We start from the raw sequence: 46,727 nt of genomic DNA on the forward strand, positions 1-46,727 counted from the left end.
TAGCGGCCCAGCGGGACCTGGGTCTTGATGGCGCTCTTCTGCTCGTCGGTGAGCACGTCGGTCATGTCGGTCTCCACGAAGCCCGGCGCGACGACGTTGGTGGTGATCGACCGGCTGCCGAGCTCGCGGGCCAGCGAGCGCGCCAGGCCGACGAGCCCGGACTTGGAGGCGGCGTAGTTGACCTGTCCGGCCGAGCCGAGCAGCCCGACGACGGAGGAGATGAGGATGATCCGGCCGCGCCGAAGGCGAAGCATGCCCTTGGCGGCGCGCTTGGTCAGCCGGAACGTGCCGGTGAGGTTGGTGTCGATGACCGAGGACCAGTCGTCCTCGCTCATCCGGAGCAGCAGGGTGTCCTTGGTGATGCCGGCGTTGGCGACGAGCACCTCGACCGGGCCGTGCGCCTCCTCGACCTGCTTGAAGGCTGCCTCGACCTGGTCGGCGTCGGTGATGTCGCAGCGCACGTCCAGCGCGCCCTCGGGCGCGCCGCCGTTGCGGGTGGTCACCGCGACCTTGTCGCCCTGGGCGATGAACGCCTCGGCGATCGCGCGGCCGATCCCGCGGTTGCCACCGGTCACCAGGACCGATCGCGGCTCGGTCGGGGTGCTGGATCCAGGAATCTCGCTCACGCTCCCCGACGCTAGTGATTACCGGGGGGTATCCGGAATCACGCCGCGACACCCGAGCGAAGCGAGGGTGTCGAGCACGGCGGGAGATCGAGGAGTGTTCGGCCCAGATCCGAGCGGAGCGAGGGGCTGGGCGACACGTCTCGAGATCCGCGGCGAGCGGTCACTCGTCCTCGAGACGGAAGCCGACCTTCATCCCGACCTGGAAGTGCTCGACGACCCCGTCCTTGGCCTGGCCGCGGACCTGGGTGACCTCGAACCAGTCGATGTGGCGCAGGGTCTGCCCGGCGCGCTCGATGCCGTTGCGGATCGCCTGGTCGATGCCGTCGGGCGAGGTGCCGACGATCTCCGTGACGCGATAGGTGCGGTTGGTCATGATGCCTCCTGGTCGACGGCTGCGCGGACCGTCACCGGCCCGTGGTTCTGCGAGCCTAGCGGCGTAGACTTCGAGCATGGCCAAGTCCGATGCCGTGCGCATCACCACGGCTCGCAGCAGCGCCGCAGAAGACATGCGGTCGCGCCAGCGCCGCTACGCCATCTCGATGACGATCCGGCTGGTGTGCTTCGTGGGCGCGGTCGCGGTCGGTCCGGGCGTCCTGCGGTGGATCCTGGTCGCCGCCGCCGTCTTCCTTCCGCTCTTCGCGGTGATCATGGCGAATGCCAACGACCAGCGGGACGACGGATTCAGCCTGCCGACCAACGCCGGTGCCCACGAACTGACGGCACACGACGGTGAAGACTGAGGAAAAACGACACGACACCGGGGTGTCGAAAGTTTGGTTTTCACCCAGTCCCATGGAATGATCCTTCACGCGAGCGCAGCATCCCCCGTCTGCGTCAGCATCGAGGTGCCGGACAGCTTCCCCCCGTGGCTGTCCGGCACTTCTCATGTGTACGGCCGCCTCCGTGCGGCGCGCAGGCCCCTGCGGAAGGACGCCGATGGAGCTCGACCGTGAGATCTGCTCGGCCAAGGGCTGCCAGGCCGACGCCGTGTGGGACCTCCAGTGGAACAACCCGAAGATCCACACCCCCGAGCGCCGCAAGTCCTGGCTCGCCTGCGACGAGCACCGGGCCTCGCTCTCGGACTTCCTCGGTGCCCGCGGGTTCCTGAAGGACGTCGTCCCGCACGCTCCCGCGGACTGACGTACGCCGTGAAGGTGGCGGCAGATCACAGCTGCCGGACCTGCTGATCGGCGATGTGCCGCCACCTTCGACGGGCGGCGGCCGCTGCGGCTGTCAGTGGGCCTAGCCGCCGATGGCGGACATCGGGCGGTCGGGCTGGAGGAAGGTCTCGTCGTCGATGCCGTGGCCGGCACGCTTGCCGAGCATGGCGATGACCCACCGCTCGGCGATCTCCTCGTCCTCCGCGCCGGAGCGCAGCGCCGTGCGGAGGTCGGACTCCTCGCGGGCGAAGAGGCAGTTGCGGACCTGGCCGTCGGCGGTGAGCCGGACGCGGTCGCAGTCGCCGCAGAACGGGCGGGTGACCGAGGCGATGATCCCGACGGTCGCCGGCCCGCCGTCGACGTCGAAGAGCTCGGCCGGCGCGCTGCCGCGGGGCTCGCCGTGGGGCGTGAGGGTGAACTCGGCAGTGAGCTGCTCGTAGATCTCGTCGGCGGTCACCATCTCGGTGCGGCTCCAGTCGTGCTGGGCATCGAGGGGCATCTGCTCGATGAAGCGCAGCTCGTAGTGGTGCTCGACGGCCCAGTGCAGCAGCTCGGCGGCCTGGTCGTCGTTGGTGCCGCGCAGCAGCACCGCGTTGAGCTTGATCGGACCGAGCCCCGCCGCCTTGGCGGCCTCGAGGCCGGCGACCACGTCCTTCAGGCGGTCGCGGCGCGTGATGGTCGCGAACGTCTCCGGTCGCACCGAGTCGATGCTGGCGTTGATCCGGTCGAGGCCGGCGTCGGCGAGGGCCTGCGCGGTCCGCGAGAGCCCGAGGGCGTTGGTGGTGAGCGAGGTTTCGACACCGAGTGCGTGCGTACGTCCCACGATGTCGACCAGCCCGCGGCGCAGGAGCGGCTCGCCTCCGGTGAACCGCACCTCCCGGACGCCGAGCCGCTCCACGCCGATCGTGATCAGCCGCACGACCTCGTCATCGGTCAGCGTCTGGTCGGTGGGCAGCCAGTCGAGGCCCTCGGCCGGCATGCAGTAGTTGCATCGCAGGTTGCACCGGTCGGTCAGCGAGACCCGCAGGTCCGTGGCCACGCGGCCGAAGCGGTCCGCCAGGGGTGTCATCACGATCACAAGTCTACCGACGGGGGCAGCACCACCCGCCGGATGCTCAGGACGGGACGGATAACCTCGCCGGGTGCACAAGCTGCGGTTCCTGGTCTCACGCCGCTGGATCGCCTTCGCGCTCGTGGTCGTCTTCCTGGCGTGGGTCGCGTGGCGGCTCGGTGAGTGGCAGTTCCACCGGCTCGCCGACCGGCAGGAACGCAACGAGATCATCCAGCGCAACGAGAAGGCCGGCGCCGACCCCGTCGCCGACGTGCTGGCCCCCGGCCGGGCGGTCGCCGCGGCCGACGAGTGGCGCATCGTCGAGGCCACGGGGACGTACGCCGTCGAGGACACCGTGGTCGTCCGCTACCGCACCCGCGACGGTGCCGCCGGCGTCGACGTGGTGGTCCCCCTCGAGCTCGACGACGGCACGAGCCTGCTGGTCGACCGTGGCTGGTTCGCCACCGACAACCGTGGAGCGACGACCGCCGACGTGCCCGCACCGCCGGACGGGGAGGTCGACGTCACCGGCTGGGTACGCCGTGACGCCGAGGGCGACAGCACCGACGTCACCGACCAGTCCACCCGTGCGGTCGACAGCGCGCGCATCGGCGAGGCGCTGGACCGCGAGGTGCTCGGCGGCTGGGTCGACCTGCGCTCGGAGTCGCCCGAGCCCGCGACGCTGCTGCAACCGGTCGAGCTTCCCGAGCTCGACAACGGGCCGCACTTCTTCTACGGGCTCCAGTGGTGGTTCTTCGGCGCCCTGGCGATCTTCGGCTTCTTCTACCTGATCTACGACGAGTGGCGCGGCGGCCGGGGCCCGTGGGGCAACCAGGACGCCCCGGCACCCGAGCCGACGCGCACCGGCAAGGCGGAGCCGGCCCGGCCGCGACGTCGTACGTGGCGCGAGCGGCTGGACTCAGGGTCGGAATCGGGCAGCGACTCAGAGGGCGCGGAGGAGTCCGCCGTCGACCGGGAGCATCACGCCCGTCAGGAATGACGCCGCCGGCGACAGCACGAAGGCGGCGACCGCGCCGAACTCCTGCGGCTTGCCGTAGCGACGCAGCGGGATCGACGCCTCCGCGGCCCGGCGCGCCGCCTCCGGGTCGCCGGTCGAGTCGTCCAGCTCCGCGACCCGTTCGGTGGCGATCCGGCCGGGCAGGAGCCCGTTGACCCGCACGCCCCGCGGGCCCAGCTCGTCGGCCAGGGTCTTGGCAACCATCGCGAGACCGGGACGCAGGCCGTTGGAGATCGCCATCTCCGGCAGCGGCGCGCGCACGCTCGAGGACAGCACGAGGCCCAGGGATCCCCCCTCGCGCAGCGCGGTGCCGAGCTCGCGTGCGAGGCGTACGGCGCCGAGGAAGACGGACTCGAAGGCTGCGCTCCACTGGTCGTCGGAGATCCCCGTGACCGGTCCCTTCGGCGGCCCGCCGACGCTGATCAGGGCGCCGTCGACGCGGCCGAACGCCTCGTCCGCCGCTGCGAGCAGCCGCCCCGGGGTCTCGCGATCTGCGTTGTCCGCCACCACGCCGACCGCCGCCCGGCGCCCGGCGACCTCGTCGAGCGCCGCACTGGCCTCGTCGAGCGACTCCTGCGAGCGCCCGGACAGCACGACCCGGGCCCCCTCGGCCACCAGCACGTCGGCGGTCGCCCGACCGAGCCCGCGGGCCCCGCCGGTGACGATGAAGACTCGATCGGTCAGCTGCAGGTCCATCTCAGGAGCCTAGCTGCGAGCGACGGAGGAGCTCGCGGCGTGGCGAGGGAGGTCGAGTAGCCCCGCGACCGAGCCTGCGAGGTCGCGAGAGGGCGTATCGAGACCCACGACCACAGCCCGTGAGGTCAGCCGGGGACGACCTCGGACCGCTCCGCACGGAACTGGGTCGCGTGGAGCGTGGCGTAGAGCCCGCCGGCGGCGAGCAGCTCGGCGTGGGTGCCCTGCTGCACGACGCGGCCGTCGTCGAGGACGAGGATGAGGTCGGCGTTGCGGACGGTGGAGAGCCGGTGCGCGATCACCAGCGACGTACGTCCCTCGAGCGCGGCGTCGAGAGCCTGCTGGACCGCGGCCTCCGACTCGCTGTCGAGGTGGGCGGTGGCCTCGTCGAGCACCACGATGGCCGGCGCCTTGAGCAGGAGGCGGGCGATCGCGAGCCGCTGCCGCTCTCCCCCGCTGAGCCGGTAGCCCCGGTCGCCCACGACCGTGTCGAGGCCGTCTGGCAGCGACCGCACCAGAGCCGCGATCTGCGCGGCCTCGAGGGCGGCCCAGAGGTCGGCCTCGGACGCCGTGGGACGGGCGTAGAGCAGGTTGGCGCGGATCGTGTCGTGGAACATGTGCGCGTCCTGGGTGACGTAGCCGACGACGTCCTCCAACGACTGGAGGGTGACGTCGCGGACGTCGTGGCCGCCGACCCGCACCGCGCCGGACTCGACGTCGTAGAGGCGGGCGACGAGGTGCGTGACCGTGGTCTTGCCGGCTCCCGACGGGCCGACGAGCGCGACCATCTGGCCGGGCGCGGCGGTGAAGGTGACCTCGTGCAGCACCTGCCCGGTGTCACGCGACTCGGTGCGGGCCACGGTCTCGAGCGAGGCGAGGGAGATCTCGTCGGCGCGCGGGTAGGTGAACGCGACGTGGTCGAACTCGAGGCGGGAGGCCGACGGCGCCAGGACGACGGCGTCGGGCTTCTCCTGGATGAGGGACGGCAGGTCGAGGACCTCGAAGACCCGGTCGAAGCTGACGAGCGCGGTCATCACGTCGATGCGGACGTTGGAGAGGCCCTGCAGCGGGCCGAGCAGCCGGGTCAGCAGGACGCCGAGGGCGACGATGGTGCCGACGGACAGGTCCCCGCGGATGGCCAGCCAGCCGCCGATGCCGTAGACGAGCGCGGTCGCCAGTGCCGGCACGAGCGTCATCGCGGCGAAGAAGATGCGGGTGAGCAGGGAGATCCGGATGCCGAGGTCGCGCACGACCGCGGCCTTCTCGGCGTAGGCGACGTCCTCGGCCTCGCGGCGCCCGAAGAGCTTGAGTAGCATCGCGCCGCCGACGTTGAACCGCTCGGTCATGGCGTTGCCGAGGTCGGCGTTGCCGTCCATCTGCTGCCGGGAGAGGCCGGCGAGGCGGTCGCCCACCACGCGCGAGGCGAGCAGCAGGATCGGGAACAGCGCGACGCACAGCAGCGTGACCGGCCAGCTGAGGAACATCATCGTCACGCCCACGACGACCGCGGCGATGATGTTGGAGACGGTGCCCTGCAGCGTGGAGGTGAACGCCCGCTGCGCGCCGATGACGTCGTTGTTGAGGCGGCTGACGAGCGCGCCGGTCTGGGTGCGGGTGAAGAAGGCGAGCGACTGCCGCTGCACGTGGGCGAAGACGCGGGTGCGGAGGTCGTAGATCAGACCCTCACCGATGCGGCTCGACAGCCAGCCGGTGATCAGCCCGAAGCCGGCGTCGACGACGGCCACCACCGCCACCAGCACGGCGAGCCAGATGACCAGCGCTGTGTCACCCGTGCTCACGGCGTCGTCGATGATCGCCTTGAGCAGCAGGGGCGGCACCACCACGAGCGCCGCGTCGACGACCGTCACCGCCAGGAACGCCTCGATCAGCCGACGGTGCGGCCGCGCGAAACCGAGCACCCGACGCAGCGTGCGCCGCTCGATCTTGTTGTCGACGACGCTCCGGTCACTGCGCAGGTGTCGCCACGGCGGGCCACCTGCGCCCGGTCCCATCGACATGCCCACTCCTTCGTCCTCTCACCTCGCTCAACCGGCGCGGCGGGTGGATTCTTCCGCGTCCGCAGACCGGCGGCACCGGCCCGTCATCCCATCCCGCACATCCACCAGCCGTCACCCAGGTTGGTCGGGCGCTGGCAGATCATCCCGGCCATGTCTTCGCCCCTCGGCGAAGCGCCGGGCGAGAAGAAGTAGCCGCCACCGTCGTCGGGGATGCCGTACCACTGGGGGAAGAATAGGGCGCCGTCCTTCTCGACCACGCGGCCGTCGACGCTCACCCACCGCCACACGAGCGGCAGGTCTGCCCCGTAGTAGTCGTCCCCGCCTCGCGGTGCGGCCGCGGCAGCAGCGTCGTACGCCGCGCGGTGCGTCGCGAACCACAGCTGCGGGGCCACCGCCACCCAGTTGAGCACGGGCACCGCGAGCACCAGGGTGAGCATTCCGGCGACCGTCCCCGCCCGGTGTCCGAGCGGTCGGACCAAGGGGACACAGCCGGCAGCCACGGCCAGCCAGAGCGCGACGGACAGCGCCAGGGAGACGTAGGTCCCGCCGAACGGCAGCGGGATGAGCGCGCTCGCCAGCCCGACCGACCAGAGCATCAGGACAGCGAGGAACCGCACGACCATGGTCACGTGTCCAGTGTGCCGGTCCGGCCACCCCGGCGACGCACGCCGTGCCGCGTCAGCCCGCGAAGGCGGCGGCGAGCGCGCGGAACCGGCGTACCTGCGCCTCCCGCTCCAGGCGCCGCTGCTCGTCGAGGTCGCGGTCGCCTGCGCCCTGGAGGAGCGTCTTGGTCTCGGTGACGACACCCGGCATCGGCGCGACCAGCGCGGCGGCCAGGTCGGCGACGGCGGCGTCGAGCCCGGCCGCCGGCACGCAGGTCGTGGCGAGGCCGATCCGCGCGGCCTCCTCCCCGGGCACCACGCGCGCAGTGGCGCAGATCTCCAGCGCCCGGGCGTAGCCGACGTGCTCGACCAGCGGCTTGGTGCCGGTGAGGTCGGGCACCAGGCCGAGGGCCGACTCCTTCATGGAGAACTTCGCGTCGTCGGCGACCACGCGGAGGTCGCACGACAGGGCCAGCTGGAAGCCGGCACCGATGGCGTGGCCGCGCACCTTGGCGATGGAGACGAAGCGCGGGTCGCGCAGCCACGTGAAGCCGCGCTGGAACTCCTCGATCCGGGCCGAGGCGTCCTCGTCGCTCAGCGCCAGCAGCCCCAGCACGGTGCCCTCGCCCGCGTTGGCCGGGTCCAGCATCGCGCGGTCGAGACCGGCCGAGAAGGTGTCGCCCTCCCCCGTCACCACCACCACGCGTACGTCGACGGGCAGCGAGGCGCCGAGCTCGCCGAGCGCCAGCCACATCGCCGGGGTCTGCGCGTTGCGCACCTCGGGACGGTCCAGGGTGATCGTGGCGACGGCGCCGTCCACGTCGAGGCGGAGGCCGACCGCGGAGAGCTCTTCGGGAGTCATGCCGAGCAGGTTACTACTCGTGAGTAACCCTCAGGCGAGGGACACCAGGTCGGCGTAGTCGTCGTTCCACAGGTCCTCGTCACCGTCGGGCAGCAGCAGCACCCGGTCGGGGTCGAGGGCCCGCACCGCGCCCTCGTCGTGGGTGACGAGGATGATCGCGCCGGTGTAGCTGCGGATCGCGTGGAGCACCTCCTCGCGGGAGGCAGGGTCGAGGTTGTTGGTGGGCTCGTCGAGCAGCAGCACGTTGGCGCTCGAGACGACGAGGATCGCGAGGGCGAGCCGGGTCTTCTCGCCACCGGACAGCACGCCGGCCGGCTTGTGGGCGTCGTCGCCGGAGAACAGGAACGACCCGAGCACCGAGCGGGCCTGGGTGTCGGTGAGCTCGGGCGCGGCGCTGTGCATGTTCTCCAGCACGGTGCGGTTGACGTCGAGCGTCTCGTGCTCCTGGGCGTAGTAGCCCATCTTGAGGCCGTAGCCCGGCACGACCTCACCGGTGTCGGGCTGGTCGACGCCGGCGAGGATCCGCAGCATCGTCGTCTTGCCGGCGCCGTTGAGGCCGAGGATGACCACGCGGCTCCCCCGGTCGATCGCGAGGTCGACGGCGGTGAAGACCTCGAGCGAGCCGTACGACTTGGACAGCTCGGAGCCCATGAGCGGCGTCTTGCCGCAGGGCGCGGGCTCGGGGAACGCGATCCGGGCGACCTTGTCGGCCGCGCGCTCGCCCTCGATGCCGGCCATCATCTTCTCGGCGCGCTTGAGCATCGACTGCGCAGCCTGCGCCTTGGTCGCCTTGGCGCGCATCTTGTTGGCCTGGTCGGTGAGCACCTTGGCCTTGTTCTCGGCGTTCATCCGCTCGCGCTTGCGGCGCTTCTCGTCGTCCTCGCGCTGGGTCAGGTAGTTGTGCCAGCCCATGTTGTAGACGTCGATGACGGCGCGGTTGGCGTCGAGGTGGAAGACCTTGTTGACCGTCGCCTCGAGCAGCGCGTTGTCGTGGCTGATGACCACGAAGCCGCCGCGGTGCGCCTTGAGGAAGTCGCGCAGCCACACGATCGAGTCGGCGTCGAGGTGGTTGGTGGGCTCGTCCAGCAGCATGATCTCCGCGCCCGAGAACAGGATGCGGGCGAGCTCGACGCGGCGTCGCTGGCCACCGGACAGCGTGCCGATCGGCTGGGCGAGGATGCGCTCCTCGATCCCGAGGGCGGCAGCCATCTGCGCGGCCTCGGACTCAGCGGCGTACCCGCCACCGGCGTGGAGCTCGGCGTCGGCGCGCGTCCACCGCTTCATGCCGCGCTCGTGGATCTTCGGGTCCTCGTCGGCCATCTCGACCTCCGCCTCACGCAGGCGGCGTACGACGTCGTCGAGGCCGCGCGCCGACAGGATCCGGTCGCGGGCGATGACCTCGGGATCGCCGACCCGTGGGTCCTGCGGCAGGTAGCCGACCTCGCCGCTGCGGAGGACCTGGCCGTCGGCCGGGGTCCCCTCGCCGGCGAGGATGCGGGTGAGGGTCGTCTTGCCGGCACCGTTGCGCCCCACGAGGCCGACCTTGTCGCCTGCGGCGATGCGGAAGGTGACGTCCTCCATGAGGAGCCGCGCGCCGGCTCTGACCTCGAGCTTCTGGGCGGTGATCATCTCGGGCGACATCCTACGAAGGGGTGGAGGCGGGAGCCCCATCGGCGACGCAAGGGTTAGTGTGCGCCAAGGCTCCACGACGTCGTCGCAAACCCCCCGAAAGGCACTCCCATGCGGTTCAACCCGAAGGCCGACATCAGCAAGGGTCGTGTGCGCGACGCGGGCGGCGGCGGCGGGGGCGGCATGGGCGGCGGTGGGATGCGGATCCCCATGCCCGGCGGCACGCGGGCCGGCGGCGGCATCGGCGGCATCCTGATCATCATCCTGTTCGTCGTGCTCACGCAGTGCACCGGCCTCGGGTCGTCGGGCGGTGGCGGCACCAGCACGCAGGGCCAGGCACAGGGCCAGCCGGACGGCATCGACACCGGGGACGAGCGCTACGCCAACTGCAAGTCGGGCGCCGACGCCAACACCGACGCCGACTGCGCCCGCAAGGCCGTGGCGCTGTCGCTCGAGCAGTACTGGGCGAAGACGCTGCCCGAGCAGGCCGGCACCGAGTTCACCCCGGCCAACATCGAGACCTTCGCCGGCGCCGTGCAGACGGGATGTGGCCAGGCGTCGTCCCAGGTGGGCCCGTTCTACTGCCCGCCCGACCAGCAGATCTACCTCGACACGACCTTCTTTGCCGACGTCCTCGAGGGACAGCTCGGCGGCCAGGGCGGCGACTTCGTCGAGCCCTACGTCCTCGGCCACGAGTACGGCCACCACATCCAGAACCTGATGGGCACGATGGGCCAGGTCCGGACCCAGAAGGGCGCCGACTCCGACGCCGTGCGCCTCGAGCTGCAGGCCGACTGCTACGCCGGCATGTGGACCCGCGACGCCAGCGACGGTGACGGCATCCTGACCGACCTCGACGAGGGCGACATCACCGAGGCGCTGGACTCGGCGAAGGCCGTCGGCGACGACCGGATCCAGCAGAAGTCCGGCCAGGGCGTCGACCCCGAGGGCTGGACCCACGGCTCGTCGGAGCAGCGGATGGCGTGGTTCACCCGCGGCTACCAGGAGGGCACCCTCCAGGCGTGCGACACCTTCTCGGCCTCCTCGCTCTGACGTGTCGCTCTGACGTGTCGGTCAGCGATCGCTGAGGAGCGCCTCGATCTGACCGACCTGGCGCTGCATGGAGCGGATGTACGGCGCCACGCTCGGGTGGCGGAACTTGCCGGCCAGCGCGCCCTCGCCGTCCGCGACCCGGGCCAGCGCCCAGTCGAGCCGGGTCAGCGCGGTGTAGACGGCCATCACGCGCGCACCGGTCACCACGTCCTCGGGGCTCGCGAGCCCGACGGGCAACGCGGCGACGTACGCCTCCACCAGAGGCTCGACGTCCTCGCGGGTCGCCAGTGACAGGTAGCCGAGGTCGGCGCCAACCGGTCCCCGCCCGAGGTGGGCCCAGTCGATCGCGACGGCGCCGTGCTCGTGCCGACCCGGGATGTTGGCGGCCGACGGGTCACCGTGCTGGGCCACCTGTGGGAGGGCGTCACAGAGGTCCAGCCACGCCTCGCGGCGCGTCCACAGGTGGTCGGCGATGTCGGCCATGGGCGTGCGGGCGAGGGTGCGCCAGCCACCGCGCCGCTCGACGAGGCGGAGCCGGCTGCGCAGCTGGTCGCGCGCCAGCCACGGGTGCTCCCCGAGGTCGACCGCGGCGAAGCGTCCGAGGCAGGCGGCGAGCCACAGCCCCGGCGGGTCGTCGTTCTCGACCCGTTCGTGGACCAGGGTGATGCCCTCGTCGTCCTCGTCGACGCGCACGACGGGCGCCTCCCGCAGGCCGGGCGCGCCGGAGACCACCCCGCTGAGCGCGACGTCGGCAGCACGTCGCCAGTAGTTGACGTCACCCGGGACGAGCACGCCGGGCGCGTCCTGCGGCTCGGGGCGGCGCAGCCGCTTGACGACGACGTTGTGACCGTGGTGGGTGGCCGACCAGACGCCGACGGTGGCCGGACCTGCGCCCGGGAGGCGCTGCCATCCCGGCTCCGGCTGCCACATGGACGTGACGCTAGCCGATGTCACGTGCGCGGTAGCGCCACCAGGCGAGCGACACGAGGGCAGCTGCCAGCACGGTCAGCAGCAGCTCGGGACGCCAGTCGAAGGCCTCGGACGGGTATTTGGGCACGTGGTGGAACGGCGAGAGGCCGAGGACCCAGCCCGGGAGCTCGAGTCCGGCGCCGACCTGCCCGAGGGTGACGAACGCGGCGAGCACCGCCCAGCCCGCGACGGCCCAGCGGCTGCGCACCGACAGCAGCAGCAGCGCGACGCCGAGCACGACCCACACCGCCGGCGCCTGGGCCAGCGCGGCCCCGACCGCTCCCAGCCCGCGCCCCCAGCCGATGGCCGTCGCGGCGCCGGAGACCAGCAGGAGCCAGGTGCTGCCGAGGATCGCGGCCGACGACACCGCCACCAGCAGCCCGGCGCGGGAGGTGGCCGTGGCGAGCACGGTCTCGGTGCGGCCGTCGTGCTCGTCGCCGGCGGCGCGCGTCACGGCGGAGATGCCGAAGCACGTGATCACGACGGCGATCACCGACGCCAGCGCGAAGACCAGCGCGTCCTGGAGCCCACCGACCCCGCCCATCGCCTCGATGATCGGCCGCGTGGTCTCGGTGTCGAGCAGGTCGCCGATGTTGGGCACGATCGACCCCATCAGGACGCCGATCACGCCGATGCCGACCGTCCAGCCGGCCAACGCGGTGCCCTGCTGGCGCCAGACGAGGGCGAGGGCGTCACGCAGCCGTGGGGCTCCCTCTGCCGGACCGGCGCGGTCCGGCAGCAGGCCGGCCCCGAGGTCGCGTCGTCGCCGCAACGCGACGCCGGCCGCGGTCAGCGCACCTGCGAGCAGCGGGTAGGCCACCAGCAACCAGGCGCGCGGCTCGGACCAGGCGCTGAGCTGCGTGCCCCAGCCGAACGGAGTCAGCCACGACAGCCACCCGGCGGACGTGTCGCCGATCGCGCGCAGGAGGTAGAGGACGCCGATCGCGCCGGAGGCCACGAAGCCGACCGTGCGCGCGCTGCTCGACAGCTGGGCCGCGAGGACGGTGATCCCCGCGCCGACCAGGCCGATGCCGGTCCACGACGCCGCGAAGAGCACCGAGCCGGTGGCGGGCAGCCCGGACGCGATGTTGCCCGCGGCCACCAGCACGCCCAGCCCGACCGAGGCGAGCACGGCCTCCGCGAGTGCGGCCGCGAGCGGGGCGTCGACGCCCACCGCGGTCGCGCCGACCAGCTCGGCGCGCCCGGTCTCCTCCTCGACGCGCGTGTGGCGGCGTACGAGGACCACGGACATGAAGGCGACGAACGCGGCGTAGAGCACGGTCATCTTGGTCATCGACAGCTCGCCGAGGCTGGAGGTGTCGAGGATCGGCCCGTAGAGGGCCACGATCGCGGGGCTGGCGTTGAGCGCCTCGGCCGCGGCCACCCGCTCCGCCGTCGTGGCGTAGAGGGGACCCGTGGCCGCCGCACTGGCCACCACGGTCGCGGTGAGCAGCAGCACCCACGCCGGCATCMGGATGCGGTCACGGCGCAGCGCGAACCTCAGGAGCAGCCCGGTGCCGCGCAGCCGGTTGCTCACGGCGAGCTCCGGTAGGCGTCGAGGAACAGCTCCTCGAGGGTGGGCGGTGAGCTGGTCAGCGAGACGACCCCGGCGTGGTGGAGGGCGTCAAGGAGCGGCGGCAGTCCGGAGGGGTCGACCGAGGCGGAGACGACGCGCCCGTCGACCGTGACGTCGTGCACGCCGTCCAGCCCCGCGAGGTCGGGGACCGGACCCGAGACCTCGGCCCGGACCCGGTTGCGCCGGAGGTGGCGCAGCTCCTCGAGCGACCCCGACTCGACCGTCCGGCCGCTGCGGATGATCGTCACGCGGTCCGCCAACCGCTCGACCTCGCTGAGGATGTGGCTCGAGAGCAGGACGGTCGTGCCCGCGGCCTTGTGCTCGGCGAGGCACTCGTTGAAGACCTGCTCCATCAGCGGGTCCAGCCCGGAGGTGGGCTCGTCGAGGATCAGCAGGTCGGTGGGGGCGGCGAACGCGGTGACGAGGGCGACCTTCTGCCGGTTGCCCTTGGAGTAGGCACGCCCCTTCTTCGTGGGGTCCAGCTCGAACCGCTCCAGCAGGTCGTCGCGACGCGTCGAGCGCGGGTCGAGGTCACGCATCCGCAGGAGCAGGTCGATGGTCTCGCCGCCGGACAGGTTGGGCCAGACGCTGACGTCACCGGGCACGTAGGCCAGGCGTCGGTGGATGTCGGTGGCGTCGCGCCACGGGTCCCGCCCGAACACCGACGCGGTGCCGCCGTTGCTGCGCAGCAGCCCGAGCAGCACCCGGATGGTGGTGGACTTTCCCGCTCCGTTGGGTCCGAGGAAGCCGTGCACCTCGCCCGGCGCGACGTCGAGGTCGAGGCCGTCGAGGGCACGAGCACTGCCGAAGGTCTTGACGAGGCCGCGGACCTCGATGGTGCTGCTCACGACCTCAACCTACGGCGTCAGCGCCCCCACGTGCGTCAGGCGTTGGTCACGTCCACGGCGATCGACTGCGCGTCCAGGATCGCCTGGTCCAGCACCGCCCGGCGCGGGTCGGGCACCGCCAGCCAGGGGTCCACGACCGTCACCGACGCCAGCCGCTGGTCGGTCAGCACTGCGTCGACCGCCGCGTGGTCACCGCCGGCCACCACGAGGCGTACGACGCCGAGGATCCGCGCCGCATGGTCGGCGGCCGCCTCGTAGGCCTGCCGCGCCTGGTTGTCGCGGCGACGGGCGAAGCGCTGCTGGCTCTGGCCCCCGGCCTTGGTGCGCCCCTGGACGTGCCGCTGGCCGATCTTGTGCTCGACGATGGCGACGCCGCCCATCCGGGCGACGGCGAAGCCGCCCTTGCGCACGAGCAGCACGCCCCACTCCCCCGGCGCCTGGGCTGCGGCCGCGAAGTCGGCAGCCTCGGGCGGGCCGTCGTACGCACTCGCGAAGGGCAGCCGGGCCGCGAAGTGCGAGCCGTCGACCGCCTGCCCGCGGAGCGCGCCGTCGGCGACCGTGAGGTCAGCACCGCCGTGGCCGGTGGCGAAGTTGACGACCCACCTCTCCCAGCGCGGGGCAGGGACCAGGACAGACGGCACGCCCGACCTCAGAGGAAGTCGAGCGGGTCGAACTCGTCGATCGGGATCACGCGTGTGCGCGGGAGCGGCGAGTTGAAGGCGCCGAGGTCGTACTCGAGGTCGAAGATCCGCAGGCCGGGCAGGTTGCGGAACTGCGAGTTCACGAACTCGGTGAACCCGATGACGCCGACCTGGCGGCTGCCGTCGCACAGTGCCGAGACCTGGTCGACGAAGTCGCCGTCGTGGCTGACCAGCACCACGTCGGCCTCGCGGTGGACGAGCGCCTCAGCGGTGCGCTGGATGGCGATGTCGACGATCTTGCCCTCGCCGCTGAGCGGGATCGGCTTGAAGCCGATCGCGAGCAGGGCCTGGACGAAGCTGGTGGGCAGCTCGGTCGTGGCCGCGAGGAAGAACAGACCAGTGACGTCCTGGTCGAACGCCCGCTCGGCCCACTCCAGGAGCCGGTCCCACCGCGGCCGCTCCTCGGGACGCGGACGCCGGCCCAGGATCGAGGTGCCCAGGGTGGCGTCGATGTTCTCCCCGTCGACGAGGAGGTAGGTCATCCGCTCAGCCATGCGAGGACTCTCCCACACGCGGACGGGCGGCTCAGGGCTGGTAGACGACCTTGAACGACTCGGTCAGGTCGTCGCCGGTGACGCTCACGTCGCTGACCTCGACGAGCGCGCGCGGTCGGCCGGAGCCGTCGCAGAGGATGGAGAGCACGCCGGGCTGCGGGAGGTCGCCTGCGTAGTCGGCCACCGCTGCGGTCGTGCTCCCCTGCTCGTCGGCGAGCACCGACTCGACGTAGGCGTCGGACTCCTCCGCCGACTCGCCGTACGCCCACGCCGGAGGCGGCACGGACTCCAGCGTCGTCGGCCCGAAGTAGGTCGGTGCGGCGTTGAGCTTGGCGTGGAAGCGGGCGAGGTCCCAGAAGACCCGCAGCTCCTCGTGGTCGAACTCGACCTCGGACGGCTCGACGTTGCTGGGCTCGACCTCGGGATCCATGCCCGAAGGGTAGCCAGTCAGGCCACGGCGGCGACGTACGCCGCGTAGTCCCGCGCGGCCTCCATCGAACCCGGGCGCGGTGGCGCCTCCGGGTCGAGACCGAGGTCGCGGTCGGCGAGCACCTGCTGCAGCAGCGGTCGCCAGCCGGGATCGCCGTGCACCATCACCCACCGCAACGCGTCGCGCTTGCTGGCCACCTCACCCGTGCGGATCGTGAAGAGGCTGCGACTGGCCTGGACGACGAGGTAGCGCTGGCACCACGCGATGCTCGGCGGGCACCAGCCCAGGACGTCGTCGGTGAGCGTTGCGAGCCCCGCCCGTGCGCTCTCGCGGAGCACGTCGTCGGGGACGGGTTCCATCAGCTGCACCGGGCACGGGCCGACGAGCGTGATGCCGTGCTCGCGCAGGATCCAGCGGGTCCACGGCTGGTTGCAGTGCTCCGACCACGCCATGACGTCCGAGCCGTGGTCGACGTAGAGCCACTCCCGGCCCAGCCCGGCCACGGTGGCGAGGTCGCCGGCGACGGCGTACGAGCCCTCGAGGTGGCCGTGCCAGAAGCCGTCGCGGTGCGGCAGGTCGGCGTGGAGCCGCCGCAGCGCGGCCTCCTGCCCCGCGTCGGGCCGCTCCCCCACCACGACGATGAAGTCGCAGTCGCTGTGCAGGTCACCCGCCCCGAGCGCGAACGACCCCTGCAGGTAGGCGCCGACGAACGACTCGCCGAGCGCCTCCTGGGCGCCCGTCACGAGGTCGTGCAGCACGCCGTTGAGCTCGGCGTAGCGCGTGGGGTGGGGGTTGAGCACGGATGGAGTGTGCGCCTCGACGCCGCTGCTCCGCCATGCAATATCGGGCGGTGCGTCAGCCACATTCGCTGCGGCGAGAAGGTCGCTCCGGCACCGCTCGCACGCGTGTCGTACGTCGCCGCGCCGGAGGGCGGCGGCTGAGCCACATTCCGCGCGAGCGGAATGTGGCTGGCGCACCGCTCAGACGTTGAAGCCGAGCGCCCGGAGCTGCTCGCGACCGTCGTCGGTGATCTTGTCCGGGCCCCACGGGGGCATCCAGACCCAGTTGATCGCGACGTCGCCGACGAGGCCCTCGAGGGCCGACTCGGTCTGGTCGGTGATCACGTCGGTCAGCGGGCAGGCCGCCGAGGTGAGGGTCATGTCGAGGACGGCGTTGCTGTGCTCGTCGAGGTGCACGCCGTAGACGAGGCCGAGGTCGACGACGTTGATCCCGAGCTCGGGGTCGACGACGTCCTTCATCGCCTCGGTCACGTCGTCGACGGTCACCGTCGCCGTGCCACCGCCCTGCCCGGCCTCGGGCACGTCGGGGAGGTCGCCGTGGTCGATGCCCTGGGGGTTGGTCATGAGGGGGCTCCTTCTGATTGGGCCTGGGCGGTCGCGTCCTTCCACGCCATCCAGGAGAGCAGCGCGCACTTCACGCGCGCGGGGAACTTGGCGACACCGGCGAACGCGATGCCGTCCTCGAGGACGTCCTCGTCGGGCTCCACCTGTCCCTTGCCCTGCATGAGCTCGAGGAACGTCTGGTGGATCTGCATCGCCTCGTCGACGGGCTTGCCGATCACGAGGTCGGTCAGCACGGACGCCGACGCCTGCGAGATGGAGCAGCCCACGGAGTCGTAGGACACGTCCTCGACCACGCCGTCGGACAGGTGGACGCGCAGCGTCACCTCGTCGCCGCAGGTCGGGTTGACGTGGTGCACCTCGGACTCGAACGGGTCGCGCAGGCCCTTGTGGTGCGGGTTCTTGTAGTGGTCCAGGATGATCTCCTGGTAGAGCGCGTCGAGGTCGGTGCTCATCCGTCCACCTTGAAGTAGCTGCGGGTGTGGTGGAGGCCCTCGACCAGCGCGTCGATCTCAGCCGGCGTCGTGTAGAGGTAGGACGACATCCGGCTCGAGCTCTGCACGCCGAAGCGCGCGTGCGCCGGCTTGGCGCAGTGGTGGCCGGCCCGGATCGCGATGCCGCGCGAGTCGAGGACCTGCGCGATGTCGTGCGGGTGGACACCTGCGAGCTCGAAGCTGATCGCCCCGCCGCGCTGCGCGGCGTCGAGCGGGCCGAGGACCGTGAGGCCCGGCACGGACTGCAGGCCCTCGAGGGCGTACGCCGTGATCGCCTGCTCGTGGCGGTGGATCGCGTCGAGACCGATGTGGCGGAGGTAGTCGACCGCTGCGCCCAGGCCGACGGCCTCGACGATCGGCGGGGTGCCGGCCTCGAAGCGGTGCGGCACCTTGGCGTACGTCGACCGCGCCATGGTCACGGTCTCGATCATCTCGCCGCCGCCGTGGAAGGGAGGCAGCTCGTTGAGGAGCTCCTCACGCCCCCACAAGACGCCGATCCCCGTCGGGCCGGTCACCTTGTGGCCGGTGAAGACCAGGAAGTCGCACCCGGTCGCCTGGACGTCGACCGGCAGCTGCGGCGCGGCCTGCGAGGCGTCGATGACCGACAGGGCGCCGACGGACTTCGCGCGGGCGACGAGGTCGGTGACCGGGTTGATCGTGCCGAGCATGTTGGACACCCACGTGAACGCGACGACCTTGGTGTGCTCGTCGAGCAGCTGGTCGGCGTTCGACAGGTCGAGGTGGCCGTCGTCGGTGAGCCCGAACCAGCGCAGCTCGGCGCCCGAGCGCTCGCAGGCCAGCTGCCACGACACGATGTTGGAGTGGTGCTCCATCTCGGTGATCACGACGTTGTCGCCGGGACCGAGATCGATCGTGCGAGCCAGCAGGTTGAGCGCCTCGGTGGCGTTCTTGGTGAAGATCACCTCGTTGCGCGACGGTGCGTTGAGGAAGCTCGTGACCTGGTCGCGCGCCGCCTCGTAGGCCTCCGTCGACTCCGCGCCGAGCTGGTGCATGGCGCGGGCGACGTTGGCGTTGTGCCGCTCGAGGTGGTCGACCATCGTGTCGATGACGACCTGCGGCTTCTGCGAGGTGTTGGCGCTGTCGAGGTAGACCAGCGGCACTCCGCCCGCGAGCGTGCGCTCGAGGATCGGGAAGTCCTTGCGGATCACGTCGAGATCCGGAAGCAGCCCTTCCATCGTGGTCTCCTTCGAAGTGGGCGGTGCGGGCGGGTGGCTCAGGCGTTCGCCTTGAGGTACTTGTCGTAGCCCTCGGCCTCAAGCTGGTCGGCGAGCTCCTTGCCGCCGGACTCGGCGACCTTGCCGTCGACGAACACGTGGACGTAGTCGGGCTCGATGTAGCGCAGGATGCGGGTGTAGTGGGTGATGAGCAGGACACCCTTGCCCTCGCGCTCGCGGAAGCGGTTGACGCCCTCGGAGACGATCTTCAGCGCGTCGATGTCGAGGCCGGAGTCGGTCTCGTCGAGCACCGCGACCTTGGGGTCGAGCAGCTCGAGCTGGGCGATCTCGTGGCGCTTCTTCTCGCCGCCCGAGAAGCCCTCGTTGACGCTCCGCGTGCCGAAGGACGGGTCGAGGTTGAGCCGCTCGAGTGCGCCGTTGACGTCCTTGACCCACGTGCGCAGCTTGGGGGCCTCGCCGTCGATCGCGGTCTTGGCGGTGCGGAGGAAGTTCGACACCGAGACGCCCGGGACCTCGACCGGGTACTGCATCGCGAGGAACAGGCCCGCGCGGGCACGCTCGTCGACGGAGAGGGACAGCACGTCCTGGCCGTCGAGGGTCACCGAGCCGCTGGTGATCGTGTACTTCGGGTGCCCGGCGATCGAGTAGGCGAGCGTGGACTTGCCCGAGCCGTTGGGCCCCATGATCGCGTGGGTCTCGCCCTCCTTGATGGTGAGGGTGACGCCCTTGAGGATCTCCTTGGGTCCGTCCTCGGTGTCGACGGTGACGTGGAGGTCGGTGATGACGAGCTTGCTCATGAGGGGGTGACTCCGTTCAGGGTGGTCTCGGTGTCGACGTACACGTCCGTGCCGCGTACCTCGATGGGGAAGGTGGCGACCGGCTCGGTCGCGGGGAGGTTGGTGGGCTTGCCGGTGCGGAGGTCGAACATCGACCCGTGCAGCCAGCACTCGATCTGGCAGTCGCCGACCTCGCCCTCGCTGAGGGCGACGGCGGCGTGGCTGCACTCGTTCTCCAGCGCGAAGACCTCGTCGCCGTTGCGGGCGACGACGATCTCGTAGCGGCCGAGGGTCACGGCGAGGCCCTGGTCGGTCCTGACCTCGTCGAGTGCGCAGGCGCGCTCGAACGCCATCAGTCGTCCGACCCGAAGGCGGCGAGCGAGCCGAGGTCCTTGAGGACGTTCTTGGCGAGCTCGGCCTCGACCGTGGTGAGGAGGCGGTCCTCGATGGAGGGGACGCCGACCTGGCGGATGAGGTCGTTGAAGAAGCCGTGCACCACCAGCCGCTGCGCCTCCTGCTCGGACACGCCGCGCGACTGGAGGTAGAACAGCTGCTCGTCGTCGAAGCGCGCGGTGGCGGAGGCGTGCCCGGCACCCTCGATCTCCCCCGTCTCGATCTCCAGGTTGGGGATCGAGTCGGCCCGGCAGCCGTCGGTGAGGACGAGGTTGCGGTTCTCCTCGTAGGTCTCGATGCCCTCGGCGACCTTGCGGATCAGCACGTTGCCGACCCAGACGGTGTGCGCCTTCTCGCCCTGCAGCGCGCCCTTGTAGACCGCGTGGGACTTCGTGCGCGGAGCCGTGTGGTCGGCGAAGATCCGGTGCTCGATGTGCTGGCCGGCGTCGGCGAAGTAGAGGCCGAGCAGCTCGGCCGAGCCGCCGGGACCGTCGTAGGTCACGTTGGCGTCCATCCGCACCAGGTCGCCGCCGAAGGAGATCGCGGCGTGCTTGTAGGTCGCGTCGCGACCGACGCGGGCCTGGTGGTGCGACAGGTGGACGGCGTCGTCGGCCCAGTCCTGGAGCGAGACGACCGTGACGTCGGCGCCGTCACCGACCGCGATCTCGACGACCGCGGCGATGGTGGAGGAGCCGGTGTGGTTGAGCACCACGATCGCCTTGCTGTGCGCACCGAACCGCATCGCGACGTGCCCGGCCTCGGTCACGGCGACGTCCTTGCCGTCGAGGTCGACGACGATCGGCTCGGACACCTCGGTGTCGGCGGGCACGTCGATCAGCAGGGTCGAGGGCACCTCGGCCAGGACGCGCGCGGCCCAGCGGGTGTTGGGCACGAGGCCGGAGAGGCCTCGCAGGTCGCGGGCCTCGTCGCCGGACACGCCCTCGATGCGGACACCCTCGGGGGTGTTCCACGTGCACGAGGTCGCGGACCGCATGAACTCGGCGTCGGCGTGCAGGCCCTTGAGCCGCTTGAGCGGCGTGAAGCGCCAGATCTCCTCGCGGCCGGTCGGGACCACGTGGTCGGCGACGTCGAACGACCCGGCCGGGTGGAGGTGGCTCTCCACCTTGCCGTGCTCGGGGCCCTGCTCCAGCGCGGAGCGGACGGAATCAGTGGTGACGGTCAAAGCTCTACTTTCTCGTTTCGGTCTCGTGACGGTCGCCGGGGCGAGGCGTCACGACCCACGGTCAGGCGGCGGGGCGGCAGGTCAGCCGACCGCGCCTTCCATCTGCAGCTCGATCAGGCGGTTGAGCTCGAGGGCGTACTCCATCGGCAGCTCCTTGGCGATCGGCTCGACGAAGCCGCGCACGATCATCGCCATCGCCTCGTCCTGCTCCATGCCGCGCGACATGAGGTAGAACAGCTGGTCGTCGGAGACCTTGGAGACGCTGGCCTCGTGGCCCATCGACACGTCGTCCTCGCGGATGTCCACGTAGGGGTAGGTGTCGCTGCGGCTGATCTGGTCGACCAGCAGCGCGTCGCACAGCACGTTGGACTTCGAGCCGTGCGCGCCCTCGTTGACCTGGATCAGCCCGCGGTACGACGTACGACCGCCGCCACGCGCCACCGACTTGCTCAGGATGGACGACGAGGTGTGCGGCGCCGCGTGCACCATCTTGGCGCCGGCGTCCTGGTGCTGGCCCTCGCCGGCGAACGCGATCGACAGCGTCTCGCCCTTGGCGTGCTCGCCCATGAGGTAGATCGCGGGGTACTTCATCGTCACCTTGGAGCCGATGTTGCCGTCGACCCACTCCATCGTGGCGCCGGCCTCGCAGGTCGCCCGCTTGGTGACGAGGTTGTAGACGTTGTTGGACCAGTTCTGGATGGTCGTGTAGCGGACGCGGGCGCCCTTCTTCACGATGATCTCCACGACCGCGGAGTGCAGCGAGTCGGATGAGTAGATCGGGGCGGTGCAGCCCTCCACGTAGTGCACGTAGGAGTCCTCGTCCGCGATGATCAGCGTCCGCTCGAACTGGCCCATGTTCTCGGTGTTGATCCGGAAGTAGGCCTGCAGCGGGATGTCGACGTGGACGCCCTTGGGGACGTAGATGAACGAGCCACCCGACCACACCGAGGTGTTGAGCGCGGAGAACTTGTTGTCACCGACCGGGATGACGGTGCCGAAGTACTCCTTGAAGAGCTCCTCGTGCTCCTTCAGCGCGGTGTCGGTGTCGACGAAGATGACGCCCTTCTCCTCGAGGTCCTCGCGGATCGAGTGGTAGACGACCTCCGACTCGTACTGCGCGGCGACACCGGCGACGAGACGCTGCTTCTCCGCCTCCGGGATGCCGAGCTTGTCGTAGGTGTTCTTGATGTCCTCGGGGAGGTCCTCCCACGACGTCGCCTGCTTCTCGCTGGAGCGGACGAAGTACTTGATGTTGTCGAAGTCGATCGTCGACAGGTCCGAGCCCCAGGTGGGCATGGGCTTGCGGTGGAAGAGCTTGAGGCCCTTGAGGCGCAGGTCGAGCATCCACTGCGGCTCGGACTTCTTGCCGGAGATGTCGCGCACGACGTCCTCGTTCAGACCACGCTTCGCTGTGGCGCCGGCGGTGTCGGAGTCGGACCAGCCGAACTCGTACTTGCCGATGCCCTTGAGCTCCGGGTTGAGTTCTTCGATGGAGGTCATGCCTGCTCCTTTGTCGGGACCGTCTTCGGGTCCGTCTTGAGGGTCTGGGGGATGCACGTGGTGCACACGCCGTCGCCGTGGGCGATGGTCGCCAACCGCTGGACGTGGGTGCCGAGCACGGAGGCGATCGCCTCGGTCTCGGCCTCGCAGAGCTGCGGGAACTCGTGGGCGACGTGGGAGACCGGGCAGTGCTGCTGGCACAGCTGCTCCCCCACGACCGGGAGCTCGCGCACCGATGCGGCGTAGCCGTTCTGGGTGAACACCCGCGCGAGCGCCTCGGCGGGCGTCAGGTCGGGGTCGGACGCCATGACATCGACGTAGTCGCGCCCGACGAAGGCCACCCGGCGCCGCGCGAACTCGACCACGGCCTCCTCGCCCTGCGTCTCGGCCAGGAACCGCATGGCCTGCACGGCGAGGTCGTCGTACTGCTGGTCGAAGCTGTCACGCCCGGTCTCGGTGAGCGCGAAGACCTTGGCGGGCCGGCCGCGTCCCCGGGTGCCGTAGACCTTCTGGTCGCGTGACTCGACGACCCCCTCGTCGGCGAGGTGGTCGAGGTGACGGCGTACGGCGGCGGGCGTCAGGTCGAGCCGGAGGGCCAGGTCGGCGGCGGTCGAGGGACCGTTCTCGAGGATCGTGCGCGCCACACGGTCGCGTGTGGGCGCATCGCCCTCACGCTGTGCCGTCGACGTCCTCACGAATTCCACAACACCAGTGTGTCGTTAATGCTTCCGGTCATTCAAGCAAGGGTCGCCTAAGTGACCCGGCCCACTGTGGACCGCGGGCGCCGGCCGGCCGCTCAGTCAGCGGTGCGGGCGCGGAAGGTGCGGATGGCCAGCGGCGCCACGACGGCGGTGATCAGGATGATCCAGCCGATCGTGAACGGGATCGGGTGGTGCATCGGGAACGCCGCGCCCTCGGCGAGCGGCTGGTCGTTGCCCCAGAGCACGCGGACCGCCTGGGTCAGCGAGGAGATCGGGTTCCACTCGGCGATCCACCGCAGGACGGTCGGCATCTGGTCGGTGGGCGCGAACGTGTTGGCCAGGAAGGTGAGCGGGAACATCGTCGCGAACATGACGCCGTTGACCGCCTCGACCGAGCGCATCGCGGAACCGACCCAGATGCCGACCCAGATCATCGCGAACCCCCAGCCGAGGAGCAGGACGTAGCCGAAGGCCGCCTGGAACACGTCGGTGTGGATGCGCCAGCCGATGAGCAGGCCGGTCAGCGACATGACGACGAGGCCGATCGAGGCGTGGACCAGGCTCGAGATGCTGCGCCCGACCAGCACGGCCGCCGGGTTGATCGGCAGCGACCGCATCCGGTCGACGATGCCCTTGTCGAGGTCGGCGGTGAGGCCGACGGCGACGATGAACGAGGCGAAGGCGACGGTCTGCGCCATGATCCCCGGGAGCAGGAACGCGCGGTAGCCGGCGGGCGTCGCCACGTCGATCGACGAGCCGAACACGAAGGCGAACAGCAGCACGAACATCACCGGCTGGATGGTGACGTCCATCAGCATCTCGGGCATGCGCCTGATGTGGAGGAAGTTGCGGCGGGCGATGGCCCACGACTGGGCCGGCAGCCCGGTGGTGCGGATCTCCGGTCGCTCGAGCGTGGTCATCGGGCCATTCCTCCTGCGGTCTGGTCGACCTGGCCTGCGGGGTCGCCCTCGGCTGAGTCGTCGGTCTCCTGCTCGGCACGGTGCCCGGTGAGGTGGAGGAAGACGTCATCGAGGCTCGGGCGCTTGAGCCCGATGTCGTCGAGCACGATGTCGCTCTCGTCGAAGATCCCGGCCACGCGCGTCATGTGGCCCAGTCCCTCCGAGGGCGCCGTGAGCTGGCGCGCCCCCACGTCGACGTGCACCTCGCGGGCATGCGGGCGCAGCAGCGCCTCGGCGGTCTGGAGGTCCCCGGAGTGGGAGACCGTCACGACGAGCGCGGCCGCACCGGACTGGTCCTTCAGCTGCAGCGGGGTGCCCTCGGCGATGACCGTTCCGCGATCGATCACGACGATGTTGTCGGAGAGCTGGTCGGCCTCCTCGAGGTATTGCGTGGTCAGCAGCAGGGTGGTCCCGTCGGCGACGAGCTCGCGCAGCACCTCCCACAGCTCCACGCGCGACCGCGGGTCGAGACCCGTCGTCGGCTCGTCGAGGAACAGCACGGGCGGTGTCGCGATCAGGCTGACCGCCAGGTCGAGCCGTCGCCGCATGCCGCCGGAGTAGGTCTTGGCCGTCCGGTCGCCGGCGTCGGCGAGCGAGAAGCGCTCGAGCAGCTCGTCGCTGGCGCGCCGGATGTAGGAGGAGTCGAGGCCGTAGAGGTTGCCGATCAGGCGCAGGTTCTCCCGGCCCGTCAGGAGCTCGTCGACGGTCGCGGCCTGCCCGGTCAGCCCCATGCTCCGGCGCACGGCCGCGGGGTCGGTCAGGATGTCGTGACCGGCGACGCGCCCCGTGCCCGCGGTCGGGCGGGTCAGGGTGGTCATCATCCGGACGGTGGTGGTCTTGCCGGCGCCGTTGGGCCCGAGCAGGCCGAGCACCGAGCCCTCGGGGACGGAGAAGGACACCCCGTCCACGGCCACGGTGTCACCGAAGTGCTTGACGAGGCCCTCGGCCTCGATCGCGGAACGCGTCATGGCGACCACGCTAGTCGCGGGGACCGACAGCCGCTCCCCGATAAGGCGCACCTAGAATCAGTGCGTGCCACCCGCCTCCCCCGCCGTCCAGATCGACGGTCTGGTGATGGCGTACGGCGACAAGGTGGCCGTCGACGGGTTGTCGCTCGAGGTGGCGCGGGGATCGATCACCGCCGTGCTCGGGCCCAACGGCGCGGGCAAGACCACGACGCTCGAGACCTGCGAGGGCTACCGGGTGGCCCAGCGCGGCACGGTCCGCGTGCTCGGGCTCGACCCGCAGCGCGACCGAGCGGACCTGCTCCCCCGGATCGGCGTCATGCTGCAGAGCGGCGGCGCCTGGAGCGGCGTACGCGCCGTGGAGATGCTGGAGCACATGGCCTCGCTGCACGCGCACCCGCTCGACACGGCCATGCTCGTCGAGCGGCTCGGCCTGGGCGAGTGCGGACGAACCCCCTACCGCCGGCTGTCCGGCGGCCAGAAGCAGCGCCTGGGCCTGGCGATCGCGCTCGTCGGGCGACCGGAGCTGGTGTTCGTCGACGAGCCGACCGCCGGCATGGACCCCCAGGCAAGGCGTACGACGTGGGAGATGCTCGAGGAGGTCCGGGCCGACGGCGTCACGGTCGTGCTGACGACCCACCACATGGACGAGGCCGAGCACCTGGCCGATCGCATCCACATCATCGACCGCGGCACGCTGATCGCCTCCGGGACCCCGGCCGAGCTGACCCGCGGCGGCCACTCCGCGACCATCCGGCTGGTCGTCAACCGGCCGTTCCCCGACGGCGCTCCCGAGTCGCTGCGCCGGGAGCTCGGACCGCTCACCGAGGTGCGCCAGCTCGACGAGGTGAGCATGCTCATCCACGGTCCGGCCGACGCCAGCACCCTCGGCCGCGTCTCACGGTGGTGCGAGGAGCACGCCGTGCTCCCCCAGACGCTCACCCTCGGCCAGCGCACCCTCGAGGACGTCTTCCTCGAGCTCACCGGGCGGGAGCTGGCCTCATGAACACGCCTCCCGCCGGGACCGCGCCCGCCGGCGCCCGCCCGACCGGCACCTTCACCCCGGCCCCCGGAGGCGCCGGCCTCGGCCGGATGGTGCTGGCGCAGGCCCGCATGGAGGCGCGGCTGATGCTGCGCAACGGCGAGCAGCTGCTGCTCGCGATCGTGATCCCGGTGATCGTGCTCGCAGGAGGTGTCGCCGCGGCCGGCCGCCTCGGCAGCACCTTCGAGGGGCACGCGCCGGTCGACCTCCTCACCCCGGGTGTGCTGGCCCTCGCCGTGATGTCGACCGCGTTCACGTCGGTGGCCATCGCCACCGGCTTCGAGCGCCGCTACGGCGTGATCAAGCTGCTCGGCTCCTCGCCCCTCCCCCGCCACGGCCTGCTCCTGGGCAAGGTGCTGGCGCTGCTCAACGTCGTCGCCCTGCAGCTGGTGGTGCTCGTGGCCGTCGCACTGGCCCTGGGCTGGGAGCCCTCGCTGGCCAGCCCGCCGACCACCGTGATCGGCCTGGTGCTCACGGTCGGCCTGGGCACCGCGGCTTTCGCGTCCCTCGGGCTCCTCGTCGCCGGCGCGCTGCGTGCCGAGGCGACCCTCGCGCTGGCCAACCTCGTCTACCTGCTCCTCATGGCGGGTGGTGGCGTCGTGCTGCCGACCAGCACGTACGGCGCCGCCGGCGGGCTGATCCAGTGGCTGCCGTCCGGCGCCCTCGGTGAGGCCATGCGCTCCACGCTCGTGCACGCCGACATCGACGGCCGATCGCTGCTCGTGCTCGCCGCCTGGGCGGTGCTCGGCGCACTGCTCACGGCCAAGACCTTCAGGTGGGAATGATGGGACGCACCCTGCTCGACCGCCTCGCGCGGTACCTCTGGCCGCTCGCCCTGGCCAACCTCGTCGCCAACATCGGCATCGTGGTCACCGGCGCGGCCGTCCGGCTCACGGGCTCCGGCCTCGGGTGCCCGACGTGGCCGCGCTGCACCGACGCGTCGTACGTCGCCCACGGTGAGCTGGGGTTGCACGGTGCCATCGAGTTCGGCAACCGGCTGCTGACCTTCGTCCTCGCCGCGGTCGCCGTCCTGTGCTTCCTCGCCGCGCTCGGGGCGCGGCACCGCCGCGCGACGCGGCTGGCACTCGTCATCGGCCTCGGCATCCCGCTGCAGGCGGTGCTGGGCGGCATCACGGTGCTGACCGACCTCAACCCCTGGATCGTCGCCGGTCACTTCCTGCTGTCGATGGCGATGATCATGGTCTGCGTCGCCCTGATCGACGAGCTGCGCAGTCCCACCCGCGGGATGGCACCGCCGCTGCCGCGCGCCCTCGCGTGGGCGACGTTCGCGTCGGGCTGGGTGGTCCTCTACCTCGGCACGGTCGTGACCGGGGCCGGTCCGCACGCCGGCGACACCGACTCGCCCCGCAACGGCCTCGACCCGGCGACGGTGTCGCAGGTCCATGCGGCGTCGGTGTACGTCCTCGTCGTCCTGACCGTCGTGCTGCTGGTCGCGGCGCTGCGCGGCGGGCACCCGTGGCTCGCACGCGTGACCGGGCTGGTGCTGCTCATCGAGGTGCTCCAGGGCGTCCTGGGCTGGGTGCAGTACTGGCTGGACCTGCCGGTGGGCCTCGTCGCCCTCCACATGCTCGGCGCGGGCCTCCTCGCCGCCGGCCTGGCCCGCATCGCCCTGGCGGTGCTGCCCCACCGTGGCGCCGACGAGGCGCGGGCGGACGGCGTGCCCCAGACGCACGCCGCCACCCACATCGGTCCTTCGTAGGCCAGGCGGTCAGGACCGCCCGATCAGGACCGCCCGATCTTGCGTGCGAAGACCACCGTGCGGCGGGAGTAGTCGTCGGCCTTGCAGCCGACGAGCACGATCCGGGCCGGCCCGGCGACGGAGTAGAGCGACCCCATCCGCCGCGACGCCGGCCAGTACTCCCGACGGGTGACCTCGAACCGGCAGCCCGCCACCTTGATGACGTCGCCGCGGCGCAGCGAGCCCCACCGGTCGGCGACGCCGTTGCCGGCGCGCCAGGCGTGGCCGGCGTAGACGGTGCTGCCCGTCGGGTCGCAGGGCGGGTCGCCCTTCGACCACGTGTAGACGGCGCCACGGAGCTGGTTGCCGACGGCCAGGGTGTCGTTGCGCGCGGCCACCTTGATGATGGCCGCGTCGGTGCCGGTGCGACCGATGGTGAGCCGGTCAGGGGCGGCGTGAGCCGCACCCTGACCGACCACCGCGGTCACGCAGAGGACCATCGAGGCGACGATCCCGGCAGCGCGGGAGCGGGTCATCGCGCTCCGGTGCTGGGTGCGACCTCCGGGGCGTTGGCGCACGAACGGGTGCGGAAGGTCATCTTCCACACCTGCTTGCCCTGCAGCCGGTAGGACGCGTCCGCAGCGTGGGCGCGGACGGTGACGCGCTTGGCGCCGGCCTTCAGCCACACGCCCTGGCGCAGGACCTTGCCCTTCGACGTGTAGACGACGCCCGACCGCTTGACGACCTTGTAGACGTCACCGCGGGTGCCGCACTTGTCGATCTTGCGCGCGCGGGCCGACACGACGCGTGCCTCGGCGGGCAGCACCTCGGGCGGGGTGACGACGGGCGGGGTGACCACCGGAGGCGTCACGACCGGCGGCTCCACCGGCGGCGTCACGACCGGCGGGGTCGGGCACGGCTCGTTGCTGTCGGTCGGCGCGGGGAAGGTCAGGACGGTCTGCCCGTTGGGGAACTGGTGGCCCGGAGCGGCGGTCACCGTGAGGCTTCGGTCGGGGTTGACCGTGGCTGTCCATGGTCCCGTGGGGATCTGCCCGTAGTGGGCGTTGCCGGGCCCGCAGTCGTCGATGACCGGCACGGTGGTGACCTGGAACTGCACCGGCACCGGGCACGGCACGTTGCTGTCGGTCGGCACCGGATAGGTGATGCTCTTCTTGCCGCCGGGGAACTGGTTGCCCGGGTTGGCGGTCACCGTGACGCTGCCGTTGGGGTTGGTGACCGAGCTCCAGGGCCCGGACGGGACCTGGCCGTAGCGGGCGTTGCCCGGGCCGCAGTCGTCGATGACCGGGATCGTCGGGGGCTGCACGGTGGTGACGTTGCAGCCGTCGAGGAACGTGGCGACGGGGATGTACCCGGAGCTCGTGTTGGTGGTGCCGTTGGACCACCTCGCGGCCAGCGTCAGGGTCAGCGGCGAGGTCGGCTTGGTGGTGACGGTCTCGGTGAACGTGCGTGTCTGACGCGAGGTCAGCTGCGTGCCGACGGGGACGACGCCCGGCCGGTTGGACGCGGTGATCGACTCGGTGCGCGTCTCGCTGTTCTCGACGGTCCAGGTGACGGCCCAGCCGCCGCCCGTCTTGCAGACGACGGAACCGTTGATCGTGTTGTGGTGCGCACTGGCCGCACCGGCGACGCCGACGACGGCGAAGCCCACGGCCAGGACGAGGGTGACGAGCCTCGAGACACCGCGGTGGATCGAAGGGCGACGAACCCCCTGTCCGGCCGCTCCCCCAGCGGTCCGGTGCCGTCGCTCACGTGATGAAGACATGCAGAACTACCCCCTGCTCCCACGGGGGGTGGCCCACTGCCTCCCCCCTACAGAGCATTGAACGGGCGGCGGGGCTTCTGGACACGGAACGTTGTCTCAAGAAGATCTTAAAGTTTCTCGCATTCACCAGACGAGACCTTCGAGTTGCGCTACCGACCGAGCAGGGGATCCAGTGCTACGGCGACGAAGAGCAGGGAGAGGTAGAGGTTGGACGCGTGGAAGAGCCGCATCGGGTTGATGTCGGTCAGCGTCTCGGAGCCCTTCGCGCGCTTCCACATCCGGTGGGCCTCGACCAGGAACACGGCGCCCAGGACGGCTGCGGCGACCGGGTAGACCAGGCTCGTCCCGGCGACCGGCCACAGCAGCATCGACGTGGCGACCATCACCCAGCTGTAGATGACGATCTGTCGTCCGACCTCGGGCGCGGGCTTGACCACGGGGAGCATCGGCACGTCGACGTTGCGGTAGTCCTCGCGGTAGCGCAGCGCGAGCGCCCAGGTGTGCGGCGGGGTCCAGAAGAAGACCACCAGGAACAGCACGACGGGCGTCCAAGCCAGCTCGCCGGTCACCGCGGTCCAGCCGATGAGCGCGGGGAAGCAGCCGGCCAGACCGCCCCAGACGATGTTCTGTGTGGTCCGGCGCTTGAGCAGCATCGTGTAGACGAGGACGTAGAACGCGTTGGCCAGCACCGACAGCGCGGCCGAGAGCCAGTTGACCCACAGCGCCAGGACCACCGTCGACAGCACGGCCAGCACCGTCGCGAAGACGAGGGCAGAGACCGGCGAGACGATGTGACGGGGCAGCGCCCGGCGTCGCGTACGCCGCATCTGCTCGTCGATGTCGCGGTCGTAGATGCAGTTGTAGGCCGAGGCGGAGCCCGCCGACAGCGCGCCACCGACGACGGTCGCGGCGACCAGCCCCAGCGGCGGGATGCCACGCTCGGCGAAGAACATCACCGGCACCGTCGTCAGGAGGAGCAGCTCGATCACACGTGGCTTGGTCAGCCCGACGTAGGCGGCGACCACGTCGCGCCAGGACTTCGGGGCGTCGGTATCGACGCCCGGGTCACCGGTCGACGGCCGGGCGGACGCGGCTGCGTTCGGGCCGGCGTGGGACACGGTGGAGAACCTCGGGAGGACGGGGGCGGATGGGACGCGGACAGCAAGGGAACCGAAGGATGAACGGCCAGCTGTTCCGGCGTCCGGGACGACCCTCGGGCCCGGTCGAGTCTACTCGGCCACGACGATAGGGTCGTAGTCGAGGCCACCCCTGCTGGGCTGTGATCCTGACTGCACCCGGTTGCACTCCATCGAGAGGAACTGCGTTGACCAAGAAGTCCGCCCTGCCCGCCACCCTCGAGTGGGACGACATCGACCGCCGGGCCGTGGACACCTCCCGGGTCCTGGCGATGGACGCGGTCCAGAAGGTCGGCAACGGCCACCCCGGCACGGCCATGAGCCTCGCGCCGGCGGCGTACCTGCTGTTCCAGAAGGTGATGCGGCACAACCCCGCCGACCCGCACTGGACCGGTCGCGACCGCTTCGTGCTGTCCTGCGGCCACAGCTCCATCACCCTCTACACCCAGCTCTTCCTCGGCGGGTGGGGCCTCGAGATCGAGGACCTGCGGTCCCTTCGCACGTGGGGCAGCAAGACGCCGGGTCACCCCGAGTACGGGCACACGGCGGGTGTGGAGACCACCACCGGTCCGCTCGGCCAGGGTGTCGCCAACGCCGTCGGCATGGCCATGGCGGCCCGCCGCGAGCGGGGTCTGCTCGACCCCGGCACGGCCGAGGGCGACTCGCCGTTCACCCACCACGTCTACGCGCTCTGCTCCGACGGTGACCTGCAGGAGGGCGTCAGCTCCGAGGCCTCCTCCATCGCCGGCACCCAGCAGCTCGGCAACCTCACCCTGATCTACGACGCCAACCAGATCTCGATCGAGGGCGACACCAACGTCGCGTTCACCGAGGACGTCGGCGCCCGCTACGAGGCCTACGGCTGGCACGTCCAGCACGTCGACTGGACCAACGAGGGCACGGACTACGTCGAGGACGTCCCCGAGCTCTACGCCGCCGTCCGCGCCGCCGACGAGGTCACCGACCTGCCCAGCCTCATCGTCCTGCACACGGTCATCGCCTGGCCCGCGCCCAACGCGCAGGGCACCGGCAAGTCCCACGGCTCCGCCCTCGGCGAGGAGGAGGTGGCCGCCACCAAGGAGATCCTCGGCTTCGACCCCGAGCAGCACTTCGAGGTGCCGACCGACGTGATCGAGCGCACCCGCTCCCTCGTCGCGCGCGGCAAGGAGCAGCAGGCCGCGTGGCAGGAGCGCTTCGACGCGTGGAAGGGCTCAGCGTCCAAGGACGTCGTCGAGACCTTCGAGCGCATGCAGACCCGCGCGCTGCCCGTCGGCCTCGCGGACGCGCTCCCGACCTTCGACGCCGACCCCAAGGGCGTGGCGACCCGCAAGGCGTCCGGCGCGGTGATCAACGCCGTCGCCGGCGTGATGCCCGAGCTGTGGGGTGGCTCGGCCGACCTCGCCGAGTCCAACAACACCACCATCGAGGACGCCTCGTCCTTCATCCCGGAGAGCCGCTCGACCGACCAGTGGACCGGCGACCCGCTCGCGGGCCGCGTGCTGCACTTCGGCATCCGCGAGCACGGCATGGGCGGCATCCTCAACGGCATCGCGCTCCACGGCGGCACGCGCGTCTTCGGCGGCACGTTCCTCACCTTCAGCGACTACATGCGCGGGTCGGTCCGGCTGGCGGCGCTGATGGGCCTGCCGGTCACCTACGTGTGGACCCACGACTCCATCGGCCTGGGTGAGGACGGCCCGACGCACCAGCCGATCGAGCACCTCGCGGCCCTGCGTGCCATCCCCGGCCTCGACGTCGTACGCCCGGCGGACGCCAACGAGACGGCCGCCGCGTGGCACGCCGTCCTCGCGCGCACCGACCACCCCGCCGGCATCGCTCTGACCCGCCAGAACGTCCCGGTCTTCCCGCGCGGCGAGGACGGCTACAGCGACACGTCCAACGTGCACCGCGGCGGCTACGTCCTCATCGACGCCCCGGCCATCGAGGACCGTGACGGCGAGCCCGACGTGATCCTCATGGGCACCGGCTCCGAGGTGCAGGTGGCGGTCGCCGCCCGCGAGCTCCTCGCCGCCGACGGCATCCGCGCCCGCGTGGTGTCGTTCCCCTGCCTCGAGTGGTTCGAGGAGCAGGAGGAGGCCTACCGCGAGACCGTCCTGCCGCCCACCGTCAAGGCGCGCGTCTCGGTCGAGGCGGGCGTCAAGCAGGGGTGGCGCGAGTACGTCGGCGACCACGGCCGCATCGTGTCCATCGACCACTACGGCGCCTCGGCCGACTTCGCGCGGATCTACGAGGAGTTCGACATCACCGGCGAGGCGGTGGCCAACGCCGCCCGCGACAGCCTGCGCACCCTGACCGACTGACCTGACCGACTGGGCTCACCCGCCAGTCCCCACCGAACATCTGGAGGCACCGCATGAACGACCGTCTCAAGGCCCTGGCCGACGCCGGGGTGTCCATCTGGCTCGACGACCTCTCCCGCGAGCGGCTGGAGACCGGCAACCTGGCCGACCTGGTGAAGAACAGCCACGTCGTGGGCGTCACGTCCAACCCGGCCATCTTCCAGGCCGCGCTGGCCGACGGTGAGCGCTACGACCCGCAGGTGCGCGAGCTCGCCGCCGCGGGCGCCGACGTCGACAAGGCCACGCAGGTCATCACCACCGACGACGTGCGCGACGCCTGCAAGGTGATGCGCCCGGTCTTCGACGCCACCGACGGTGTCGACGGCCGCGTCTCCATCGAGGTGTCCCCCGGCTTCGCCCACGACACCGGCGAGACCGTCAAGGAGGCCGCCGAGCTCTGGCGGATCGTCGACCAGCCCAACCTCCTCATCAAGATCCCCGGCACGAAGGAGGGCTGGCCGGCCATCACGGAGACCATCGCCGCCGGCATCTCGGTCAACGTGACGCTGATCTTCGGCCTCGAGCAGTACCGCAACGTCATGGAGGCCTACGTCTCGGGCCTCGAGCAGGCCGCCGACAACGGCCACGAGCTCGCCGACATCCACTCGGTGGCGTCCTTCTTCGTCTCACGCGTCGACTCCGAGATCGACAAGCGGCTCGAGGCGACCACGGAGGGACCGGGCACCGACCCGTCCCTGCGCGGCAAGGCCGGCGTGGCCAACGCCCGGCTGGCCTTCCAGATGTTCGAGGAGTTCTTCAGCGGCGACCGTTGGGCCGCGCTCGAGGCCAAGGGCGCTCGCAAGCAGCGCCCGCTGTGGGCGTCGACCGGGGTCAAGAACCCCGACTACGACGACACGATGTACGTCGTCGACCTGGTCGTCGAGGACACCGTCAACACGATGCCCGAGAAGACCCTCGAGGCCGTCGCCGACCACGGCGAGGTCCGCGGCGACCGCATCCGTCCGTTCTACGACGACGCCGCCGCCCACATGAAGGCGCTCGAGGATGCCGGCATCGACTACGACGACGTGATCGAGGTGCTCATCAAGGAGGGCGTCGACAAGTTCGTCGTCGCCTGGGACGAGCTGCAGACGACGCTCGCGAAGTCCCTCGAGGCCGCTCGCGCATGAGTGACGCGGTCGACCCCACCACGACGGTGGCGTGGGCACGGCTCGCCGAGCTCGCGGCGTCGTACCAGCCCGACCTGCGCGCCACGCTGACGCCGGAGTGGGTCGACCGCCAGAGCCTCCCCGCCGCCGACCTCCACGTCGACCTGTCGAAGAACCTCCTCGACGGTGGCGTGGAGGCGGCGCTGCTCGCGCTCGCCGACGAGGTCGGCGTGACCGGGCGTCGCGACGCGATGCTGGCGGGCGAGCACATCAACGTCACCGAGGACCGCGCAGTGCTCCACACCGCGCTCCGGCTGCCGGCCGACGCGTCGCTGAGCGTCGACGGCCAGGACGTCGTGGCCGACGTCCACGAGGTGCTCGAGCGGGTGTACGCCTTCGCCGAGCGCGTCCGGTCGGGTGAGTGGACCGGCGTGACCGGCAAGYGGATCGAGACGGTCGTCAACATCGGCATCGGCGGGTCCGACCTCGGGCCCGTGATGGCCTACGAGGCGCTCGAGCCCTACCGCCAGGACGGGCTGTCGTGCCGCTTCATCAGCAACATCGACCCCACCGATGCCGGGCAGGCGCTGTCCGACCTCGACCCGGAGACGACGCTGTTCATCGTCTCCAGCAAGACCTTCGGCACCCTCGAGACGCTGACCAACGCCCGGCTGTGCCGGGCCTGGCTCCTCCAGCACCTGCCGTCGGGCACCGACGAGGCGGCCGCGGTCGCGCAGCACTTCGTCGCCGTGTCCACGGCGCTCGACAAGGTGGCCGACTTCGGGATCGACCCCGACAACGCGTTCGGCTTCTGGGACTGGGTCGGCGGGCGCTACTCGATGGACTCCGCGATCGGGCTGTCGCTCGTCGTGGCCGTCGGGCCGGAGCGCTTCGCCGAGCTGCTCGCCGGGTTCCACGCGATGGACGAGCACTTCCGCACCGCGCCGCCGGAGTCCAACGTGCCGCTCCGGATGGGACTGCTCAACGTCTGGTACACCAACTTCCTCGGTGCCCACACCCATGCCGTGCTCCCCTACGCACAGCTGCTGCACCGCTTCCCCGCCTACCTCCAGCAGCTGACGATGGAGTCCAACGGCAAGGGCGTGCGGTGGGACGGCTCGGCCGTCGACTACGACACGGGCGAGGTCTTCTGGGGCGAGCCCGGCACCAACGGCCAGCACGCCTTCTACCAGCTCATCCACCAGGGCACCCGACTCGTGCCGGCCGACTTCATCGCCTTCGCGCGACCGTCGTACGAGCTCGTCGACCGCACCGACGACGGCGAGACCGACGTCCACGAGCTGCTGCTGGCCAACTTCCTCGCGCAGACCAAGGCGCTCGCCTCCGGCAAGAGCGCCGACGAGGTCCGCGCGGAGGGTGTCGCCGAGGAGCTGGTGTCGGCGCGCACCTTCCCGGGCAACCGCCCGACGACGTCGATCATGGCGGCGGCGCTCACGCCGTCCGTGCTCGGCCAGCTCATCGCCCTCTACGAGCACATCACCTTCGTCCAGGGCGCCGTGTGGGGCATCGACAGCTTCGACCAGTGGGGCGTCGAGCTCGGCAAGCAGCTCGCCCAGGAGCTGCGGCCGGCGATCTCGGGAGACGCGTCCGTGGCCGCCGAGCAGGACCCCTCCACGCAGTCGCTGATCCGCTACTACCAGGAGAACCGACGACGATGAGCACCCCACGACGTTCCTCTCCCCCGCTCCGCTCCTCCGAACAACGACTTGGGGACCCCGCATGACCCACACCAACCCGCTGCGCGACCCGCAGGACCGCCGGTTGCCGCGGATCGCCGGCCCCTGCGGCATGGTCCTCTTCGGCGTGACGGGTGACCTGTCGCGCAAGAAGGTCATGCCCGCGATCTACGACCTCGCCAACCGCGGCCTGCTGCCGCCGGGCTTCAGCCTCGTCGGCTTCGCCCGGCGCGACTGGGCCGACCAGGACTTCGCACAGATCGTGCACGACGCGGTCAAGGAGCACGCTCGTACGCCGTTCCGCGAGGAGGTCTGGAAGCAGCTGTCCGAGGGCTTCCGCTTCGTCTCGGGCGACTTCGACGACGATGCTGCCTTCGAACACCTGCGCCGTACCGTCGAGGAGCTCGACCAGCTGCGCGGCACCGGCGGCAACATGGCCTTCTACCTCGCGATCCCGCCCGCCTTCTTCGGCACCGTCGTGGGCCAGCTCAAGGAGCACGGCCTCGCCGACCCCGGACCCGAGCAGTGGCGCCGCGTGGTCGTGGAGAAGCCGTTCGGCCACGACCTCGAGTCGGCGCGCGAGCTCAACCGCACCCTCGACGGCGTCTTCCCCTCCGGGTCGGTCTTCCGGATCGACCACTACCTCGGCAAGGAGACGGTCCAGAACATCCTGGCGATGCGGTTCGCCAACAACATGTTCGAGCCGATCTGGAACGCCAACTACGTCGACCACGTGCAGATCACGATGGCCGAGGACATCGGCATCGGCGGCCGCGCGGGCTACTACGACGGTATCGGGGCGGCGCGCGACGTCATCCAGAACCACCTGCTGCAGCTGATGGCGCTCGTCGCGATGGAGGAGCCCATCGCGTTCGACGCCAGGAGCCTGCGCATCGAGAAGCAGAAGGTGCTCAAGTCGGCCACGCTGCCGGCGCGTCTCGACCTCACCACCGCCCGGGGCCAGTACGCCGCCGGGTGGGCCGGGGGCGAGAAGGTCCAGGGCTTCCTGGAGGAGGAGGGCATCAGGAAGACCTCCACGACCGAGACCTTCGCCGCGATCACCGTCAACGTGGAGACCCGCCGCTGGGCCGGGGTGCCGTTCTACCTCCGGACCGGCAAGCGGCTGGGGAGGCGCGTCACCGAGGTCGCCATCGTCTTCAAGCGCGCGCCACACCTGCCGTTCGCGCAGACCGCGACCGAGGACCTGACGCACAACGCCCTGGTCATCCGCGTGCAGCCCGACGAGGGCATGACACTGCGCTTCGGGTCGAAGGTGCCCGGCACCGCGATGGAGATCCGCGACGTCAACATGGACTTCGCCTACGGCGGCTCCTTCACCGAGGCCAGCGCCGAGGCGTACGAACGGCTCATCCTCGACGTCCTGCTCGGCGACCCACCGCTGTTCCCGCGGCACGAGGAGGTCGAGCTCTCGTGGAAGATCCTCGATCCCGTGATCGAGTTCTGGGCCCGCAAGGGCAAGCCGGACCAGTACGACTCCGGCACCTGGGGTCCTGAGTCGGCCGACAAGATGCTTGCGCGCGACGGCCGCACCTGGAGGAGGCCCTGATGACCTCACGCCACGCTGTTCTTCGCCTCCCCCGCAACGCTTCACCCCACGACCAAGTGACCTCCTCCGCTTCGCTCCCCCGGACCACTTTCTCGCGGGGACCCCAAGCTGCTCCTCCGCCGAACAACACCGAGGGGACCCCGAGATGATCGAATTGACCGACACCAGCTCGTCCAAGATCGCCGCGGAGTTCATCCGCTCACGCACCCGCGCCGGCAGCCCGGCGATGGGGATGGTGATGACCCTGGTCATCGTCGCCCCCGAGGACGACGCGGCCGAGGCGATGGCCGCGGCCAAGCGCGCCTCGCGCGAGCACCCGTCCCGGGTCCTCGGCGTCATCCTCGGTGACGCTCGCGGCGCCGCCCAGGTCAACGCCCAGGTCGGCAGCGGCGACGGCTGGGGAGGCGAGATCGCAGTGATCCGGCTGAAGGGCGAGGTGGTCAAGCACGCCGAGTCCGTCGTGCTGCCCCTGCTGCTCCCCGACTCCCCCGTCGCCATCTGGTGGCCGACGTCCGCGCCGGCCGACGTCGCGGCCGACCCGCTCGGCGCTCTTGCGCAGCGGCGCATCACCGACTCCGCGGCGGTCCCGCGCGGCAAGTCCACCGCCATGCTGACCCAGTGCCGCACCTACGCGCCCGGCAACACCGACCTGAGCTGGACCCGGTTGACGCCGTGGCGCGCGCTCCTCGCCGCGGCCCTGGACCAGCACCCCCTCAAGGTGACCCGCGCCAAGGTGACCGCCGAGCGGATCAGCCCCAGCGCCGACCTGCTGGTGGCCTGGCTCAGTGACCGGCTCAAGGTCGAGGTCGCCCGCGGCAACTCCGACGGCCCCGGCATCACCGAGGTCACCATGGACACCAAGGAAGGCCCGATCCGCATCTCCCGCGCCGACGGCCGCCTGGCGACGTTCTCCTCGCCCAACCGGCCCGACCGGCCGGTCGCGCTGAAGCGCCGCGAGGTGCCGGCCCTGCTGGCGGAGGAGCTGCGCCGCCTCGACGAGGACGACGTCTACGCCGAGGTCGCCGCCCGCCTGGTCAAGCTGAGGAGCAAGAAGTGAACGAGCCCGAGGTCCGCCGCCACGACGACGCGGACGTGCTCGTCGGCGACATCGCCTCCGCCCTGCTCGCCCGGCTCGAGGCCGCGCAGGCGCGCGGCGAGGTGCCGCAGGTCGGGCTCACCGGTGGCACCATCGCCGAGGAGCTCCACCGCGAGCTCGCCCGCCGGGCCGTCGACTCCGCGGTCGACTGGTCCCGCGTCGTGTTCTGGTGGGGTGACGAGCGCTTCGTGCCCGCCGACTCCCCCGACCGCAACGCGCGCCAGGCCCGCGAGTCGCTCCTCGACCACGTCCCCGTCGACCCGGCCAACGTCCACGAGGTGCCCGCGAGCGACCAGGTCGCGACCGCCGAGGACGCCGCGGCGGCCTACGGCCAGGCGCTGCGCCAGCACGGCGCCGGCTTCTTCGAGGTGCTGATGCTCGGCATCGGCCCCGACGGCCACTGCGCGTCGCTCTTCCCCGGCCACGCTGCACTGGAGGCCCGCGACGCGATCGCCGTCGCAGTCCACGACTCCCCCAAGCCGCCGCCCGACCGCGTCACCCTCACCTTCGAGGCGATGGAGCGCTGCCGCGCGGTGTGGTTCATCGCCAGCGGCGACGGCAAGGCCGAGGCGGTCGCCCGTGCGCTTGCTCCCGGCGGGTCGGTCACCGAGACCCCCGCCCGCGGCGCACGCGGTGAGGAGACCGTCTGGTGGCTCGATGAGGCCGCCGCCTCCGCCCTCTGACCGGGCACTTCCTCGCGCTACAACCTGCCGACCGGGCACTTCCTCGCGCTACAACCTGCCGAGGTCGACGTACGTCCGGCGCCGCAGGCCCATGGTCGACCGCGCCGCGAGGTAGCCCTGATGGAGGCGATCACCCGCCGCGAGGTCCGGGCCGTAGACGTCCGACTTGGTGAACACCTCCATGACCCAGGCACGTCGGTTCCTGAGCCATCGCAGGCGGTCCTCGTCCGAGGCCTCGTCGTCCTCGCCGTGGAACTCCTCCCCGAAGTACTCCCCGCCGAACCGCACCTCCGGATCGCCCACGTCGATCCGGAACTTCGGTGTGCCGTCATCTGCATGCACCCAGATCTGGGTCGTGGGCCAGGCTGGTATGTCGGCCTCGTGCCAGTGCAGCCTGAGCGCGCTCTCCGGTGGCGACTCCGCACCGGGATCGCCGAGCGCAGCCAGGCGTCGGAGCTGCACGACACCGCGGTGTCCCTTGAACCTGTCGATCTCACCGACCAGCTGCTCCCGGGCCACGCCGAGGCGGAGGAACCCGTCAATGGCCGCAAGCGCGTCGTACCTCCACAGCAGCCTGCCCAGGTCGCAAGCCGTGCGAAGGGCTGTCGTGACCGCCACACCACCGGCATCCTCGATGTCCGCTCCAGTCAGGTGCCGTGTACCGCTGCTCACACCGGCGCGTCTCATCCTGCTGGCGCTGCGGCTGTAGAGGTCCAAGGACGGCATCTCGTGGATGGCGCTGCGGGGAAGAGCATCGACTCCATGGATCCAGGCCGCGGTCCTGTCGACCACCACGACGTGGGGAGGTGTCACCAGCGCCACGGCAGCAACGCGGAGTCGCAGCGAGTCAGGCACCTGGGTCGCGACGAACACCCCGCGCACCATCGGCCGCAACAGACCGTTCGCGACCAGCTTGCGCCGGAGGCTCGGGGGTACGCCGGCCGCGTCGGCCTCGTGCGAGGTGAACGGTCGATCGACAGGCAGTGGCGCGGTTCCGTCCAGCAGGACGGCGTCGTGGCACCAGGTCGGCAAGCGCTGCATACTCGGACGATGCCCGAACGGCGCGCCGGGCGTCGCGGGTCATCCACAGGCGCAGGCAGGACCACCGCCCGCTCGGCGCTTGCTAGCGCGAGGAGATGCCCGCTCGGCGCTTGCTAGCGCGAGGAAGTGCCCGCTCGGCGATGCCTAGCGCGAGGAGATGACCGGTCGGTCAGAAGATGATCTCGCCGGCCTTGCGGCGGCTGCGCAGCAGGGCGACGGCCTCGTCGAGGATGTCGGCCGCCTCGGTCTCGCTGCGACGCTCCTTCACGTAGGCCAGGTGCGTCTTGTAGGGCTCGATCTTGGGGGCCGGCGGCGGGTTCTCGGAGTCGAGGCTCGCCGGCAGGCCGCACTTCGGGCAGTCCCACGACTCGGGCACGGCGGCCTCGATCGCGAAGGTCACCACGGACCGGTGGTCGTGGCTGCAGAAGTACGTCACTGCCTGCCGCGGCGCGGCCTCGCCGCGCTCGGCCTCACCCATCGGGCCGGCCCCGACTCGACTACCGCGGATCGCGTTTCCAGCACCAGCCATGACGACTCCTTCTCAGAAACGCTCGGGGGACTCAGCCCTGGTAGGCCATGAGCAGGCCGAGGGCGACAACACAGGCAAACCAGATGAGGCCGACCCCGATCGTGAACCGGTCGAGGTTGCGCTCAGCGACCGACGATCCCCCCAGGCTGCTGGACACGCCGCCACCGAACATGTCGGACAGGCCGCCTCCGCGGCCCTTGTGGAGGAGCACCAGCAGGATCATGATCGCGCTCGTCAGGACGAGCAGGATGGTGAAAGCAAGAATCACGAGCGGAAGCCTACGTCACGTCCGCCGCGAACCGGTGAGCGCCTCACAGCACGGGCATGTCGTAGAAACGGCAGATCCCGCCGAACTCGTCGACCTGCAGGCTGGCGCCCCCGACGAGGCATCCGTCGACGTCCGCCTTCTCCATGATCCCGCCGACGTTGGCGGCCTTGACCGACCCGCCGTAGAGGATCCGCAGGCCGTCGGCCGCACCGTCGCCGTGCACCTCGCGGACGCGCTCGCGGATCGCCGCGCAGACCTCCTGCGCGTCGTCCGGGGTCGCCACCTCGCCCGTGCCGATGGCCCAGACGGGCTCGTAGGCGACCACGAGGCCCGCGACCTGCTCGGCGGTGAACCCGTCGAGCGAGCCGTCGAGCTGCGTGAGCGTGAAGGGCACGTGCTCGCCGGCCTGGCGTACGTCGAGACCCTCCCCGACGCACACGATCGGGGTCATCCCGGCGTGGAGCGACTTGTGGGCCTTCGCGTTGACCAGCTCGTCGGACTCGTTGTGGTACATCCGGCGCTCGCTGTGCCCGACGACGACGTACGAGCAGCCCAGCTTGGACAGCATGGCCGCGGAGATCTCGCCGGTGTAGGCGCCGTTGTCGTGGACGGAGACGTCCTGGGCGCCGTAGCGGATCGACAGCCGGTCGCCGTCGACCAGCGTCTGCACCGAGCGCAGGTCGGTGTACGGCGGCACCACGACGACCTCGACCTTGCCGAAGTCGTGGCGCTTGTCCGACAGCGTCCAGGCGAGCTTCTGGACCGTCACCACCGCTTCCTGGTGGTTGAGGTTCATCTTCCAGTTGCCCGCCATCAGCGGCGTGCGGTTCGTCTTCTCGGCCACGGTCAGCCCCTCTCGAGTACGGCGATGCCCGGGAGCTCCTTGCCCTCCAGGAACTCCAGCGACGCGCCACCGCCGGTGGAGATGTGGCCGAACGCGGCCTCGTCGAAGCCGAGCTGGCGCACGGCCGCGGCGGAGTCGCCCCCGCCGACGACCGACAGGCCGTCGATCTCGGTCAGCGCCTGCGCGACGGCACGGGTGCCGCCGGCGAAGGCGTCGGTCTCGAACACGCCCATCGGGCCGTTCCAGAAGACCGTCCTGGCGTCGGCCAGCGCCGCCGCGAAGGCGGCCGCCGACTCCGGCCCGATGTCGAGCCCGAGGGCGTCGGCCGGGATCTCCGAGGCGGGTACGACGGACGGCTGCGGCTCGCGGTCGCCCGACGGGAACGCCGTGTCGACCACGACGTCGGTGGGCAGCACGATCTCGACACCGCGGTCCGCCGCCTCGCTGAGGTAGCGGTTGCAGGTGTCGAGCTGGTCGGCCTCGAGCAGGCTCTTGCCGACCTCGTGGCCCTGGGCCTTGAGGAAGGTGAAGACCATGCCGCCGCCGATGAGCAGCTTGTCGGCCTTGTCGATGAGGTTGTCGATGACACCGAGCTTGTCGGAGACCTTCGACCCGCCCAGCACGACGACGTAGGGCCGCTCGGGCTCCTCCGTCAGGCGCCGCAGCACGTCGACCTCCGCCGCCACCAGGCCGCCCATCGCGGACGGCAGCCGCAGCGCGACGTCGTACACGCTCGCCTGCTTGCGGTGGACGACGCCGAAGCCGTCGGAGACGAAGGCGTCGGCCAGCTGGGCGAGCTGGTCGGCGAACGCGCCGCGGACCTCGTCGTCCTTGCTGGTCTCGCCGTCGTTGAAGCGGACGTTCTCCAGGAGGGCGACGTCGCCGTCCTGCAGGCCGGCGACGGTCTCGGAGGCGCTCGCGCCGACGGTGTCGGTCGCGAACGCCACCGGCCGCCCGAGGAGCTCGGACAGCCGACCGGCGACCGGCTCCAGCGAGTACGCCGGGTCTGGCGCGCCCTTGGGGCGGCCCAGGTGGGCGGTCACGACCACCCGGGCGCCCGCGTCGGACAGCTGCGTGATGGTCGGGACGCTCGCGCGGATCCGGCCGTCGTCGGTGATGGTGGTGCCGTCGAGGGGCACGTTCAGGTCCGAGCGGACCAGGACGCGCTTGCCTCTCAGGTCACCGAGGGACTCGATGCCAGCGGAGGACTCGGCCATCGGTCAGAGCGACGTGCCGACGTGGGTGATCAGGTCGGCGAGGCGGTTGGAGTAGCCCCACTCGTTGTCGTACCAGCCGAGCACCTTGACCTGGTTGCCGATCACCTTGGTGAGGGGCGCGTCGAAGATGCAGGACGCCGGGTCGGTGACGATGTCGGTCGAGACCAGCGGGTCGGTGGAGTAGCGCAGGTAGCGCCCGTCGGCGGCAGCCCGGACGATCTCGTTGACCTCGTCGACCGACGTCTCGCGGCTGGCCTCGAACGTCAGGTCGGTGGCGGAGCCGGTGGGGACCGGGACGCGCATGGCGTAGCCGTCGAGCTTGCCCTTGAGCTCGGGCAGGACGAGGCCGATGGCCTTCGCCGCACCGGTCGAGGTGGGCACCATGTTGAGCGCGGCGGCGCGGGCGCGACGCGGGTCCTTGTGGATGTTGTCCTGGAGGTTCTGGTCAGCGGTGTAGGCGTGGATGGTCGTCATCAGGCCCTTGTTGATGCCGAGACCGTCGTGCAGCGCCTTCGCCATCGGCGCGAGGCAGTTGGTCGTGCAGGACGCGTTGGAGATGACGGTGTGGGCCGAGGGGTCGTAGAGCTCGTGGTTGACGCCCATCACGATGGTGATGTCCTCGTTGGAGGCGGGCGCGGAGATGATGACCTTCTTGGCGCCGGCGTCGACGTGGGCCTTGGCCTTGGTCGCGTCGGTGAAGAAGCCGGTGGACTCGACGACGACGTCRGCACCGATGTCGCCCCACTTCAGGGCGGACGGGTCGCGCTCGGCGAACGCGGCGATGGTCTGGTCGCCCACCTTGATCGACGTGTCGTCGCTGGTCACGTCGGCGTCGAGCCGACCCAGGATCGAGTCGAACTTGAGCAGGTTGGCCAGTGAGGCGTTGTCGGTCAGGTCGTTCACGCCGACGATCTCGATGTCGGCGCCCGAGGCGCGCACGGCGCGGAAGAAGTTGCGGCCGATGCGGCCGAAGCCGTTGATACCTACGCGGACAGTCATGTTCGTGCCTCCTTGGTGGGGCCTTCGGTGACCCCGTCGACAGCTGCGGCCTTTGGTGACCACCTCCCGACCCTAGCGGGTGCCGACCTGGGCGCGATCCGAGGTCTCCCGCGGTACGGACCGGTAACTTTGGATCGATCCAAGGGCGTCGTCGCACACCGAGTCGTCGTCGCCGGTGCATGATGTCCCAGCATTCCGGCGCGGCCGGGTGACGGTACGACGACACAGCTTCAGGAGGACTTCACGTGCAGGACGGGGGCGGCATCGGCGTCCGGTGCTCGGGCGTGGTGCACCTCTACCGCACCTTCGAGGGCCACGACGTGGTGGCACTGCAGGGCGTCGACCTCGAGATCGCCCCGGGCGAGCGGGTCGCGTTCCTCGGCCCGAGCGGGTCGGGCAAGTCCACCCTGCTCGCGCTGCTCGGCGGCATCCAGCGCCCCAGCGCCGGGCGCATCCTGCTCGGCGACGACGACATCTCGCGGATGAGCGAGCGACACCTCTCGCGGCTCCGTGCCCGCCGGGTGGCGACCATGCTGCAGGGGTCCACCCGCAACCTCCTGCCCTACACGACGGCGCGACGCAACGTGGAGTTCGCCCGCATCGGCATGACGGCCGAGGAGGCCGACCGGGCGCCGGGCGTGTCCGACCTGCTCGACCGGGTGGGGCTGACCGACCAGGCCGACCAGGTGGTGAGCACGATGTCGGGCGGCCAGCGCCAGCGCCTGGCCCTCGCGTGCGCCGTCGCCACGACGCCCGGCCTGCTGCTCGCCGACGAGCCGACCAGCCAGCTCTCCCACGTGGACCGTGACGCCGTGGTCGGCCTGCTCCACGACCTCAACCGCGACTTCGGCACCACCGTCGTGGTGGTCACCCACCAGCCGGAGGTCGCCGCGACCTTCCCCCGCACCGTGACGATGAAGGGCGGCCGGGTCGGGTCCGAGGGGCACCACGGCGCCGAGTACGCCGTCATCGGCAGCGAAGGGGTCCTCCACCTGCCCTCGCACCTGACCACCCAGTGGCCGGCCGGCACGCTCGTCCGCGTCGACGCGGAGCCGCGCCGGATCGTGATCAGCCACCCGGCGGACGAGACCGGCATCCCGCGGGACGGTCTGCGATGAGCGCCGGGATGAACGGGACCGGCGACCTGGTCCTCGACCACGTCAGCTACCAGCCCGGTCCCCTCCTGCTCGACGACGTCTCCGTGACGTTCGCGGCCGGCCGCGTGACCGCGCTGTCCGGGCCGAGCGGTTCGGGCAAGACGACGCTGCTCTCGATCGCCGGCGGCCTGGTCGCCCCGAGCACCGGCGCCGCGACGTACGACGGCCGCGCGACGTGGCAGGGCGACGGCGACCCGCCCCCCGAGATCGCCTTCGTGCTCCAGGTCTACGGCCTGGTCCCCATCCTGTCCGCCCGCGAGAACGTCGCCATCGCGCTGCGCGCCCGTGGCACCTCGTGGACCGACGCCTCCGACCGGGCCGAGGCAGCGCTGGCCCGCTTCGACATCGCCGACCTCGGCGACCGCCAGGTGGAGGAGCTCTCCGGCGGACAGCTGCAGCGCGTGGCCTGCGCCCGCGGCCTGGTGGTGGGCGCGCCCGTGCTGCTCGCCGACGAGCCGACGAGCGAGCTCGACCAGGGCAACGTCGCGGTCGTCCTCGACGCCCTGCGCGCCGAGGCCGAGCGGGGATGCGTCGTCGTCATCGCCACCCACGACCCCGCCATCGTCGAGCTCGCCGACCACCACGTCGCGATCGACGAGGGCCGGATCGCATGACCTTGCGCGTCGTGGCCGGGTGGTGGGCCCGGCGGGGCACCCACCTGCCCGTCGCTGCCGCCATCGCGGTGGTCACCGCGGCCACCGTGCTCGCCGACGCCGGCGGCAGGCCCGCCCTCCTCGTGCCGCTGGTCGTGCTCGCAGCCGGGGTGCTCCCCGGCGCCGGCCTCGCCCTCGGTGCCGCGCGGCGGCAGGAGGCGGCGCTGCTGCGGCTGCACGGCCGCCGCGGAGTGCGCTGGGTGACCGCGCTCGTCACCGAACCGGTGCTGACCGCCGTCCTCGGCGGCGCGGTGGGCGCGGCGGTGCCGCTGGCCCTCGGCGCCGAGGTCGCGTCCCCGGCGCTGGTCGCCGCGGTGTGGCTCCTCGCCTCGGCCACGGTCGTCACCGCGATGGTGGTCGCGCTGCGCGGACCGCTGACCGAGCTGCTCCGTCCCGCCGGTGCCGAACGGGCGCGCCGCGCCAGCGCCCTCGCCGCCCTCGTGCCGGTGGTCGTCGCGGTGGCCGCGGTCGTCGCGCTGCTCCGCCGCTCCTCGACCGCCCCCGACGCGTGGGCCTTCACCGCCCCCGTGGTGGTGGGCCTGGCCGCGGGCCTGCTGGCGACCGCGGTGGTGCGGCTGGTCGCGAGCCG

The 46,727-nt window shown here is 71.2% G+C and carries 49 protein-coding genes and 1 pseudogene; 16 read left to right on the forward strand and 34 right to left on the reverse strand.

Annotation, left to right across the window (positions count from 1 at the left end):
• Positions 1–617 (reverse strand): SDR family NAD(P)-dependent oxidoreductase (locus ACXJKB_RS19600; RefSeq protein WP_457191441.1); only part of this gene is annotated, 617 nt, incomplete at its 3' end.
• 169 nt (positions 618–786) lie between these two features.
• The gene (locus ACXJKB_RS19605; protein ID WP_191197183.1) at positions 787–999 is read right to left on the reverse strand and encodes a dodecin; all 213 of its coding nucleotides are present in this window, start codon (positions 997–999) and stop codon (positions 787–789) included.
• 76 nt (positions 1,000–1,075) lie between these two features.
• On the opposite strand from ACXJKB_RS19605, the gene ACXJKB_RS19610 reads away from it, so the two are divergent.
• Positions 1,076–1,366, forward strand: coding sequence for a DUF3099 domain-containing protein (locus ACXJKB_RS19610; RefSeq protein ID WP_457191358.1), 291 nt, complete (start codon positions 1,076–1,078; stop codon positions 1,364–1,366).
• A gap of 196 nt (positions 1,367–1,562) precedes the next feature.
• Positions 1,563–1,766, forward strand: a complete 204-nt coding sequence (locus ACXJKB_RS19615; protein ID WP_457191360.1) for an acetone carboxylase — start codon at positions 1,563–1,565, stop codon at positions 1,764–1,766.
• 102 nt (positions 1,767–1,868) lie between these two features.
• On the opposite strand, the gene moaA is transcribed toward ACXJKB_RS19615, so the two are convergent.
• Positions 1,869–2,855, reverse strand: a complete 987-nt coding sequence (gene moaA / locus ACXJKB_RS19620; protein ID WP_457191443.1) for a GTP 3',8-cyclase MoaA — start codon at positions 2,853–2,855, stop codon at positions 1,869–1,871.
• Positions 2,856–2,928: 73 nt separating this feature from the next.
• Between moaA and ACXJKB_RS19625 the strand changes: the two genes are divergently transcribed.
• A complete protein-coding gene (locus tag ACXJKB_RS19625; RefSeq protein WP_457191362.1) occupies positions 2,929–3,837 on the forward strand; it encodes an SURF1 family cytochrome oxidase biogenesis protein in 909 nt (302 codons plus the stop codon).
• Here ACXJKB_RS19625 and ACXJKB_RS19630 read toward each other — a convergent pair.
• The 5 genes from ACXJKB_RS19630 to ACXJKB_RS19650 form a co-directional block, all read right to left on the reverse strand.
• The gene (locus ACXJKB_RS19630) at positions 3,781–4,551 is read right to left on the reverse strand and encodes an SDR family oxidoreductase (protein ID WP_457191364.1); all 771 of its coding nucleotides are present in this window, start codon (positions 4,549–4,551) and stop codon (positions 3,781–3,783) included. The two genes, ACXJKB_RS19625 and ACXJKB_RS19630, sit on opposite strands and share 57 nt — an antisense overlap.
• Before the next feature lie 125 nt (positions 4,552–4,676).
• On the reverse strand, positions 4,677–6,566 hold the full coding sequence (locus ACXJKB_RS19635; RefSeq protein ID WP_457191366.1) for an ABC transporter ATP-binding protein: 1,890 nt from the start codon (positions 6,564–6,566) through the stop codon (positions 4,677–4,679).
• 83 nt (positions 6,567–6,649) lie between these two features.
• Positions 6,650–7,195: a hypothetical protein gene (locus ACXJKB_RS19640; protein WP_457191368.1), complete on the reverse strand. Its 546-nt coding sequence runs from the start codon at positions 7,193–7,195 to the stop codon at positions 6,650–6,652.
• A 49-nt stretch (positions 7,196–7,244) separates the two neighbouring features.
• Complete coding sequence (locus ACXJKB_RS19645; RefSeq protein WP_457191370.1) at positions 7,245–8,030, reverse strand: enoyl-CoA hydratase/isomerase family protein; 786 nt, start codon at positions 8,028–8,030, stop codon at positions 7,245–7,247.
• Between the two features lie 30 nt (positions 8,031–8,060).
• On the reverse strand, positions 8,061–9,659 hold the full coding sequence (locus ACXJKB_RS19650) for an ABC-F family ATP-binding cassette domain-containing protein (protein WP_457191372.1): 1,599 nt from the start codon (positions 9,657–9,659) through the stop codon (positions 8,061–8,063).
• 111 nt (positions 9,660–9,770) lie between these two features.
• Between ACXJKB_RS19650 and ypfJ the strand changes: the two genes are divergently transcribed.
• Positions 9,771–10,712, forward strand: a complete 942-nt coding sequence (ypfJ, locus tag ACXJKB_RS19655; RefSeq protein WP_457191375.1) for a KPN_02809 family neutral zinc metallopeptidase — start codon at positions 9,771–9,773, stop codon at positions 10,710–10,712.
• Between the two features lie 21 nt (positions 10,713–10,733).
• Here the strand turns inward: ypfJ and ACXJKB_RS19660 are convergent, their stop codons facing one another.
• From ACXJKB_RS19660 to ACXJKB_RS19740, 17 genes are all read right to left on the reverse strand, one after another.
• A complete protein-coding gene (locus ACXJKB_RS19660) occupies positions 10,734–11,642 on the reverse strand; it encodes a phosphotransferase (RefSeq protein ID WP_457191377.1) in 909 nt (302 codons plus the stop codon).
• 10 nt (positions 11,643–11,652) lie between these two features.
• Positions 11,653–13,218: an ABC transporter permease gene (locus tag ACXJKB_RS19665; protein WP_457191379.1), complete on the reverse strand. Its 1,566-nt coding sequence runs from the start codon at positions 13,216–13,218 to the stop codon at positions 11,653–11,655.
• Positions 13,215–14,105, reverse strand: coding sequence for an ABC transporter ATP-binding protein (locus tag ACXJKB_RS19670; RefSeq protein ID WP_457191381.1), 891 nt, complete (start codon positions 14,103–14,105; stop codon positions 13,215–13,217). Before ACXJKB_RS19670 ends, ACXJKB_RS19665 begins: the two co-directional genes overlap by 4 nt.
• A gap of 35 nt (positions 14,106–14,140) precedes the next feature.
• Positions 14,141–14,746, reverse strand: coding sequence for an acVLRF1 family peptidyl-tRNA hydrolase (locus ACXJKB_RS19675; RefSeq protein WP_457191383.1), 606 nt, complete (start codon positions 14,744–14,746; stop codon positions 14,141–14,143).
• Between the two features lie 8 nt (positions 14,747–14,754).
• The gene (locus ACXJKB_RS19680; protein ID WP_457191385.1) at positions 14,755–15,300 is read right to left on the reverse strand and encodes an NYN domain-containing protein; all 546 of its coding nucleotides are present in this window, start codon (positions 15,298–15,300) and stop codon (positions 14,755–14,757) included.
• 31 nt (positions 15,301–15,331) lie between these two features.
• Positions 15,332–15,730: a hypothetical protein gene (locus tag ACXJKB_RS19685; protein WP_457191387.1), complete on the reverse strand. Its 399-nt coding sequence runs from the start codon at positions 15,728–15,730 to the stop codon at positions 15,332–15,334.
• A 17-nt stretch (positions 15,731–15,747) separates the two neighbouring features.
• Positions 15,748–16,530, reverse strand: coding sequence for an aminoglycoside adenylyltransferase domain-containing protein (locus tag ACXJKB_RS19690; protein ID WP_457191389.1), 783 nt, complete (start codon positions 16,528–16,530; stop codon positions 15,748–15,750).
• Between the two features lie 180 nt (positions 16,531–16,710).
• Positions 16,711–17,094, reverse strand: coding sequence for a metal-sulfur cluster assembly factor (locus tag ACXJKB_RS19695; RefSeq protein ID WP_457191391.1), 384 nt, complete (start codon positions 17,092–17,094; stop codon positions 16,711–16,713).
• Positions 17,091–17,546 carry a Fe-S cluster assembly sulfur transfer protein SufU gene (sufU, locus tag ACXJKB_RS19700; protein WP_300044750.1) on the reverse strand — a complete coding sequence of 152 codons (456 nt, stop codon included), beginning with the start codon at positions 17,544–17,546 and terminating at the stop codon, positions 17,091–17,093. Before sufU ends, ACXJKB_RS19695 begins: the two co-directional genes overlap by 4 nt.
• Positions 17,543–18,781 carry a cysteine desulfurase gene (locus tag ACXJKB_RS19705; RefSeq protein ID WP_457191393.1) on the reverse strand — a complete coding sequence of 413 codons (1,239 nt, stop codon included), beginning with the start codon at positions 18,779–18,781 and terminating at the stop codon, positions 17,543–17,545. Before ACXJKB_RS19705 ends, sufU begins: the two co-directional genes overlap by 4 nt.
• 38 nt (positions 18,782–18,819) lie before the next feature.
• Positions 18,820–19,578, reverse strand: a complete 759-nt coding sequence (gene sufC / locus ACXJKB_RS19710; RefSeq protein WP_457191395.1) for a Fe-S cluster assembly ATPase SufC — start codon at positions 19,576–19,578, stop codon at positions 18,820–18,822.
• Positions 19,575–19,910 carry a non-heme iron oxygenase ferredoxin subunit gene (locus ACXJKB_RS19715; protein WP_457191397.1) on the reverse strand — a complete coding sequence of 112 codons (336 nt, stop codon included), beginning with the start codon at positions 19,908–19,910 and terminating at the stop codon, positions 19,575–19,577. The genes sufC and ACXJKB_RS19715 overlap by 4 nt, the downstream gene beginning before the upstream one ends.
• The gene (gene sufD / locus ACXJKB_RS19720; protein WP_457191399.1) at positions 19,910–21,133 is read right to left on the reverse strand and encodes a Fe-S cluster assembly protein SufD; all 1,224 of its coding nucleotides are present in this window, start codon (positions 21,131–21,133) and stop codon (positions 19,910–19,912) included. The genes ACXJKB_RS19715 and sufD overlap by 1 nt, the downstream gene beginning before the upstream one ends.
• A gap of 81 nt (positions 21,134–21,214) precedes the next feature.
• Positions 21,215–22,633: a Fe-S cluster assembly protein SufB gene (gene sufB / locus ACXJKB_RS19725; RefSeq protein WP_457191401.1), complete on the reverse strand. Its 1,419-nt coding sequence runs from the start codon at positions 22,631–22,633 to the stop codon at positions 21,215–21,217.
• The gene (locus ACXJKB_RS19730) at positions 22,630–23,337 is read right to left on the reverse strand and encodes a helix-turn-helix transcriptional regulator (protein ID WP_457191403.1); all 708 of its coding nucleotides are present in this window, start codon (positions 23,335–23,337) and stop codon (positions 22,630–22,632) included. The genes sufB and ACXJKB_RS19730 overlap by 4 nt, the downstream gene beginning before the upstream one ends.
• A gap of 92 nt (positions 23,338–23,429) precedes the next feature.
• Positions 23,430–24,254: an ABC transporter permease gene (locus ACXJKB_RS19735; RefSeq protein WP_457191405.1), complete on the reverse strand. Its 825-nt coding sequence runs from the start codon at positions 24,252–24,254 to the stop codon at positions 23,430–23,432.
• Positions 24,251–25,261 (reverse strand): ATP-binding cassette domain-containing protein, encoded by a 1,011-nt coding sequence (locus tag ACXJKB_RS19740; RefSeq protein WP_457191407.1) that lies wholly within the window; start codon positions 25,259–25,261, stop codon positions 24,251–24,253. Before ACXJKB_RS19740 ends, ACXJKB_RS19735 begins: the two co-directional genes overlap by 4 nt.
• Before the next feature lie 64 nt (positions 25,262–25,325).
• Between ACXJKB_RS19740 and ACXJKB_RS19745 the strand changes: the two genes are divergently transcribed.
• The 3 genes from ACXJKB_RS19745 to ACXJKB_RS19755 are packed head-to-tail and all read left to right on the forward strand — an operon-like array spanning position 25,326 to position 28,020.
• Complete coding sequence (locus tag ACXJKB_RS19745; protein WP_457191409.1) at positions 25,326–26,264, forward strand: ABC transporter ATP-binding protein; 939 nt, start codon at positions 25,326–25,328, stop codon at positions 26,262–26,264.
• Positions 26,261–27,085, forward strand: a complete 825-nt coding sequence (locus tag ACXJKB_RS19750; RefSeq protein ID WP_457191411.1) for an ABC transporter permease — start codon at positions 26,261–26,263, stop codon at positions 27,083–27,085. Before ACXJKB_RS19745 ends, ACXJKB_RS19750 begins: the two co-directional genes overlap by 4 nt.
• Entirely contained in the window at positions 27,085–28,020 is a 936-nt protein-coding gene (locus ACXJKB_RS19755) for a COX15/CtaA family protein (protein ID WP_457191413.1), read from the forward strand. Before ACXJKB_RS19750 ends, ACXJKB_RS19755 begins: the two co-directional genes overlap by 1 nt.
• A 23-nt stretch (positions 28,021–28,043) precedes the next feature.
• Here ACXJKB_RS19755 and ACXJKB_RS19760 read toward each other — a convergent pair whose 3' ends face one another.
• From ACXJKB_RS19760 to ACXJKB_RS19770, 3 genes are all read right to left on the reverse strand, one after another.
• On the reverse strand, positions 28,044–28,535 hold the full coding sequence (locus ACXJKB_RS19760; protein ID WP_457191415.1) for a class F sortase: 492 nt from the start codon (positions 28,533–28,535) through the stop codon (positions 28,044–28,046).
• A complete protein-coding gene (locus tag ACXJKB_RS19765) occupies positions 28,532–29,668 on the reverse strand; it encodes a hypothetical protein (protein ID WP_457191417.1) in 1,137 nt (378 codons plus the stop codon). The genes ACXJKB_RS19760 and ACXJKB_RS19765 overlap by 4 nt, the downstream gene beginning before the upstream one ends.
• Positions 29,669–29,931: 263 nt before the next feature.
• The gene (locus tag ACXJKB_RS19770; protein ID WP_457191419.1) at positions 29,932–30,900 is read right to left on the reverse strand and encodes a heme o synthase; all 969 of its coding nucleotides are present in this window, start codon (positions 30,898–30,900) and stop codon (positions 29,932–29,934) included.
• A 224-nt stretch (positions 30,901–31,124) separates the two neighbouring features.
• Between ACXJKB_RS19770 and tkt the strand changes: the two genes are divergently transcribed.
• The 6 genes from tkt (at position 31,125) to pgl (ending at position 39,430) form a co-directional block, all read left to right on the forward strand.
• A complete protein-coding gene (gene tkt / locus ACXJKB_RS19775; RefSeq protein WP_457191445.1) occupies positions 31,125–33,239 on the forward strand; it encodes a transketolase in 2,115 nt (704 codons plus the stop codon).
• A gap of 53 nt (positions 33,240–33,292) precedes the next feature.
• A complete protein-coding gene (gene tal / locus ACXJKB_RS19780; RefSeq protein WP_457191421.1) occupies positions 33,293–34,408 on the forward strand; it encodes a transaldolase in 1,116 nt (371 codons plus the stop codon).
• Positions 34,405–36,066, forward strand: a complete 1,662-nt coding sequence (pgi, locus tag ACXJKB_RS19785; RefSeq protein WP_457191423.1) for a glucose-6-phosphate isomerase — start codon at positions 34,405–34,407, stop codon at positions 36,064–36,066. The genes tal and pgi overlap by 4 nt, the downstream gene beginning before the upstream one ends.
• A gap of 61 nt (positions 36,067–36,127) precedes the next feature.
• Complete coding sequence (gene zwf / locus ACXJKB_RS19790) at positions 36,128–37,651, forward strand: glucose-6-phosphate dehydrogenase (protein ID WP_457191424.1); 1,524 nt, start codon at positions 36,128–36,130, stop codon at positions 37,649–37,651.
• A gap of 145 nt (positions 37,652–37,796) precedes the next feature.
• A complete protein-coding gene (locus tag ACXJKB_RS19795; RefSeq protein WP_457191426.1) occupies positions 37,797–38,708 on the forward strand; it encodes a glucose-6-phosphate dehydrogenase assembly protein OpcA in 912 nt (303 codons plus the stop codon).
• Positions 38,705–39,430, forward strand: coding sequence for a 6-phosphogluconolactonase (pgl, locus tag ACXJKB_RS19800; protein WP_457191428.1), 726 nt, complete (start codon positions 38,705–38,707; stop codon positions 39,428–39,430). The genes ACXJKB_RS19795 and pgl overlap by 4 nt, the downstream gene beginning before the upstream one ends.
• 48 nt (positions 39,431–39,478) lie before the next feature.
• On the opposite strand, the gene ACXJKB_RS19805 is transcribed toward pgl, so the two are convergent.
• The 6 genes from ACXJKB_RS19805 to gap form a co-directional block, all read right to left on the reverse strand.
• Positions 39,479–40,147 (reverse strand): hypothetical protein, encoded by a 669-nt coding sequence (locus tag ACXJKB_RS19805; RefSeq protein ID WP_457191430.1) that lies wholly within the window; start codon positions 40,145–40,147, stop codon positions 39,479–39,481.
• 493 nt (positions 40,148–40,640) lie between these two features.
• A complete protein-coding gene (locus ACXJKB_RS19810) occupies positions 40,641–41,000 on the reverse strand; it encodes an RNA polymerase-binding protein RbpA (protein WP_172259783.1) in 360 nt (119 codons plus the stop codon).
• Between the two features lie 31 nt (positions 41,001–41,031).
• Entirely contained in the window at positions 41,032–41,268 is a 237-nt protein-coding gene (gene secG, locus ACXJKB_RS19815) for a preprotein translocase subunit SecG (RefSeq protein WP_457191433.1), read from the reverse strand.
• Between the two features lie 43 nt (positions 41,269–41,311).
• Complete coding sequence (gene tpiA / locus ACXJKB_RS19820) at positions 41,312–42,082, reverse strand: triose-phosphate isomerase (protein WP_457191447.1); 771 nt, start codon at positions 42,080–42,082, stop codon at positions 41,312–41,314.
• A gap of 32 nt (positions 42,083–42,114) precedes the next feature.
• Positions 42,115–43,329 (reverse strand): phosphoglycerate kinase, encoded by a 1,215-nt coding sequence (locus ACXJKB_RS19825; RefSeq protein ID WP_457191435.1) that lies wholly within the window; start codon positions 43,327–43,329, stop codon positions 42,115–42,117.
• Between the two features lie 3 nt (positions 43,330–43,332).
• Entirely contained in the window at positions 43,333–44,328 is a 996-nt protein-coding gene (gene gap, locus ACXJKB_RS19830) for a type I glyceraldehyde-3-phosphate dehydrogenase (protein WP_457191437.1), read from the reverse strand.
• A gap of 245 nt (positions 44,329–44,573) precedes the next feature.
• Between gap and ACXJKB_RS19835 the strand changes: the two genes are divergently transcribed.
• The 3 genes and pseudogenes from ACXJKB_RS19835 to ACXJKB_RS19845 form a co-directional block, all read left to right on the forward strand.
• On the forward strand, positions 44,574–45,446 hold the full coding sequence (locus tag ACXJKB_RS19835; protein ID WP_300044811.1) for an ABC transporter ATP-binding protein: 873 nt from the start codon (positions 44,574–44,576) through the stop codon (positions 45,444–45,446).
• Positions 45,443–46,099: an ABC transporter ATP-binding protein gene (locus ACXJKB_RS19840; protein WP_457191439.1), complete on the forward strand. Its 657-nt coding sequence runs from the start codon at positions 45,443–45,445 to the stop codon at positions 46,097–46,099. The genes ACXJKB_RS19835 and ACXJKB_RS19840 overlap by 4 nt, the downstream gene beginning before the upstream one ends.
• Positions 46,096–46,727 (forward strand): annotated as a pseudogene (locus ACXJKB_RS19845) (hypothetical protein); the annotation flags it as partial. The gene ACXJKB_RS19840 and the pseudogene ACXJKB_RS19845, both read left to right, overlap by 4 nt.

The organism is Nocardioides sp. P5_E3 (assembly GCF_054049275.1).

Excerpts from the sequence above, each read along its gene's own strand:
- ACXJKB_RS19605 (WP_191197183.1), bottom strand. The coding sequence starts at position 999 with ATGACCAACCGCACCTATCGCGTCACGGAGATCGTCGGCACCTCGCCC.
- ACXJKB_RS19610 (WP_457191358.1), top strand. The coding sequence starts at position 1,076 with ATGGCCAAGTCCGATGCCGTGCGCATCACCACGGCTCGCAGCAGCGCC.
- ACXJKB_RS19615 (WP_457191360.1), top strand. The coding sequence starts at position 1,563 with ATGGAGCTCGACCGTGAGATCTGCTCGGCCAAGGGCTGCCAGGCCGAC.
- moaA (WP_457191443.1), bottom strand. The coding sequence starts at position 2,855 with ATGACACCCCTGGCGGACCGCTTCGGCCGCGTGGCCACGGACCTGCGG.
- ACXJKB_RS19630 (WP_457191364.1), bottom strand. The coding sequence starts at position 4,551 with ATGGACCTGCAGCTGACCGATCGAGTCTTCATCGTCACCGGCGGGGCC.
- ACXJKB_RS19635 (WP_457191366.1), bottom strand. The coding sequence starts at position 6,566 with ATGTCGATGGGACCGGGCGCAGGTGGCCCGCCGTGGCGACACCTGCGC.
- ACXJKB_RS19645 (WP_457191370.1), bottom strand. The coding sequence starts at position 8,030 with ATGACTCCCGAAGAGCTCTCCGCGGTCGGCCTCCGCCTCGACGTGGAC.
- ACXJKB_RS19650 (WP_457191372.1), bottom strand. The coding sequence starts at position 9,659 with ATGATCACCGCCCAGAAGCTCGAGGTCAGAGCCGGCGCGCGGCTCCTC.
- ypfJ (WP_457191375.1), top strand. The coding sequence starts at position 9,771 with ATGCGGTTCAACCCGAAGGCCGACATCAGCAAGGGTCGTGTGCGCGAC.
- ACXJKB_RS19660 (WP_457191377.1), bottom strand. The coding sequence starts at position 11,642 with ATGTGGCAGCCGGAGCCGGGATGGCAGCGCCTCCCGGGCGCAGGTCCG.
- ACXJKB_RS19680 (WP_457191385.1), bottom strand. The coding sequence starts at position 15,300 with ATGGCTGAGCGGATGACCTACCTCCTCGTCGACGGGGAGAACATCGAC.
- ACXJKB_RS19685 (WP_457191387.1), bottom strand. The coding sequence starts at position 15,730 with ATGGATCCCGAGGTCGAGCCCAGCAACGTCGAGCCGTCCGAGGTCGAG.
- ACXJKB_RS19695 (WP_457191391.1), bottom strand. The coding sequence starts at position 17,094 with ATGACCAACCCCCAGGGCATCGACCACGGCGACCTCCCCGACGTGCCC.
- sufU (WP_300044750.1), bottom strand. The coding sequence starts at position 17,546 with ATGAGCACCGACCTCGACGCGCTCTACCAGGAGATCATCCTGGACCAC.
- ACXJKB_RS19705 (WP_457191393.1), bottom strand. The coding sequence starts at position 18,781 with ATGGAAGGGCTGCTTCCGGATCTCGACGTGATCCGCAAGGACTTCCCG.
- sufC (WP_457191395.1), bottom strand. The coding sequence starts at position 19,578 with ATGAGCAAGCTCGTCATCACCGACCTCCACGTCACCGTCGACACCGAG.
- ACXJKB_RS19715 (WP_457191397.1), bottom strand. The coding sequence starts at position 19,910 with ATGGCGTTCGAGCGCGCCTGCGCACTCGACGAGGTCAGGACCGACCAG.
- sufB (WP_457191401.1), bottom strand. The coding sequence starts at position 22,633 with ATGACCTCCATCGAAGAACTCAACCCGGAGCTCAAGGGCATCGGCAAG.
- ACXJKB_RS19735 (WP_457191405.1), bottom strand. The coding sequence starts at position 24,254 with ATGACCACGCTCGAGCGACCGGAGATCCGCACCACCGGGCTGCCGGCC.
- ACXJKB_RS19740 (WP_457191407.1), bottom strand. The coding sequence starts at position 25,261 with ATGACGCGTTCCGCGATCGAGGCCGAGGGCCTCGTCAAGCACTTCGGT.
- ACXJKB_RS19750 (WP_457191411.1), top strand. The coding sequence starts at position 26,261 with ATGAACACGCCTCCCGCCGGGACCGCGCCCGCCGGCGCCCGCCCGACC.
- ACXJKB_RS19755 (WP_457191413.1), top strand. The coding sequence starts at position 27,085 with ATGGGACGCACCCTGCTCGACCGCCTCGCGCGGTACCTCTGGCCGCTC.
- ACXJKB_RS19760 (WP_457191415.1), bottom strand. The coding sequence starts at position 28,535 with ATGACCCGCTCCCGCGCTGCCGGGATCGTCGCCTCGATGGTCCTCTGC.
- tal (WP_457191421.1), top strand. The coding sequence starts at position 33,293 with ATGAACGACCGTCTCAAGGCCCTGGCCGACGCCGGGGTGTCCATCTGG.
- zwf (WP_457191424.1), top strand. The coding sequence starts at position 36,128 with ATGACCCACACCAACCCGCTGCGCGACCCGCAGGACCGCCGGTTGCCG.
- ACXJKB_RS19795 (WP_457191426.1), top strand. The coding sequence starts at position 37,797 with ATGATCGAATTGACCGACACCAGCTCGTCCAAGATCGCCGCGGAGTTC.
- ACXJKB_RS19810 (WP_172259783.1), bottom strand. The coding sequence starts at position 41,000 with ATGGCTGGTGCTGGAAACGCGATCCGCGGTAGTCGAGTCGGGGCCGGC.
- tpiA (WP_457191447.1), bottom strand. The coding sequence starts at position 42,082 with ATGGCGGGCAACTGGAAGATGAACCTCAACCACCAGGAAGCGGTGGTG.
- ACXJKB_RS19825 (WP_457191435.1), bottom strand. The coding sequence starts at position 43,329 with ATGGCCGAGTCCTCCGCTGGCATCGAGTCCCTCGGTGACCTGAGAGGC.
- ACXJKB_RS19840 (WP_457191439.1), top strand. The coding sequence starts at position 45,443 with ATGAGCGCCGGGATGAACGGGACCGGCGACCTGGTCCTCGACCACGTC.